The sequence below is a fragment of the Pseudomonas sp. SED1 genome, from assembly GCF_034044025.1.
Lineage (GTDB): Bacteria > Pseudomonadota > Gammaproteobacteria > Pseudomonadales > Pseudomonadaceae > Aquipseudomonas.
Genome location: NZ_JAXCIS010000023.1, coordinates 1 through 56741 on the forward strand (window position 1 = coordinate 1; position 56741 = coordinate 56741).

Annotated in this window: 53 protein-coding genes and 1 tRNA gene (1 of these 54 running past the window's edge); 12 read left to right on the plus strand and 42 right to left on the minus strand. The window is 61.5% G+C overall.

Annotated features, from left to right (window positions below):
- Positions 1-23: 23 nt before the first annotated feature.
- The 8 genes from SNL23_RS02915 to SNL23_RS02950 are packed head-to-tail and all read right to left on the minus strand — an operon-like array spanning position 24 to position 9538.
- Entirely contained in the window at positions 24-512 is a 489-nt protein-coding gene (locus tag SNL23_RS02915) for a GNAT family N-acetyltransferase (RefSeq protein WP_318301558.1), read from the minus strand.
- 59 nt (positions 513-571) lie between these two features.
- Positions 572-1972, minus strand: a complete 1401-nt coding sequence (locus SNL23_RS02920; RefSeq protein WP_318301559.1) for an LLM class flavin-dependent oxidoreductase — start codon at positions 1970-1972, stop codon at positions 572-574.
- 37 nt (positions 1973-2009) lie between these two features.
- Positions 2010-3668, minus strand: a complete 1659-nt coding sequence (locus tag SNL23_RS02925; protein WP_318301560.1) for an ABC transporter ATP-binding protein — start codon at positions 3666-3668, stop codon at positions 2010-2012.
- Complete coding sequence (locus SNL23_RS02930) at positions 3665-4528, minus strand: ABC transporter permease (protein WP_063031624.1); 864 nt, start codon at positions 4526-4528, stop codon at positions 3665-3667. The genes SNL23_RS02925 and SNL23_RS02930 overlap by 4 nt, the downstream gene beginning before the upstream one ends.
- A 15-nt stretch (positions 4529-4543) precedes the next feature.
- On the minus strand, positions 4544-5596 hold the full coding sequence (locus tag SNL23_RS02935) for an NADP(H)-dependent aldo-keto reductase (RefSeq protein ID WP_318301561.1): 1053 nt from the start codon (positions 5594-5596) through the stop codon (positions 4544-4546).
- Between the two features lie 32 nt (positions 5597-5628).
- A complete protein-coding gene (locus tag SNL23_RS02940; protein WP_318301562.1) occupies positions 5629-6882 on the minus strand; it encodes an acyl-CoA dehydrogenase family protein in 1254 nt (417 codons plus the stop codon).
- A gap of 23 nt (positions 6883-6905) precedes the next feature.
- Complete coding sequence (locus tag SNL23_RS02945) at positions 6906-7838, minus strand: ABC transporter permease (protein ID WP_226477644.1); 933 nt, start codon at positions 7836-7838, stop codon at positions 6906-6908.
- Positions 7835-9538: an ABC transporter substrate-binding protein gene (locus tag SNL23_RS02950; RefSeq protein WP_318301563.1), complete on the minus strand. Its 1704-nt coding sequence runs from the start codon at positions 9536-9538 to the stop codon at positions 7835-7837. Before SNL23_RS02950 ends, SNL23_RS02945 begins: the two co-directional genes overlap by 4 nt.
- 434 nt (positions 9539-9972) lie before the next feature.
- Between SNL23_RS02950 and SNL23_RS02955 the strand changes: the two genes are divergently transcribed.
- Positions 9973-12123 (plus strand): TonB-dependent receptor family protein, encoded by a 2151-nt coding sequence (locus SNL23_RS02955; RefSeq protein ID WP_318301564.1) that lies wholly within the window; start codon positions 9973-9975, stop codon positions 12121-12123.
- 71 nt (positions 12124-12194) lie between these two features.
- Here SNL23_RS02955 and SNL23_RS02960 read toward each other — a convergent pair whose 3' ends face one another.
- From SNL23_RS02960 to gabT, 3 genes are read right to left on the minus strand one after another with little or no spacing between them, the layout of a single operon-like run.
- On the minus strand, positions 12195-12683 hold the full coding sequence (locus SNL23_RS02960; protein WP_010449292.1) for an Lrp/AsnC family transcriptional regulator: 489 nt from the start codon (positions 12681-12683) through the stop codon (positions 12195-12197).
- Positions 12684-12728: 45 nt separating this feature from the next.
- Positions 12729-13373 (minus strand): 2-haloalkanoic acid dehalogenase, encoded by a 645-nt coding sequence (locus SNL23_RS02965; protein WP_318301565.1) that lies wholly within the window; start codon positions 13371-13373, stop codon positions 12729-12731.
- A 48-nt stretch (positions 13374-13421) separates the two neighbouring features.
- Entirely contained in the window at positions 13422-14714 is a 1293-nt protein-coding gene (gene gabT / locus SNL23_RS02970; protein ID WP_318301566.1) for a 4-aminobutyrate--2-oxoglutarate transaminase, read from the minus strand.
- Between the two features lie 193 nt (positions 14715-14907).
- Between gabT and SNL23_RS02975 the strand changes: the two genes are divergently transcribed.
- Entirely contained in the window at positions 14908-15834 is a 927-nt protein-coding gene (locus SNL23_RS02975) for a 2-hydroxyacid dehydrogenase (protein ID WP_318301636.1), read from the plus strand.
- 637 nt (positions 15835-16471) lie between these two features.
- Here the strand turns inward: SNL23_RS02975 and SNL23_RS02980 are convergent.
- The 12 genes from SNL23_RS02980 to SNL23_RS03035 form a co-directional block, all read right to left on the minus strand.
- Positions 16472-17557, minus strand: a complete 1086-nt coding sequence (locus SNL23_RS02980) for a tartrate dehydrogenase (protein ID WP_318301567.1) — start codon at positions 17555-17557, stop codon at positions 16472-16474.
- A gap of 20 nt (positions 17558-17577) precedes the next feature.
- On the minus strand, positions 17578-19038 hold the full coding sequence (locus tag SNL23_RS02985; RefSeq protein WP_318301568.1) for an NAD-dependent succinate-semialdehyde dehydrogenase: 1461 nt from the start codon (positions 19036-19038) through the stop codon (positions 17578-17580).
- 117 nt (positions 19039-19155) lie between these two features.
- The gene (argE, locus tag SNL23_RS02990; RefSeq protein WP_318301569.1) at positions 19156-20313 is read right to left on the minus strand and encodes an acetylornithine deacetylase; all 1158 of its coding nucleotides are present in this window, start codon (positions 20311-20313) and stop codon (positions 19156-19158) included.
- Positions 20310-21464 carry an NAD(P)/FAD-dependent oxidoreductase gene (locus SNL23_RS02995; protein ID WP_318301570.1) on the minus strand — a complete coding sequence of 385 codons (1155 nt, stop codon included), beginning with the start codon at positions 21462-21464 and terminating at the stop codon, positions 20310-20312. Before SNL23_RS02995 ends, argE begins: the two co-directional genes overlap by 4 nt.
- On the minus strand, positions 21461-22840 hold the full coding sequence (locus SNL23_RS03000; RefSeq protein WP_318301571.1) for an FAD/NAD(P)-dependent oxidoreductase: 1380 nt from the start codon (positions 22838-22840) through the stop codon (positions 21461-21463). The genes SNL23_RS02995 and SNL23_RS03000 overlap by 4 nt, the downstream gene beginning before the upstream one ends.
- Positions 22822-23130, minus strand: coding sequence for a (2Fe-2S)-binding protein (locus SNL23_RS03005; protein ID WP_167665066.1), 309 nt, complete (start codon positions 23128-23130; stop codon positions 22822-22824). The genes SNL23_RS03000 and SNL23_RS03005 overlap by 19 nt, the downstream gene beginning before the upstream one ends.
- Positions 23127-24968 carry an ABC transporter ATP-binding protein gene (locus SNL23_RS03010; protein ID WP_318301572.1) on the minus strand — a complete coding sequence of 614 codons (1842 nt, stop codon included), beginning with the start codon at positions 24966-24968 and terminating at the stop codon, positions 23127-23129. Before SNL23_RS03010 ends, SNL23_RS03005 begins: the two co-directional genes overlap by 4 nt.
- A 1-nt stretch (position 24969) precedes the next feature.
- Entirely contained in the window at positions 24970-25845 is an 876-nt protein-coding gene (locus tag SNL23_RS03015; RefSeq protein WP_167665068.1) for an ABC transporter permease, read from the minus strand.
- Complete coding sequence (locus SNL23_RS03020) at positions 25842-26798, minus strand: ABC transporter permease (protein ID WP_318301573.1); 957 nt, start codon at positions 26796-26798, stop codon at positions 25842-25844. The genes SNL23_RS03015 and SNL23_RS03020 overlap by 4 nt, the downstream gene beginning before the upstream one ends.
- A gap of 13 nt (positions 26799-26811) precedes the next feature.
- A complete protein-coding gene (locus SNL23_RS03025) occupies positions 26812-28449 on the minus strand; it encodes an ABC transporter substrate-binding protein (RefSeq protein WP_318301574.1) in 1638 nt (545 codons plus the stop codon).
- 95 nt (positions 28450-28544) lie between these two features.
- The gene (locus SNL23_RS03030; RefSeq protein WP_318301575.1) at positions 28545-29819 is read right to left on the minus strand and encodes an NAD(P)/FAD-dependent oxidoreductase; all 1275 of its coding nucleotides are present in this window, start codon (positions 29817-29819) and stop codon (positions 28545-28547) included.
- Between the two features lie 21 nt (positions 29820-29840).
- Positions 29841-30509, minus strand: a complete 669-nt coding sequence (locus SNL23_RS03035) for a haloacid dehalogenase type II (protein WP_017478856.1) — start codon at positions 30507-30509, stop codon at positions 29841-29843.
- A gap of 499 nt (positions 30510-31008) precedes the next feature.
- Here SNL23_RS03035 and SNL23_RS03040 point away from each other — a divergent pair, with 499 nt between their 5' ends.
- Both SNL23_RS03040 and SNL23_RS03045 read left to right on the plus strand, forming a co-directional pair.
- On the plus strand, positions 31009-31860 hold the full coding sequence (locus SNL23_RS03040; RefSeq protein WP_318301576.1) for a GNAT family N-acetyltransferase: 852 nt from the start codon (positions 31009-31011) through the stop codon (positions 31858-31860).
- A gap of 22 nt (positions 31861-31882) precedes the next feature.
- Entirely contained in the window at positions 31883-32596 is a 714-nt protein-coding gene (locus tag SNL23_RS03045; protein WP_167665073.1) for a cupin domain-containing protein, read from the plus strand.
- 8 nt (positions 32597-32604) lie between these two features.
- On the opposite strand, the gene SNL23_RS03050 is transcribed toward SNL23_RS03045, so the two are convergent.
- On the minus strand, positions 32605-33489 hold the full coding sequence (locus SNL23_RS03050) for a LysR family transcriptional regulator (protein WP_318301577.1): 885 nt from the start codon (positions 33487-33489) through the stop codon (positions 32605-32607).
- 95 nt (positions 33490-33584) lie between these two features.
- Here SNL23_RS03050 and SNL23_RS03055 point away from each other — a divergent pair, with 95 nt between their 5' ends.
- The 4 genes from SNL23_RS03055 to SNL23_RS03070 all read left to right on the plus strand — a co-directional run bounded on the left by SNL23_RS03055 (position 33585) and on the right by SNL23_RS03070 (position 38347).
- The gene (locus SNL23_RS03055) at positions 33585-34721 is read left to right on the plus strand and encodes a DSD1 family PLP-dependent enzyme (RefSeq protein ID WP_318301578.1); all 1137 of its coding nucleotides are present in this window, start codon (positions 33585-33587) and stop codon (positions 34719-34721) included.
- A complete protein-coding gene (locus SNL23_RS03060) occupies positions 34711-35895 on the plus strand; it encodes an NAD(P)/FAD-dependent oxidoreductase (RefSeq protein ID WP_318301579.1) in 1185 nt (394 codons plus the stop codon). The genes SNL23_RS03055 and SNL23_RS03060 overlap by 11 nt, the downstream gene beginning before the upstream one ends.
- Positions 35892-36737, plus strand: coding sequence for a GNAT family N-acetyltransferase (locus SNL23_RS03065; RefSeq protein ID WP_318301580.1), 846 nt, complete (start codon positions 35892-35894; stop codon positions 36735-36737). Before SNL23_RS03060 ends, SNL23_RS03065 begins: the two co-directional genes overlap by 4 nt.
- Positions 36738-36883: 146 nt before the next feature.
- The gene (locus tag SNL23_RS03070; protein WP_318301581.1) at positions 36884-38347 is read left to right on the plus strand and encodes an aldehyde dehydrogenase family protein; all 1464 of its coding nucleotides are present in this window, start codon (positions 36884-36886) and stop codon (positions 38345-38347) included.
- A gap of 83 nt (positions 38348-38430) precedes the next feature.
- Here the strand turns inward: SNL23_RS03070 and SNL23_RS03075 are convergent.
- The 9 genes from SNL23_RS03075 to thrS all read right to left on the minus strand — a co-directional run bounded on the left by SNL23_RS03075 (position 38431) and on the right by thrS (position 45884).
- Positions 38431-38507 (minus strand) — tRNA-Pro (locus SNL23_RS03075).
- Between the two features lie 90 nt (positions 38508-38597).
- Complete coding sequence (locus tag SNL23_RS03080; RefSeq protein ID WP_003219935.1) at positions 38598-38954, minus strand: MerR family transcriptional regulator; 357 nt, start codon at positions 38952-38954, stop codon at positions 38598-38600.
- A complete protein-coding gene (ihfA, locus tag SNL23_RS03085; protein ID WP_002553164.1) occupies positions 38935-39237 on the minus strand; it encodes an integration host factor subunit alpha in 303 nt (100 codons plus the stop codon). Before ihfA ends, SNL23_RS03080 begins: the two co-directional genes overlap by 20 nt.
- A gap of 3 nt (positions 39238-39240) precedes the next feature.
- A complete protein-coding gene (gene pheT, locus SNL23_RS03090; protein WP_318301582.1) occupies positions 39241-41619 on the minus strand; it encodes a phenylalanine--tRNA ligase subunit beta in 2379 nt (792 codons plus the stop codon).
- A gap of 26 nt (positions 41620-41645) precedes the next feature.
- Complete coding sequence (gene pheS, locus SNL23_RS03095; RefSeq protein WP_003219939.1) at positions 41646-42662, minus strand: phenylalanine--tRNA ligase subunit alpha; 1017 nt, start codon at positions 42660-42662, stop codon at positions 41646-41648.
- Between the two features lie 109 nt (positions 42663-42771).
- Positions 42772-43128: a 50S ribosomal protein L20 gene (rplT, locus tag SNL23_RS03100; RefSeq protein ID WP_003219940.1), complete on the minus strand. Its 357-nt coding sequence runs from the start codon at positions 43126-43128 to the stop codon at positions 42772-42774.
- 28 nt (positions 43129-43156) lie between these two features.
- Positions 43157-43351, minus strand: a complete 195-nt coding sequence (rpmI, locus tag SNL23_RS03105) for a 50S ribosomal protein L35 (protein ID WP_002553160.1) — start codon at positions 43349-43351, stop codon at positions 43157-43159.
- 59 nt (positions 43352-43410) lie between these two features.
- Positions 43411-43962: a translation initiation factor IF-3 gene (gene infC / locus SNL23_RS03110; RefSeq protein ID WP_015884933.1), complete on the minus strand. Its 552-nt coding sequence runs from the start codon at positions 43960-43962 to the stop codon at positions 43411-43413.
- On the minus strand, positions 43962-45884 hold the full coding sequence (thrS, locus tag SNL23_RS03115; RefSeq protein ID WP_318301583.1) for a threonine--tRNA ligase: 1923 nt from the start codon (positions 45882-45884) through the stop codon (positions 43962-43964). The genes infC and thrS overlap by 1 nt, the downstream gene beginning before the upstream one ends.
- A 364-nt stretch (positions 45885-46248) precedes the next feature.
- Between thrS and SNL23_RS03120 the strand changes: the two genes are divergently transcribed.
- Both SNL23_RS03120 and SNL23_RS03125 read left to right on the plus strand, forming a co-directional pair.
- Positions 46249-46563: a hypothetical protein gene (locus SNL23_RS03120; protein WP_083676663.1), complete on the plus strand. Its 315-nt coding sequence runs from the start codon at positions 46249-46251 to the stop codon at positions 46561-46563.
- Positions 46564-46852: 289 nt separating this feature from the next.
- Positions 46853-47065, plus strand: a complete 213-nt coding sequence (locus SNL23_RS03125) for a cold-shock protein (protein ID WP_007905882.1) — start codon at positions 46853-46855, stop codon at positions 47063-47065.
- 73 nt (positions 47066-47138) lie between these two features.
- Here the strand turns inward: SNL23_RS03125 and SNL23_RS03130 are convergent, their stop codons facing one another.
- Positions 47139-47459, minus strand: a complete 321-nt coding sequence (locus SNL23_RS03130; protein ID WP_017478844.1) for an I78 family peptidase inhibitor — start codon at positions 47457-47459, stop codon at positions 47139-47141.
- A gap of 147 nt (positions 47460-47606) precedes the next feature.
- The gene (locus SNL23_RS03135) at positions 47607-47912 is read right to left on the minus strand and encodes a hypothetical protein (protein WP_318301584.1); all 306 of its coding nucleotides are present in this window, start codon (positions 47910-47912) and stop codon (positions 47607-47609) included.
- A gap of 143 nt (positions 47913-48055) precedes the next feature.
- Here SNL23_RS03135 and SNL23_RS03140 point away from each other — a divergent pair, with 143 nt between their 5' ends.
- Positions 48056-48268 (plus strand): hypothetical protein, encoded by a 213-nt coding sequence (locus SNL23_RS03140; RefSeq protein WP_076014608.1) that lies wholly within the window; start codon positions 48056-48058, stop codon positions 48266-48268.
- 33 nt (positions 48269-48301) lie between these two features.
- On the opposite strand, the gene SNL23_RS03145 is transcribed toward SNL23_RS03140, so the two are convergent.
- From SNL23_RS03145 to SNL23_RS03175, 7 genes are read right to left on the minus strand one after another with little or no spacing between them, the layout of a single operon-like run.
- Positions 48302-49330, minus strand: a complete 1029-nt coding sequence (locus tag SNL23_RS03145; RefSeq protein ID WP_076014609.1) for a nucleoside hydrolase — start codon at positions 49328-49330, stop codon at positions 48302-48304.
- 25 nt (positions 49331-49355) lie between these two features.
- On the minus strand, positions 49356-49760 hold the full coding sequence (gene rbsD, locus SNL23_RS03150; protein WP_017478841.1) for a D-ribose pyranase: 405 nt from the start codon (positions 49758-49760) through the stop codon (positions 49356-49358).
- A complete protein-coding gene (gene rbsK / locus SNL23_RS03155) occupies positions 49757-50674 on the minus strand; it encodes a ribokinase (RefSeq protein WP_318301585.1) in 918 nt (305 codons plus the stop codon). The genes rbsD and rbsK overlap by 4 nt, the downstream gene beginning before the upstream one ends.
- 23 nt (positions 50675-50697) lie before the next feature.
- On the minus strand, positions 50698-51720 hold the full coding sequence (locus SNL23_RS03160) for a LacI family DNA-binding transcriptional regulator (RefSeq protein WP_318301586.1): 1023 nt from the start codon (positions 51718-51720) through the stop codon (positions 50698-50700).
- A 3-nt stretch (positions 51721-51723) separates the two neighbouring features.
- On the minus strand, positions 51724-52701 hold the full coding sequence (locus tag SNL23_RS03165; RefSeq protein ID WP_017478838.1) for an ABC transporter permease: 978 nt from the start codon (positions 52699-52701) through the stop codon (positions 51724-51726).
- Positions 52698-54251 carry a sugar ABC transporter ATP-binding protein gene (locus SNL23_RS03170; protein WP_076014613.1) on the minus strand — a complete coding sequence of 518 codons (1554 nt, stop codon included), beginning with the start codon at positions 54249-54251 and terminating at the stop codon, positions 52698-52700. The genes SNL23_RS03165 and SNL23_RS03170 overlap by 4 nt, the downstream gene beginning before the upstream one ends.
- 58 nt (positions 54252-54309) lie before the next feature.
- Positions 54310-55269, minus strand: coding sequence for a sugar ABC transporter substrate-binding protein (locus SNL23_RS03175; RefSeq protein ID WP_076014614.1), 960 nt, complete (start codon positions 55267-55269; stop codon positions 54310-54312).
- Positions 55270-55837: 568 nt separating this feature from the next.
- Here SNL23_RS03175 and SNL23_RS03180 point away from each other — a divergent pair.
- Positions 55838-56741, plus strand: the 5' portion of a protein-coding gene (locus SNL23_RS03180; protein WP_076014615.1) for an asparaginase. The gene runs 185 nt beyond the window's last position; 904 of the gene's 1089 nt are visible here — the first part of the coding sequence; its start codon is at positions 55838-55840; the stop codon falls past the right edge of the window.

Consider the following 56741-nt stretch of genomic DNA (forward strand, 5'->3'; position numbering starts at 1 on the left):
AGCAACGGATATGTACTCAAACCTCATTCCACAGAACCCACCAAAGGCACCCGATATCGCACCAACGGCAACGGCTCATCATGTTCCACCACGGTCTTTTCAGTCTGCGGTTCAGCCACAAACCCAAGCGCCTGGTAGAAACCCAGAGCGCGCCGATTCCCCTGCACCACCCAAACGGTCGCACTGATGAAACCGGCTTCGATCAACTGCTCCCGAACCCGCCCCCAAAGCTGCGTGCCAATCCCCTGCCCCCAAATGCCGGGCAACAGATTGAGCGCCCGCAATTCCCCGGTAATCGACGATGCATCCACATCCCGACTGCTACCAAACGACGCCCACGCCACGAGCTCCCCGTCCAACTCCCCCACCCACACCGACAAGGTGCCACCACCTATGGCCTGGGCCAGAAACGCCGTGCGCTGTGACACCCCGCTGTTCAGGTCAGCAAGAAAACGCTCGGACAAAATCTCCCGGTACGCAGCCTGCCAGGTCTGCAAATGAATGTGCGCCAACCGCGGCGCATCCTCCACCCTGGCAGCCCTGAAATACAGAACCCCCTCAGGCACACCACTCACGCAGGAAACCGCAACGGCAAAGCCGGCTTAAGCAACGCCGCCGGATCCCGATAACGCGCGCCAAAATGATCACTCGGCAACCGCGCCCGCCCAGCCCCAAACAACCGCTCCCGCAGCGTCTCCCCCTCGTTGTACCGCTCACGAAACCGCCCACGACGACGCAACTCCGGCACCACCAATTCAATAAAATCCCGCGCCGTCTCAAACGACAGATACTGCCTCAGGTTAATCCCGTCGATCCCATCCTCATCCAGCCATTTCTCAATCGCATCCGCCACCACCGTCGGCGTGCCCGCAACAAAAAAACGCTCACGATTAAAACCACCCAGTTGCGCCAAGACCGCGCCCACCGTGGAATCCGGTTTGTACCGGCTCAAGCTCTCCCACCCCTTGACCTGCCGACTCACCAGATCACTGATCAAGGTATCCCGCGGATACGCCGTCAAATCGATCGCCGACTGCCCATGAGCCAGCGACGCCTCAACACTCACCAGCTTGCGATAACTGTCGAGCTTGGCACTGACCTCCTCATCGGTACGCCCGACGATCACCCCGGCCATCACAATAAACTTCAACCCCGCCGGATCGCGATCATGCTCAACCGCCTTCTGCCGCATCGCCTGGATATTCGCCCGCACCGCCGGCGCATCATTGCCCCCGGTAAACACCACTTCAGCATGCCGCCCGGCAAACTCGATGCCCGCCGGTGACCCGGTGGCCTGAAACAACACCGGCGTACGTTGCCGCGAAGGCTGGCACAAGTGCGGACCGGCAACCTTGAAGTGCTCCCCCACATGGTTGATGTAGCGCACCTTGTCCGGGTCGGTGTAGATCCGCCGCTCGCGGTCGACAATCACCGCGTCGTCGTCCCAGGATCCTTCCCAAAGTTTGTACAACACGTCCAGATATTCGTCGGCGATTTCGTAACGGTGATCGTGGACCACCTCAGTGTCGTGCCCGAAGTTGCGCGCCGCATTCGGCAAGTACGAGGTGACGATGTTCCAGCCCACCCGGCCCTTGGTCAGGTGATCGAGGGTGCTCATGCGGCGGGCGAAGGCGAACGGCGGTTCGTAAGTGGTGGAAAAAGTCGCGCCAAAACCGAGGTTTTTAGTCACCCCCGCCATCGCCGGAATCACCAGCAGCGGGTCGTTGCTGGGGATCTGCATGCCTTCACGCAACGAGGTTTCGGGACCGTCGCGAAAGCGATCATAGGTGCCAATCACGTCGGCCAGGAACACACCGTCAAAGGTGCCGTATTCCAGCAACTGCGCCAGCTCGGTCCAGTAGTCGAGGTCGTTGAAGCGGTGCCGGTTGTTGTCCGGGTGCACCCACAAACCATGAACGATGTGACTGACGCAGTTCATCTCAAACAAATTCACGTGCAGTTGCTTGGGCACCTGGAGCACTCCTTTCGTAGATACGTTTTCCAATACGTCAGATCGCTACGTTCAGGTAGAACGGGACTGGCGTGTAGTCGGTTTCAAGGGTCGGGATCGCGTCGATCAGCGCGCGGGTATAGGCGTGGGCCGGGCGGTCGAACACGGCGCGTACCGAGCCGGACTCCACCACTTCGCCGGCCTTCATCACCAGCACGCGTTCACTGACGTGGTTGATCACCCCCAGGTCGTGGGAGATGAACAGGCAGGCCAGGCCGAGGCGGCGCTTGAGGTCGTCGAGCAGCTCCAGGATCTGTGCCTGTACCGACACGTCCAGCGCCGAGACCGGTTCATCGCAGATGAGGATTTGTGGCTCGGAAGCCAACGCCCGGGCAATCGCAATGCGTTGGCGTTGGCCGCCGGAGAGTTCGATGGGTCGGCGGGACAAGGCGCTGGCATCGAGGCGCACCAGTTCCAGCAGTTCCAGCGCGCGGTCGCGCCGTGCGTGACGCGGTACGCCGGCCACCACCAGCGCTTCGAACAACACACGCTGCACGGTGTAGCGCGGGTCGAAGGAGCTGAGGGGGTCCTGGAACACCACTTGCACCGCACGCCGGGCTTCGCGTTTTTGCCGGGTGTCGAGGTCGGACCAGCGCTGGCCCTTGATCCACACTTCGCCTGCGTCGGCGGTTTCCAGGCCGAGTATCAGGCGGGTCAAGGTGGTCTTGCCGCAGCCCGATTCGCCCACCACTCCCAGGGTTTCGCCACGACGCAGTTGCAACGACACCTGGTTCAGCACCGTGCGGGTCTTGCCGTCGGGGCCAACAAAGGTTTTGGACAGATCACGCGCTTCCAGCAGTACTTCGCCCTGGGGCGCAGGCTCGGGTTCGACCGCCGTGAGCAACCGCCGTGTGGGCTGGAAGTGCACAGCCTTGGCCGCCCGCAGCAGCAGTTGCGTATACGGATGACGCGGGTCTTGCAGGACCTGCTCGGTGCTGCCCTCCTCCACGATCACCCCGTGGCGCATCACCGCCACCCGGTCGGCCAGGCGCGAGACTACCGACAGGTCATGGCTGACCATCAGCAGCGCATTATCTTCACCCCGCAGGCTTTCCAGCAGCGCGATGACCTGGGCCTGCACCGTGGCGTCCAGTGCCGTGGTGGGCTCATCGGCGATGATCAGCCGTGGGTTGCAGGCGATGGCCGAGGCGATCAGCGCCCGCTGGCGCAAACCGCCGGAGAGCTGCCACGGGTATTGGCTCGCGCGCAGTTCCGGTTCCGGCACGCCGACATCCCGCAGCAGTTCCAGCACCCGCAAGCGGCGGGCTTCCAGGCCCAATGCGGTGTGCAGGTGCAACGGTTCTTCAATCTCGGCACCGACGCGGCGCAGCGGGTCCAGCGCGCCGAGGGCGTCCTGCATCACAAAGCCGATGCTCGCACCGCGCAGTTGCTGCCAGGCCCGTTCGTTGAGCTGGCGCAGGTCGACGCCCTGGAAGGCCAGCTTGGCGGCCTGGACATGAGCGTCCTTGCCCGTAAGGCCGGCCAGGGTGCGGGCGGTGACGCTTTTGCCGGACCCCGACTCCCCTACCAGCGCCAGGCATTCACCGCGATGCAACTGCAGACTGACGCCGTGCAACACCGGCTCGGCCTGGCCGAAACGTACTGTCAGGTCGCGGATGTCGACCAGCGGGCCGAGGGTATGGATGTTCATCGTCATAGGGGCTTTCCTTCGCTGCGGCGCAAGAGTTCGCGGCCGATGGCACTGATGGAGACAACGGTCAGGGTGATGATCAGGGCGGGCCAGGCCACCAGCCACGGCGCGTTGGCCAGGAAGCTGCGCCCGATGGACATCATCCCGCCCCACTCCGGCGCGGGCGGCGGTGCGCCGAAGCCGAGGAAACTCAAGGCGGCGCCGGCGGTGATCGCGCCGCCGACGCCGATGGTGGCGAGGATCAGCACCGGCTTGAAGGCATTCGGCAGGATGTGCCGCAGCACGACCGCCAGATGGGATTGGCCGAGGGTGACGGCGGATTCGACGTAGCCGGCATTACGCACATTCAGGGTTTGCGCCCGCACCAGCCGCGCATAACGCGGCACGCCAGCGATACCAATCGCGAGTATCAAGTTGGCCGTGCCCTGGCCGAAAAAAGTGATGATCACCAGCGCCAACAACAGGTCGGGAAACGACAGCAACACGTCGATACCGCGCATCAAGGCGCCATCCAGCCAACGCGGACCGAGCCCGGCGATCAACCCGAGCAAGGTGCCCCAGGCCAGTCCCAGCGCCGTAGCGGCGATGCCCATGAACAGCGACGAGCGCACGCCATAAATCAACCGGCTGAGCACGTCGCGCCCGTTCTCATCGGTGCCCAGCCAATACACGTTGCTCGGCGCCTGGAACGCCAGGCGCGCCGACGCTTCCAGCGGGTCATAGGGCGCTAGCCATTGCGGAACAACGGCGGCCAACAGCAGCAGGGCAACAAACACCCCGGCGAGCAATAGGCCCGGCCGCAGCCGGGTCAGCCCGGCAAGACGCAACGGGCGAATGCCGCTCAACGTTTCAATGGTTTGCGTCATGCCAGGCTCCTCGTTCTAGGGCGCAGGGTTGGGAATGCGCTGGTGGATGGCCTGGACCTGCGCCTTGATCTCGTCGCTGAGGCTCACGTCCAGCGCGCCGAGGTTGTCGCGAAATTGCGCCAGGCTGGTTTGCCCGGTGAGCGCGCTGGTGACAAAGGGTTTGTCGATGATGAAGGCCAGGGCCAACTGGGCCGGCGTCAGGCCGTGCTGCCGGGCAATTTCCACGTAGCCGGTGATGGCTTCCTGGGCTGAAGCGCTGTCGTAGCGGTTGAAGGTGCGGTACACCGCCGACAGCCGCGAACCCTCGGGACGTGCGCCGCCCAGGTATTTGCCGGTGAGCGCACCGAAGGCCAGCGGCGAGTACGCCAGCAGGCCGACGCCTTCGCGGTGGGTGAACTCCGAGAGGCCGCCCTCGTACAGGCGATTCAGCAGGCTGTAGGGGTTTTGCACGCTGGCAATTCGCGGCAGGCCGAGGCGTTCGCTTTGCTTGAGAAACTCGGCCACGCCCCATGGAGTTTCGTTGGAAACGCCGATGTGGCGCACCTTGCCGGCCTTCACCTGATCGGCCAGCACCGCCAGGGTTTCCTCGATGGCCACGCTCTGGGTGTCTGCCTGATAGGGGTATTCGCGCTGGCCGAAGATGTTGGTGGTGCGGTCGGGCCAGTGCAGCTGGTAGAGGTCGAGGTAGTCGGTGTTCAGGCGTTTGAGGCTGCCGTCCAGGGCTTCGACGATGTTGCGCCGATCGTGACGGCTGAGGCCGTCGCGGATGTGCTGCTGGCTGCTGGGGTCACGGGCCGGGCCGGCGATTTTGCTCGCCAGGATCACCTCGTCCCGGCGACCACTGGCCGCCAGCCAACTGCCGATGTAACGCTCGGTGGTGCGCCAGGTTTCGGCCTTGGTGGGCGTGGGGTACATCTCGGCGGTGTCGATGAAGTTGATGCCTTCGGCCAGCGCCAAATCAATCTGCTGATGGGCATCGGCTTCGGTGTTCTGGTGGCCCCAGGTCATGGTGCCCAGGCCCAGCACGCTGACTTGGATGTCGCTGTTGCCCAATTGGCGGTAACGCATGGGTGATCCTTTTTTATTCAAGGGTTGAAGGCTCATACCGCACTCGCTTCGTCGCGGGCGGCCTGCTGCTCGGCGTCGGCGGCTTGCAGGCTGCGCCAGGCGGCGTTGGGGGTGACGTCGTTGAGGTAGTAGTTGCCGAGGGCCCGTTCGCGAAAGATCGCCGGGTTGTGGGAGGCCAGGGTTCGCGCGTTGCGCCAATGCCGGTCGAAACGTCGCGACTCACTGGTGGCGGAGGCGCCGCCGACTTCGAACAGCAGCGTGGTGGCCTCCAGCACTTGTTCCAGCACGATCTGTTGGGCCTGAAAGGCGCGGATCTCAGCCTCGGTGTAATGCTGTTCGTTGGCGTAGCCGCCCTGCTCCGCTTCGTGCACCTCTTGCAGCACCTCGGCGACAGCCAGCACCTGGGTGCGGGCGGCATAGGCCAGGCTCGACAGGCGACCGATCACCCGCTGCACCAGCGGATCATCCTTGGGGCTCGATTGCCCCGGCACGCCAAACGCGCGGGTGCGGCCTTTGACGAATTCGGTGGCGTCGCGCAGCACGGCGTTGGCGATGCCGGCCAGGGTCGCCAGGTGGAACAACTGGTAGAACGCGCTCAGGTAGGACTCGGCGCGCAGGTCGTCTTTCTTGAAGCGCCGCACGATGTGCTGCGCCGGTACGTCGACCGCCTTGAAGCGCGTGGTGCCGCTGCCGGTGAGGCGCTGGCCAAAGCCATCCCAGTCATCCTCGACGGTGACACCCGGCGCGTCGGTACGTACCGCGAGGCTGACAAAATCCTCGCCATCCAGGGCGACGGCGGCGATCCAGTTGGCGTACAGCGTGCCGGTGCAGTAGTACTTCTCACCGTCCAGTTGCCAGCCGGAGTCGACTGCGCTGAGGGTCACCGAGTTGCGGGTGGTGTCGGTGCGCTCGGCCATGGCGGCGCCCCACAGCTCGCCGTCGACGACTTTGGCGAACCAGTAATCCTGGGAAGCGCTGTCACGGCTGGAAAGCCGGCCTTCGACGAAACCGAAATGCGCGCGCACGATCTGCGGCAGGTTTGAATCCGCCTCCCCCAGTTCAATCAACAGGCGAAACAACTGCGGCAAACTCGCACCCAGGCCGCTCTGGGCCAGGGGCACGCGCAGGGCACCGAAGCCGGCCTCCCGCAGCCACGCTACCGCGTCATGGGCCAGCTCGCGTTGCTGCTCGCGGGCGACGGCGGTGTCGGCTATCCGTGCAAATACGTCGGCGAAACGCTGGTGCAAGTCGGCATAACTCACCGCAGCGGGGATCGAAGCACTCATGGTTTTTCCTTCTTCAAAGACACTCACGCTTGATTGGCCCGGGGGTCAATCCAGCGGTTGATCAAATCGACGGCCAGGTTCACCAGCACGTACACCGTGGCCGCGAGCAAGGTCACCCCCAGCACCATCGGCACGTCTTTATTGCTGGTGGCATCGAGCATCAAGCGCCCGATGCCCTGGCGTGCAAACAGCAATTCCACCACCACCGCGCCACCCAGCAGGCTGGCGAACACAAACCCGGCCAGGGTCACCAACGGCACCAGCGCGTGGCGCAACGCATGGCGCAGGCGCACGGCGGTTTCGGACAGGCCGCGTGCGCGGGCCATGGCGATAAAGGGTTGTTCGAGGGTGTCTTCGAGGGACTGGCGCAGCAGTTGGGTCAGCACCGCGGCTACCGGCAAGGCCAGCGCGACCGAGGGCAGGATCAACGAGCGCCAGCCCACGGAACCGGACGGCGGCAACCAGTGCCAATGAAACGAAAACACCAGCAACAACAGCATGCCGATCACAAAGGACGGCGCTGACGACAGCACCAACTCGCTGCCGGAAACGACTGAGCGCACCCAACGCGAACGGTTGGCGGTGAGGATCGCGCACACAAGGGCCAACACCACCGCCAGCAGTGCCGCGCTCAGGGACAGTTGAATGGTTGCGCCGATCTGCTCGGCAATCGCTTGCTGCACCGGGATGCGCAGGCGGTAGGACTCGCCGAGGTCACCATGGGCCAGGCGTACCAGGTAATTGCCGTATTGCACGAGCAGCGGTTGGTCCAGGCCGTACTCGGCACGCACCCGGGCCAGCAGCTCCGGTGTGGGCATCGAGTCTGGGCCGCCAAGGATCGCCAGCGCCGTGTCGCCGCCGCTGAAGTTGACCGCGAGAAAGGTCAGCGTCGCCGCGCCCCATAGCACGCCGATGCCCGCCAGCAGGCGCCAGGCGATGGATTTGAACAGGCTCATGGTTGCCCCCGGTCCAGCCAGATGCTGGTGAAGAACGGTACGTTGTGGGAGGTATCAAAAATCACGCCCTGGACTTGCCGGCCATACGCGGTGAGCACCTGGCTTTCCACCGAAGGCACCGCCGGGACCGTTTCGGTCAGGCGCTTTTGCGCTTCGCCGTAGAGCGCCTGCAACTCAACCGGGTCGCGGGACTGGCGGGCGGCGCTGAGTACCCGATCCAGCTCGGCATCGCGGAAGCGCCCGACGTTCTGGCCGATCATCTTGTCGGTGCTGATGGCCTGGCTGTGATAGAGCACAAACAGGCCGTCGGGCGTGTTGGTGTGCCAGTAACCGCCGGCCAGCGCCTGGAACTTACCGGCGTAGCGTTTCTCGGTCACGCGGGTCAGCGGCAGCATTTCGATGGGCATCTCGAAGCCGACTTTTTTCAGGTCGGCCTGGATGGCCACCGAGACGCTGGCGGGAAACGCCGGGTTGTCATAGGACAGCATCGTTGCCTTGAGCCGCTGACCGTCCTTCGTGCGATAACCCTGGGCATCGCGCACGGTCCAGCCGGCGTCGTCCAGCAGCGCATTGGCGGCTTTGACGTCGTAGGCCAGGGCATCGTTGTTGGGTTGATAAAACCGGGTGTTGGCCGCCAGGAAATCCGCCTTGGCGATGTATTCGCCGAAGCCTGAAATCCATGCCAGCCCTTCGCGGTCGATGGCCTTGGCGACTGCGCGGCGCACGCGTACATCGTCAAACGGTGGCTGTTCAACGTTGAAGGTCATGCTGCGGCTCGGGTTGCCTTTGCGAATTCGGCTACGCATCACCAGGTCCGGGTTGGCGCGGATGGCGGCGGCGTTCTGGGCCGGTGCGTCGAGGGCGAAATCCGACTGGCCGGACTCCAGCGCCGTGAAGCGGATCATGGCTTCGGGGACGTAGCTCAACTCGATACGGTCCAGGTAGGCCTCACCCTTGTGCCGCGTCACCGGCGGTGCCCAGTTGTAGCCGCGGCGTTTGATGAACACCGCGCCCTGGTCACGGGTGTAGCTCTGCAACAGGAACGGGCCGCTGCCGATGGGTTGTTCGGCAATGGTCTTGGGCGCTTCGCGGATCTGTTTTGGCGAGATCATGCTCAGCCAGGATTGCGCCAGTACGTCGAGGAAGGGCGTGTAGGGTTCGCGCAAGTGGGCTTCGAAGGTGTAGTCGTCGATGACCTTGCCGCCCAGGTACGGCGCGATATAGGCCGCAGCAAGCGGGGACTTGGTGGCCGGATCGCGCATGTGCTCCAGGTTGGTTTGCAGCGCCTGGGCGTTGAATTTCTCGCCGTCGCTGAAGGTCACGTCATCGCGCAGGTGAAAGGTGTAGGTCTTGCCGTCCTCGGAGATGTCCCAGGAGCGGGCCAGCCATGGGCTGATATTGCCCTGCTCGTCCTGATACACCAGGCAATCGTAGAGAATTCGGCCCATCCATTGGATGTTGCCATTGGATAAGGCGTGAACATCGAAACTGCCGGCGTCGGAGGCGGCGGATACTCGCAAAGTTCCACCGCTGCGACCCGGTGACGGCTCATAGAAGTCCGTCGCCGAATAAGTCACCACACCATTAGTGACGACGCCATCGGCCGCCGAAGTTTTATGTTGTGGTGCCGCAGCAGGTGAACAGGCATTTATAGCCAGGGACAGTAAAATAACCGCCGACAGTTTCAGAATGGTTGTCAATGATGCTTCCTTAGAGGAACTCGATAAACACCGAAAGTTTGCAACTACAGGGTGTAATGCAGTGAGCATGCCAGTCTTTCAGAAACGCCATTCTGACTACAAAACAAGCGCGAAACCCTTACAAAACTGGCGCAACCCTGCCAAACACTTATATGGTTATACCCGTTATACGACCTTGAGTTGTTGGCTGCCTTACACACTGCTTATCAACTGTTGCGTCCGCGACAGTTGCCGTAAATCCGGCCAATAAAGTTGACTGTTGAAAATCAAACACTGATTCAAAACAAAGTATCCCGCAGAACACTTACCTCCCACTAAGCATCCGTAATCCTTGGCAAATAGCGTTGGCATAGAAACTGCTCAGAGCGAAACAGGCATGACTATTCGAATAGAAAGCTGGGGCTATCTTTATCTATTCACAAGGAACACGCTTAATGGATCCAATCTTTCGGGGAGAGTTGCAAAAGTTGACACTTGCCGTGCGGCAAGCAACTTGGCTGGCGATGTTGGGACTGGGCTCGGCCCTGGTCTTTTCCGCCAGCGCACAGGCAGATGATGAGGTCACACCGACAACCGGAACACGGCTAAAGACCGTGACGGTAGAGGCACAAAAAATCACGCCCGTTGAGGCGGCAAAGAGTCAGTTGTCCGAGGTGCCCGGCGGCACCAGCGTGGTCGACAGCGAACAGGTGGCCAAGGGACGGACCGCCACCTTGCAGGACACCCTCGCCTATCAGCCGGGTGTATTCGTGCAGTCCACCGGTGGCAATGACGCGGCCAAGATTTCCATCCGTGGCTCGGGGGCCAACACCTCGCCGGGGTATTTCCGTGAGGGCATCAAGTTCCTGTTCGATGGCCTGCCGATCACCGGCCCGGGCGGCACACCCTACGAATTCCTCAACGGCTCGGGGGTGAACTACACCGAGATCCTGCGCGGTGCCAACGCCTTCCAGTACGGCGCGCTGAGCCTTGGCGGCGCCATCAACTTCGTCAACCAGACTGGCTACACCGCGCCCGGGCTGCGGGTGCGCGCGGAAACCGGGAGTTACGGCTACAACAAGCAAAGCCTGAGCGTCGGCGGCGTCGAGGGCGCGTTCGATTACTACCTGAATGCCGACAACTACCGCAGCGATGGCTACCGCGATTACAGCCTGTCGAAAAGCCAGGGCGTAGTGGCGAACTTTGGCTACCGCTTCAGCCCGCAACTCGAAACCCGGGTGATGCTGCGTTACCGCGACGAGTTCCACAACGACCCGAGCGCCACCACCCTGGATGCGGTGAAACACCACTCCGACCGCGCCAGTGCCACCGCCGAAAGCAGCGGCGCCGGCAGCCGTCGCCCCGGCAGCGTATGGCTGGGCAGCAAGACCACCTACACCTTTGAGGACGACGCCACCCTGTCAGTGGGTTTCGTCTACTACCAGTACGCCCACAACAACAGCCCGAACAGCCCGAGCAACCCCAGCTACTGGGACTGGCATGACCTGAGCGCGGTGATCAACTACGACCGCCGCGACACCCTGTTCGGCCACGAAAGCCGCTCCAGCCTGGCCTTCACCTCCACCGAACACCTCAAGGGCCAGGTCGACTCCACCTTCGCCAACAAACAGACCCGCAAGTTCGTCGACTACAGCTCATCGTTCGATCACGTATTCTCCGTGGGCAACGACCTGGAACTGGTGGACGGCCTGTGGCTGACCAGCGGCGTCTCGGCGATCAACGTACGCCGCCATGCCGACGTCAAGGAAGCCCAGGTGGCCAACACCACCACTTACCCGAGCGATGTGACCTACGACAACTGGAGCCTGGCACCGCGGGTCGGCGTGCGTTACGAGTTCACCCCGCAACTGCAAGTGTTCGCCAACGTCAGCCGCTCCGTCGACCCACCGGCGTCGTGGGAATACTCCGGCTCCGGGCCGACCTCGCCGTACGTAAGGCCGCTGGTTGAGCAGAAAGCCAATACCGTGGAAGTCGGGATCAAGGGTTCATCGGGCATCTTCGACGGCAGCCTGGCGCTCTACCGTTCGTGGGTGAAAAATGAATTGCTCAACGTGCAGATCATTCCGGCGACATCCACCGCAGCTGCAATCACCGGTGCATTCAACGCCACACCGACGATCCACCAAGGCATCGAGGCCGGCCTGAATACGCGCCTGTGGGAAAACACCTCGGGTGAAAAAGTTACCCTGCGCCAGGTGTATACCTACAACGACTTCTACTACCGGCACGACCCGACCTTCGGCGACAACCAACTGCCGGGGATTCCGAAGCATATCTATCAGGGCGAGGTGCAGTATCAGCACCCGGCGGGCTTCTATACCGGGGTGAATGTGCAGTCGGCCTCGCGTACGGCGGTGGACTATGCCAACAGCTTCTATGCGCCCTCCTACACCATCTTTGGGGCGAACGTGGGGTATGAAACGCCGAGCAAGGACTGGAAGGTCTCGCTGGATGTGAAAAACCTGACCAATCAGAAGTACGTGACGGCGGTGCAGCCGCTGTATGACGCGAAGGGGCAGGATACGGCGTCGTTGTATCCGGGGGATGGGATTGGGGCTTATGTGGCGGTGGAAATGCGCTACTAAGCCCACACTGATCAAGCATCGGCGGCTGGGGTTAGTCGTAACCTCGGCCGCCGAGCCCATCACCGAAAGATTCAGTGGCGCAGCAGTTTGCGCAGGGGTACGCCGTCCTTGAGCACGGGCGATTTGATGACGATATAGCTGAAGTACTTGGAGATGCCAATGTTCTTGTCCAGCAGGCTCTCCACCACTTCCTGGTAATGCTGGATGCTGCGGGTCATGAAGCGCACCAGGTAGTCGTAACCACCGCTGATCAGGTGGCATTCGAGCACTTCGTCTACCAGGCGGATATTGGATTCGAACTTGGCGAAGTCTTCGCGCTTATGGTCGCTGAGGGTGATCTCGGTGAACACTGTGACCGAATCGGTAATCTTGGCCAGGTTCAAGTGCGCCTTGTAGCTGGAAATATACCCCGCCGACTCCAACCGCTTGACCCGTTGCAAACACGGGCTGGCAGACAGGCCCACGGCGTCGGCGAGGCTGACATTGGTCATCCGGCCGTCCTTTTGCAGTTCAACCAGAATGCTGATATCGATTCGGTCCAGCTTCACTTGCCCTTCCATTACGTACCTCTTGACTGCCGTTTGTAAGACAATCTTCTAGCAAAATCAGCGCCGTAAAGACAGCTGATGCTGAGCCACCAGATCCGCCATGCTGCTGATGCAGTACTCCGCCGCGCACGGCGAAGGCTGCCGGGGCCGTTGGCGGCCGATCAGGCAGCGGTCGAACACCCCGTGCGCCGCGACCGACGGTCGTGTCACATGCAGCACGGGTTGCACATCCTCCGCTTGTTCGCTGAGCCATTGCAGGTCATCGGCCAGGGAAATGAAATCTTCCGGTGCAATACCCAGCCGCTCACACAACACGCCACGATCCTCCGCGTCACGGTCGCCACGCACCAGTAAACGATAGAACTTGCGCAGGTACAGCATAGCCCCCGGCGCATCCTCGAACAGCGCCCAACTGCCGGCGCTGCGGGCAAAGCTCATCCCCTCCTCCCAACTGGCGTGGAGCCCCCAGCGCTCGGCGAGTTGGCGATGGGCGAAACACAGCACGCCACTGAAGCCCAACTCGGCGAAGCGCGGGTAGAGATTGGCGACCACCGTGTTGTACTCGGCCAGCACTTGCTCCCTGGACGGGTGCCCGCCACGGCTGTCGAGCAGCGGCTGCAAGGCGGCCAACACACCCGAGTCGCGGTCCACCAGCACTTCATCGCAATCGATCAGCAACGCTCGATAATCTGTCAGTCCCATGTGGGGTCAAGTCTCCAATGATGCGGTTCACCCTGAACAAGCACAGGCTCAGTTCAAGACCCGTGCCAAGGCGCCGTCGAGTATCTGCAAGGCTTCGTCGACCTGGGCCTCGGTCGTCACCAACGGCGCGAGAAAGCGCAACACGTTGCGATACACGCCGCATTTGATCACCAGCAACCCGCCGGAGCGGGCTTCATCGATCAGCCGTTGGTTGAGGTCGGCGTCCGGGGTGCGCGCCGGGTCATCCTGGATCAGTTCGATTGCCAACATGAAGCCGGTGCCGCGCACATCGCCGATACGCGGGTAGCGCGCCTGCAAACCGAGCAGGCCCTGGCGCAGGCGTTCGCCCAGCCGTTGGCCGCGCTCGAGCAATTGCTCCTGCTCGAACGCGCTGATCACCGCCAGTGCCGCCGCGCACGCCAACGCATTGCCGCCGTAGGTGCCGCCCAGGCCGCCGGGCAACGGCGCATCCATGATGTGCGCCTTGCCGACCACACCGGACAAAGGCAAGCCGCCGGCCAGGCTCTTGGCCACGGTGACCAGGTCAGGCTGGATGCCGGCGTGTTGGAAGCCGAACCAGGTACCGGTACGGCCGAAACCAGTCTGGATCTCATCCAGGATCAACACAATGCCGTGCTTGTCAGCCAACGCACGCAGCGCCTGGAGAAACTCCGCAGGCGCCGTGAGGAAGCCACCGTCGCCCTGCACCGGCTCGATGATGATTGCCGCGATCCTCTCCGGCGCCACTTGGGTCGCCAGCAGTTCATCCAGGGCTTTGAGTGCCATCTCGCTGGTCACCCCGCGATAAGCATTCGGATACGGCGTGTGGAACACCTCCGGCGCAAACGGCCCGAAGTTCTGTTTGTAGGGTTGGCTCATGCCGGTGAGCGTGGTGCCAAGCAAGGTTCGACCATGGAAGCCGCCCCGAAAGGCGATCACCGCCGAACGATTGGTGTGGGCACGGGCAATCTTCACCGCATTTTCCACGGCCTCGGCGCCGGAGGTGAAAAACGCAGCCTTATAGGCTTCCTGTCCGCCGACCATTTCACACAGCCGCTGTGCCAGGTCGAGGTAAGGCTGGTAGGCCACCACCTGGAAGCAGGCATGGGAGACCTTCTGCAACTGGGCCTGCACCGCAGCCACCACTTTGGGATGGTTATGCCCGATGTTCAGCACGCCGATCCCGCCGACGAAATCCAGGTAACGCTTGCCATCCACGTCCCACAACTCGGCGCCCTGGGCACGGTCGATCACCAGGGGGTGCGCGGTCACCAGGCCACGAGGCACGAACTGATCGCGCTGACGCAGCAAATGAGGGGTTTCGTCGACTTTGCTATTCATGGCAGTTCCCATCGTGAATGCGGCAACCGGAAAGTGGTTGCGATGCTGTTCAGAGTACGGCGTGCGGGCAACCAACTACGCCGAACTTGGCCCGTGAGAAATTCGGATCGACTGTTTTGCCCCCGCCTTTCAACAGATCCTGCGCCGGGCTTGGGGGATGATGATGACTACCCGAACCCTGCAGGAAATGCCCATGGCCTTGCTCTACAAAGCTGACCCGGTGCGCGGCCAACATTGGCAGGCACTGTTCGCCGAACACGCGCCGCAGATCGAATGGCGCGCCTGGCCCGACATCGGCAATGCCGAAGACGTGGACTACCTGGCCGCCTGGCAGGCGCCCGACAACCTCATGCAATTACTGCCCAACCTGAAAGTGCTGTTTGCCTTGTCGGCCGGGGTCGACCAACTGGACCTCTCCCGCCTGCCGCCCGACCTGCCCGTGGTGCGCCTGCTCGACCCGGGCATCACCCGTGGCATGTGCGAATACGCCAGTTGGGCGGTGCTGAGCCTGCACCGCGATATGTTGCGCTATCGCCAACAGCAAGTGGCGCGTTGCTGGCAGGCGCACCTGTTACAGCCGGCCGTGAATCGCAGGGTTGGAGTGATGGGCCTGGGCACCCAGGCCCAGCAGATTCTGGAGACGTTGGCGCCGTTGGGGTTTGCGCTGTCGGGCTGGGCCCGCAGTGCTTATCAGTTGGCAGGCGTGGACTGCTACGCCGGTGAACAACAACTGCCGACGTTCCTCAGCCAGTGCGACATTCTGTTGTGTGTGCTGCCGTTGACCGAGCAGACCCAAGGCATTCTCGACCGGGAGCTGTTTGCGCAATTGCCGCATGGGGCGGCGGTGATCAACATGGGGCGTGGCGGGCACCTGGTGGAAGAAGACTTGCTGGAGGCATTGGGCAGTGGGCAACTGAGCGGTGCAGTGCTGGATGTGCTGCAGGAGGAACCTGCGCCGGCGGATCATCCATTCTGGGATCACCCGCAGATTATGCTGACGCCACATATCGCGGCGATGACCCAACCGGCGAGTGCGTTTGGGGGGTTGCTGGAGAATATCCGGCGGTATGAGCGCGGCGAGCCGATGCTGGGTGAGGTGGATCGGCGCAAGGGTTATTGATGCATGGAGATCCAAATGTGGGAGCACCTGTCTTGATGTGATCGTTCCCACGCTCTGCGTGGGAATGCAGCCCCGGACGCTCTGCGTCCAACGGGCAACGCACGGTTCAAGTCTTGCGCAGTGGTGACGCGGAGCGTCACGGGATGCATTCCCACGTAGAACGTGGGAACGATCGAGCCTTAGCGAGGCCGCGATGGCGGTGGGTCAGGCAACTTCAATGTCGACTGTGCCGACGTCATCGCAGCCTCGCTAAAGCTCGACAGCTCCCACAGAAAACCTGTGTGACTGATGCAATTAGGCACCGACGCAATGATGGCCAAGCTGGCACCCTGCAATTTGGTGACTGACAAAGATCAAATGTGGGAGCCGTCGAGCCTTAGCGAGGCCGCGATGGCGGTGGGTCAGGCAACATCAATGTCGACTGTGCCGACGTCATCGCAGCCTCGCTAAAGCTCGACAGCTGCTACGGTGTGAGTGCCAGGCCGCGCTCCTCCAGCCACCGCACAAAACTGTTCAAACTCGGCGACACCGTGCCCCGCGCCAGGCCAACTGAATGCAGGGTGTCAGCCAAAGATATTTCAACTGAACCCCTGCATTCGCGAGCAAGCCCGCTCCCACATTTTTGACCATGCTCGCTTTAGATCGGGAGCCTTTGGGCAATCGCCAGCCCGACATCCTGAGTAGAGCCCTTCCCGCCCAGATCCGGCGTCACCACGCCCTCGGCAATCACCGACTCAATCGCCTGCAAGATTCCGTCATGGGCCGCCCGATACCGCTCATCGCCGTTGCCAAGGAAATCCAGCATCAACGCCCCCGACCAGATCATCGCTATGGGATTCGCAATGTTCTGCCCGTAAATATCCGGTGCCGAACCGTGCACCGGCTCGAACAACGACGGAAAACGCCGCTCGGGGTCGAGGTTGGCCGACGGCGCAATACCGATCGTCCCGGCGCACGCCGGCCCGAGGTCGGAGAGGATGTCGCCGAACAGGTTCGACGCCACCACCACATCAAACCGGTCCGGTTGCAGCACAAACCGCGCGCACAGGATGTCGATGTGCTGCTTGTCCCAACTCACTTCGGGGTAGTTGGCGGCCATCAATGCGGTGCGCTCATCCCAGTAGGGCATGCTGATGGAAATGCCGTTGGACTTGGTCGCCGCCGTGAGCTTCTTGCGCGGGCGGGACTGGGCCAGGTCGAAGGCGAACTTGAGGATGCGGTCGACGCCGCGCCGGGTGAATACCGACTCCTGCAGCACGAACTCATGTTCGGTGCCCTCGAACATCTTGCCGCCCACCGAGGAATATTCGCCCTCGGTGTTCTCGCGAATCACCACAAAGTCGATGTCCCCAGGCTCGCGCCCGGCCAGGGGGCACGGCACCCCGGGAAACAGTCGCACCGGGCGGATGTTCACGTACTGGTCGAAGTCGCGGCGAAACTTGAGCAACGAACCCCACAGGGAAACATGGTCCGGGACTTTGTCCGGCCACCCCACGGCGCCAAAGTAGATCGCATCAAACCCCTTGAGCTGCTCGAACCAGTCCTCGGGCATCATCTGCCCGTGTTCCAGGTAGTAATCGCAGTGAGCCCAGTCGAGCACTTCGATGCTCAGGTTCAGGTCCCAGATCCTGGCGGCCTGCTCCAGTACCCGCAGCCCTTCGGGCAGCACTTCCTTGCCAATGCCATCGCCGGCAATCGCGGCGACTCTGAATGCCTTGCTCATGGTGCGTGCCTCGCAAAAATTCAGTTCAAGCCGCCGATATGGAAGGCTTTGACTTCAAGGTATTCGTCCAGGCCGTACTTGCTGCCCTCGCGCCCCAGGCCCGATTGCTTGATGCCGCCGAACGGCGCGACTTCCATCGAGATAATCCCGGTGTTGAGCCCGACCATGCCGAACTCCAACGCTTCGCCAAAACGCCACGAGCGCTGCAGGTTCTGGGTGAAATAGTAGGCGCCCAGGCCATACGGCGTGGCATTGGCCAAGGCCAGCGCCTCGGCTTCATCCGTAAAGCGCATCAGCGGTGCCACCGGGCCGAAGGTTTCTTCATTGGCCAGCAACATGCCTGCATGGGTGTCGCCCAGGACCGTGGGTTGCACGAACTGGCTGTCACCCGTGGGGATCGCGCCACACAACAGCTTCGCGCCCTGGCTCAGGGCATCGTCGATATGCCGTGCGACCTTGTTCACCGCCGCCGGGTTGATCAGCGGGCCGATGGTCACGCCTTCCTCCAGGCCGTTACCGACCTTGAGCTTGCTCACCTCCTCCACCAGGCGCGCGGCGAAACGCGCGTAGATACCGGCCTGTACCAGGATGCGGTTGGCACACACGCAGGTTTGCCCGGCGTTGCGAAACTTGCTGAGCATCACCCCGGCCACCGCCTGTTCCAGGTCGGCGTCGTCGAAGACGATAAAGGGCGCATTGCCCCCCAGTTCCAGGCTCAGGCGCTTGATGTGCTCGGCGCTCTGGCGCATCAACAGGCGACCGACAGCGGTGGAGCCGGTGAAGGAAATCTTGCGCACCGCCGGGTTGCCGGTCAGCTCCTCACCAATACCGGCGGGCAAGCCGGTGATCACATTGAACACCCCGGCCGGAATGCCGACGCGCTCGGCCAGCACAGCCAGGGCCAGGGCCGACAGTGGCGTGAGGTCCGACGGTTTGACGATGATCGGGCACCCGGCGGCCAGCGCAGGCGCACATTTGCGGGTGATCATCGCGTTGGGGAAATTCCACGGGGTAATGGCGGCGCACACGCCCACCGGTTGCTTGAGAGTCAGCAGGCGGCGGTCGCCACTGGGCGCGGGCATGGTTTCGCCGTAGACCCGGCGGGCTTCCTCGGCGAACCATTTGACGAAACCGGCACCGTAGCGCACTTCGCCGCGGGCTTCGTTCAGCGGCTTGCCCTGTTCGCTGGTCATGATCAGCGCCAGGTCATCGAGGTTGTCGATCATCGCCTGGTACCAGCGCTCCAGCAGCGCCGCACGTTCGGCGGCCGGGCGTGCACGCCAGGCGGGCCAGGCACGTTCGGCGGCTTCAATGGCGCGGCGGGTATCCACCCCGTCCATCGCCGGAACTTGAGCGAGCAAGTGGCCGGTAGCGGGGTCGCGGATGTCCAGGGTGGCGCCGCTGTCGGCAGCGATCCACTGGCCATCCACATAGGCGAGTTCAGCCAGCAGGCTGGGGTCTTGCAAGCGATTCTTGAGCATGGTCGAGTCCTGATCCGAGACACGCTCCAGTCTAGGGAGGTGCCGCAAACGAGGATGCCGAAAGCGCGATTAAAGCAGCGTGCCGTGCTGAAATTGCGCCCAGGACGGCAGGCTCTGCTAGGCCCTCAGCGAACCGAGCAAGCCTTGCAAAAAGCGCTCGCCGGCGTCCATCTGGCTGATCTCGATAAACTCGTCGGGCTTGTGCGCCTGCTCGATAGAACCCGGCCCGCACACCACCACCGGCACGTCCAGGCGCTGCTTGAACAGGCCGCCCTCGGTGCCGAACGAGACCTTGGAGGTGCCTGTGCCCGGCGCGGCGAATTGCTTGAGAAAGCGCACCGCCTCGACGCTTGGGTGCGTGTCGAGGCCGGGATAGACGTTGATGGTCTCGATCTCGATGGCCGTCACGCTGGACAACTTCTGTGCCTCGCGCACGATCACTTCAGCGCGCTCGCGCATCTGCTCCAGGAACTGGTCCAGATCGTCGGCGGGCAGGTTGCGTACTTCAAAATCCAGGGTGCACAGGTTAGGCACGATATTCAGCGCCTTGCCGCCGACGATCTGCCCCACATGCACGGTGCTGTAGGGCACGTCGTAGTCGCTGTCCTGTGCGCCGTGGTGTTGCAGTTGCTGCTGGCTCTGGCGCAGGGCAGCGATAAAGTCGCACGCCACATGAATCGCATTGACCGAGCGTGGCGCCAGGGACGAATGGGCCTCCTGGCCCCGGCAATACGTGCGGTAAGAGCCCTTGCCCTTGTGGCCCAGCACGAACTGCATATTGGTCGGCTCTCCGATCACGCACAGAAACGGCCGCACCGGCGCCAGGTGCAGCACGTCGAGCAAGCGGCGCACACCGACGCAACCGATCTCTTCGTCATGGGACAGCGCCAGTTGCAGCGGGCGGTTCAGGCTGTGGTCGGCGGCATCCAGCATCGCGTCGATGGCCAGGGCGATAAAGCCCTTCATGTCGCAACTGCCGCGCCCATAGATACGCCCATCCTGCACGGTGGCGGCGAAGGCGGGAAAGGTCCAGGCCTGCCCCGCCGCCGGCACCACGTCGGTGTGCCCGGACAGCAACACCCCTGGCTGCTCCTTGGGCCCGGTGCTGGCGAACAGATTGGCCTTCTTGCCGCTCTGGTCTTTGACGATCAGCGACTCGATGCCTTTGGTCAGCAGCAGGTCACGCACGTAGTCGATCAGGGCAAGGTTGGATTCCGACGACACGGTGTCGAAGGCCATCAGTTGTTTGAGAATCTCGAGAACGCGGGGTTTCATGAGGCCTGGCTCCGTTGCTCGGCAGGTGGGGCGAAGCGGGTGATGCAAAACGGTTCGATCGGGGTACTGGTGCTCCCGGTGCTCAGCAGTTCGGCCATCACATCACCGACGCCCGGGCCGAGCTGGAAGCCGTGGCCGCAAAAACCGAACGCATAAAACAGGCCGTCGACGGTGCCGCTGGCGCCCATCACCGGCAGCGAGTCCGGCAGGTAGCCTTCGATGCCACTCCACACGCGGATGATATTCAGGTTACCCACGCCCGGCAGCAGGCGGCGCATCTGGCTGACCTGGTTGAGGATGCTGCGCGGTTCCACATAGGCGCGGCGGTTGAGCATGTCTGGCTTGCTCCGGTAACCGCCGCCGATGACGATATTGCCCCGGGGAATCTGGCGGAAGTAGATCACTTCTTCAGGAATTTTGGTGTACACGCCAATAACCGTCGGCAGCGCATAAGGCACCGGCTCAGTCACCGCCATTTGCGGGCCGTGGGTGTCCAGCGGTACCGGTTCGCCGAACTGCGCCGAGAGTTTCTGGCCCCAGGCGCCGGCGGTGATCAACAGTTGCGCGGCGTGGAACTGGCGGCCATCGGTGGTGGTGATCTGAAAGTCAGCGCCGACCTTCTGCACCTCGGCGACTTCAGTGCGCTCTTCAATCTGCGCCCCCAGGCGCCGCGCTGCGCGAGCAAACGCCGGCGCGGCCAGACGCGGGTTGGCGTGGCCATCGTGAGGCGCATAGGAGCCGCCCTTGACGTCGGGGCCGAGGAAGCCGAAACGTCGATGCAGCTCGGCACCGCGATAAATCTTCAGGTCCAGCTGTTCAGCTTCCGGCGCGGCCGCATAGGCTTCCAGCTCGGCGATTTCATCTTCGCGGTAACACACGCGCATGTGGCCGCTGGGGATGAACTCCAGGTCGTCATCGATCAGTTCCGGCAGGCGCTTCCACAGCGCCCAGGAGCGGTTGGCCAGGGCCAGTTGACCAAGGAAGCGCCCTTGCCGGCGCACGTTGCCGAAGTTGACGCCACTGGCGTACTGGCCGATCTGGTCGCGCTCCAGCAGGATCACCGACAGCCCGCGACGACGCAGAAAAAACGCGGTCGCCGAGCCCATCACACCACCGCCGACAATCACCACATCGGCTTTTTGAACGCTCATGGCGATACCTCCTCGGTAATCAGCATCGACAAGGGTTTGACTGGCGCCTGGCCGCGCTGACGACCGACCTCCTGGACCGGCACACCGGCAGCGGCGGCGATCACTTCTGCCCCGGCCTGGGAGCAATAACGCCCCTGGCAACGGCCCATGCCCACGCGGCTGAACGCCTTGGCGCGATTGACCTCGCAGGCGCCCTTCTCTTTCACCGTGCGGCGCAACTCGCCGGCGCTGATCATCTCGCAGCGGCACACGATGGCGCTGTCCGGCAGGGCCTTGGCCTGTTCGCTGGGCCAGGGGAACGCCTGGGCCAGGCCAAGGCGAAACTGATCCATCAACGCCAAGGCCTGCTGTTGCTCATCACGCAGCGCGGCGTTCACCGGTTGCTGCAGATCTTCAAGCAGCGCCAACGCCACCAGGCGCCCGGCGTGTTCGGCGGCATCCGCGCCGCGAATCTTCGAACCGTCACCGGCCGCATACACGCCTTTCACCGAGGTACGTCCGGCGTCGTCGGTGGCCAACCACCATTGGCTGGAGGCGTGGTCGAACGCCATGGTGCAGCCAGCCAGGTCGCCCAACTGGGTTTCCGGTCGCAGGTGATAGCCCAGCGCAACGGCATCGGCCTGCACCGTAGCCACCCGCCCACTGCCCGTGGTGAACCGCACGCCCATCACACCATTGGCCGCGTCGCCCATGACTTGCAGCGGCTTGATCCCCAAGTGCACCGCCACCTTGGCGCGGTACAGTTGGGCCAGCAGCTTGATCCCGGTAAACAGCAAGCCCGGCCGCGCCAGCAGTTTGGGCAGGGCCTTCAGGCGCAGGCTAAAGGGAGACGTATCGAGCACCGCAGCCACTTCGGCGCCGGCCTTGACGTATTGGCTGGCGACCAGGTACAGCAACGGCCCGCTGCCCATGAACACCACGCGATGGCCGATGGACACGGCCTGGTTTTTCAAAGCGATCTGCGCCCCGCCCAGGCTGTAGGTGCCCGCCAGTTGCCAGCCTTCGATGGGCATCAAGCGGTCGGTGGCGCCGGTGCAGAGGATCAGCGCATCGTAATCCACGGTGCTGTGGTGCCCCTGGCTCACACAACACAGTTGCCCAGGCGTCAGGTTCCACACCAGGGTGTCGGGGCGGTAGTCAATGGCGCCGCGCAGGCGATCAAAACTCTGGTGCAGGTGCTGGGCCTTGGCGGCTTCGCTGCCGTACAGGGTGGTGTAGTCCCGGGTGAAGCCGTCGGGCTGACGGCGGTAGATCTGCCCACCGTCGCGGCGGTTTTCATCAATCAGGATCGGCTTGATCCCGGCCGCCAGCAAGGTTTCGGCGCAGCGCACGCCCGCCGGCCCGGCGCCCACAATAACTACCCGTGCAGTGGCCATGTCGCCTCCGGTTGTGTGGTAACGATGTCCAGCCCGTCACGGACTTCATTGGAGCAGGCTCGCAGGCGTTCGCCGCTGCGGGTCCATACCCAGCAGTCCTGGCACGCGCCCATCAGGCAGAAACCGGCGCGGCGCCCGCTGTCGAATTCCGACTGGCGCAGCGCGTTGCCCTGGGTCAACAGCGCGACCATCAGGGTGTCGCCCTGCAAGGCCTCGATGACTGCACCATCCACGGTCAGGCTGACCGTCGGCCGGCCCTGTTCGGCCAACCTCACAAAACGCCCCTTCATGCATAGGCTCCCAAGCTGGTGGTGGTGACGCCCCGCTGGGTATTCAGCAACTGGGCGCTGTCGTGGTGGCAAAGGATTTCACCGCCGTTGTCGAGGGCTCGGCGACTCGGCGCAGTACGGTTGCACAGGCCGTCGACGCGTACCGGGCAGCGATTGAGGAAGGTGCACAGTTCCGGCACGTTGGCCCGCTCGCCAATCACCGGCAGCGTTTCGCACGCGGTGTCGCAGGTTTCCAGCCAGCCCTGACGCAACTCGGGCACCGAGTGAATCAGCAGGTCGGTGTAAGGGTGAAACGGTGGCTCGGCAAACGACTGACGGCTGCCGGCCTGCACCTTGTGGCCGCTGTACATCACCACAATGTCATCGCACAACGCGCGCACGGTGGAGATGTCATGGCTGATAAACAGGTACGACACCCCCAGTTGCTGGCGCAGGTCGCGCAGCAGTTCGAGGATCGCCGCGCCCACCACCGTGTCGAGGGCCGAGGTGACTTCATCGCACAGGATCAGGTCGGGCTTGGCCGCCAGCGCGCGGGCCAGGTTGACCCGCTGCTTTTGCCCGCCGGACAGCTCGTTGGGACGACGTTCGGCGAGGGAGCGCGGCAGGCGCACCAGGTCCAGCAACTCACCGACGCGCGCCGTCAAGGCAGCGCCCTTGAGGCCGAAATACATCTTCAGCGGACGGCTGAGGATGGCCGCCACGCTGTGCATCGGGTTGAGCGCAGTGTCGGCGTTCTGGAACACCATCTGGATACGGCGAAACTGCTCCGGGCTACGCTCGGCGAGGCTGCCGCCCAAGGGTTGCCCGTCGAAGGTCAGGCCGCCGAGGGCCGGGGTCAACAGCCCGGCCACTACCCGCGCCAACGTGGACTTTCCGGAGCCCGACTCGCCGATCACGCCGATGGCCTGGCCACGGCGCACCGTGAGATCGATGTCTTCGAGCACCCGAATCGACGGCATGCCGTGCATGTTTTTGTTGCCGTAACCGGCGGTGAGGCCGCTGATGGTCAGCAGTGGCACGTCTTCGGCAATCCCGCTGGGCGGGCGAATGGTGGTGTCTGGCCGCGCAGCAGCCAGCAGGCTGCGGGTGTACTCGTGGGTCGGCGCCTTGAGCAGCGGCGCCGTGGCGCTTTGCTCGAGAATCTGCCCGCCATTGAGCACTACGATCTGGTCGGCCATTTGCGCGACCACCGCCAAGTCATGGGACACGTAAACGGCCGTGGCGCCGCGCTCGCGCACCACGCGTTTGAAGGCGCGCAGCACATCGATCTGGGTGGTCACGTCCAGCGCCGTGGTCGGCTCGTCGAGCACCACCAGCACCGGGTCGCTGATCAGCGCCATCGCTGCCATCACCCGTTGCAGTTGCCCGCCGGAGACTTGGTGCGGGTAGCGCCGGCCAATGCGTTCGGGATTGGGCAGGGCCAGGTCGCGAAACAAGCCGATGGCCTTGGCTTCCAGCTCGACCCGGGTGCCCAGGCCATGGATCAATGCACCTTCCACCACTTGGTCGATGAGCTTTTTGGCCGGGTTGAAAGCCGCTGCGGCGCTTTGGGCGATATAGGACACGCGATTGCCGCGCAGGCCCTGCAGCTGTTTTTCGCTCAAGGCGAGCATGTCGTGTTCACCGACCTGCACCACCCCGCCAGACAAACGACAGCCGCGCCGTGCATACCCGAGCAAGGCCAGGGCGATGGTGGTCTTGCCCGAGCCGGACTCGCCGATCAACGCCAGCACTTCGCCTTTTTCCAGGGCAAAGCTCACGCCTTTGACGATTTCTACCTCGCCCTGCTCACCGCAGGCCACCACGCGCAGGTCTTCGACGCGAATCAATTGGGTCATTTCAATGGCCTCCCGTGCGTCGACTACGGCGTGATGACAGGTAGTCGATCAGCAGATTCACACCGATGGTCAGTGTGCCAATGGCCAGCGCCGGAATAATGATGGCCAGCGCGCCCTGATTGAGGCCGCCGATGTTTTCGCGCACCAGCGAGCCGAGGTCGGCGTCTGGCGGTTGCACGCCGAGGCCGAGAAAACTCATGCCGCTGAGCAACAGCACGATGTAGCCGAAACGCAGGCCCAGGTCAGTCAATACCGGGTTGAGCATATTCGGCAGGATTTCCATGCACGCCACGTACAACCGGCCTTCGCCGCGAGTGCGCGCAACCTGCACGTACTCCAGGGCCTCGATATTCACCGCCATGCTGCGGGCAACGCGGAACGAGCCCGGGATGTAACTGATAACCGCCGTGCAGATCAGCAGCGTCACTGACGAGCCAAACGCCGAGACCATGATCAGCGCAAGCATTTTGCTTGGGATCGAGATAAAGGCATCCATGATGCGGCTGATGATCTCGTCCAGCCACTTGGGCGAGACCACGGAGAGCAGCGCACACCCGGTGCCGAAGGTGCTGGCCAACAACGCCGCCACCAGCGCCAGCCCGACGGTGAATCGCGCGCCCACCAATACCCGGCTAAGCATGTCGCGGCCCAGGTAATCGGTGCCGAACGGATGAGTGAGGCTGAAGCCTTCGAAGATGTTGTCGGACACCACTTCACCCACCGGGTGTGGTGCCAGCCAGGGGCCGAACAGCGCCACCAGCAACCAGATGACGCACACCACGGCGCCCACCAGCCCCAGCCAGGACGGGCCGCTGGAAACCTTGGCGAGGGCCAGCGCAGAGGACACAGGCTTGGATTTCGCAATGATCGGGTTCATTGGTTTCTCAGCCTCGGATTGGACAGGATTGCGCACAGGTCGGCGATCAGCACCAACGCCAGGTAGGCCGCGCAGAACAACATGGTGCACGCCTGCACCAGCGCCATGTCACGGTTGGTCACGGCATCGACCATCAAGCTGGCGATGCCGGGATAATTGAAGATGGTTTCGACGATCACCACCCCGCCCAACAGGTAGGACAGGCTCAGGGCGATGGCATTGGCAATCGGCCCGATGGCATTGGGCAAGGCATGGCGCAGCACAATGCGAATCGGACTGACGCCTTTGAGGCGGGCCATTTCCACGTAGGGGCTGTCGAGTTGGTCGATCACGGCGGCGCGGGTCATGCGCGCCATTTGCGCGACGATCACGCAGCACAGCGTCATCACCGGCAAGGCATAGGTGCGCATGAATTGCAGCGGCGAGGTGATGTCGCTGGCGTAAGACAGCGCCGACAACCAGCCGAGGTTGACCGCGAAAATCAGCACCGCCAGGGTTGCCACCAGAAACTCCGGCACCGCGACCATCGCCAGGGTAATAAAGCTCAGGCAGCTGTCGATGCGCCCGCCCCGGCCCATCGCCGAGCCAATCCCCAATACCAGTGCCACCGGCACCGAGACCAGCGCCGTGGCGCCCGCCAGCATCAGGGTGTTGGGCACCCGGCCCGCCATCAGTTCACCCACCGGCATGGCGTTGGACACCGACACGCCCAGGTCGCCGGTGAGCAGGCTCATCAACCAGTGCAGGTAACGCAACACACCGGGCTGGTCCAGCCCCAGCTTCAGGCGCAGTGCCGCCACCTGCTCAGGGGTCGCGAACTGGCCGAGGGATTGCTGCGCCGCGTCCCCCGGCAGCACCGCCGTGATCGCAAACACGACCATGGACACGATCAACAAGGTCACGGCCCCGGCGCCGAAACGCCGGGCGATCAACCACAGTGTATTGCTATTCATCGCACCGCCCTCCTCACGCGTCCAACCACACCTGCTCGGCAAACATGTAGCCCATGAAACCGCCCAGCGGGTTGGTGCCGTAGCCTTTGATGCGCTGGTCGACACCGTCGATGTTGCTGATAAATACCGGCACACCGATACCGCAGTGGTCGTGCACCAGGGTCTGCATGTCGCCATACATTTTGGCGCGCTTGGCGTCATCGGTTTCGCCACGGGCCAGCATCAACAGCTGGTCGAACTGATCGTTCTGCCAGCCGGACTCGTTCCACGGCGCCTTGGACTGGAAGAACTGCGAGAACATCACGTCGGCATTCGGCCGAGGGTTGATGTTGCCGAAGCTCAACGGGTGCTTCATCCAGTGGTTGGACCAGTAGCCGTCGCTCGGCAGGCGGTTCACATCCAGCTTGAGCCCGGCCTGTTTCGCCGATTGCTGCAACAGCACGGCGATGTCCACCGAACCGGTGGCGGCAGGCGACGCCATGACCGGCATAGTGATGCTTTCCATGCCGGCTTTCTTCAGCAGGAACCTGGCTTTTTCCGGGTCGTAGACCGTCTGCGGCAGATCGGCGTTGAAGTAACGTGAACCCGGCGCAATCGGGTGGTCGTTGCCGACCACGGCAAATCCCCGGAACACCGCAGACTTGACCTGCTCACGGTCGAGCAGCAGCTTCATGGCCTGGGTGAATTCCGGGCTTTTGCCGGGTAACTGGTCCTGGCGAATGATCAAGTCAGTGTAGTTGCCCGACGGCGCATCCACGACCCGGTGTTTGGCACTCGCGGCAATGCGCGTGGTGGAGCGCGGGTTGACCTCGTTGATCATGTGCACGTCGCCCGACAGCAGCGCGTTGACCCGCGATGGCTCGTCGGCGATGGCAATGAACTCGATCTCGTCGAGGTACGGCAAGCCCGGTTTCCAGTAGTTCTTGTTGCGCACGGCAATCGAGCGCACACCCGGTTTGAACTCACCGACAGTGAACGGGCCGGTGCCGATGCCTTTGTTGAAATCGGTGGTGCCCTCGGGAACGATCAGCAAGTGCGACACAGCGAGGATCGACGGCAACTCGGCGTTGGGCGCGCTAAGGCGAATTTGCACCTCGTTCGGCCCGCTGGCCTTGATCTCGGCGAACTGCTCCATCAGCGGCATGACTTTGGAGCCGGTCAGCGGGTCTTTGTGGCGGTTCAGGGAGAACACCACGTCGGCGGCCGTCAGGGCCTTGCCGTTGTGAAAGGTCACGTCTTTGCGCAGGGTGATGGTCCATACCGTGGCATCGGTATTGTCGATGCGTTCAGCCAGTTCCAGTTGCGGCACCAGGTGCTTATCGAAACGGGTCAGGCCGTTGTAGAACATGTAGTGGCGTGCATAGTCGGTGGACAGCGCGCCCTTGGCCGGGTCGAGCGTGTCGGCGGTGGAGCTGGACATGCCGGCGACACGGATCTTGCCACCGGGTTTGCCTTTGCCCTCAACGGCAGCTTCATCGGCGAACAACTTGCCGGCACTGCCGAACAGGCTGCCCGCACCGGCTGCGGCCACACCGGCAACGCCCAGCATTTGCAAAGCGTTACGGCGTGACATGCCACGGTTGAGACTTTCGAACACCCGCAGGCTTTCCTGGCCGGAAATGAGCTCGGGTGTGTTTTTGTTGTCAGTCATAGCAAGGCTACCTGTCGATAATCGGGAGAATCGAGTGCTCACGGATGTCCGGAGCGTCCTGGAAACGCAAACGACGGTGACGCAACAACGGCAACTCAGTGCAAATAGTCCTGGAAACGGTAATAGGCGCCCACGAACGGCAGGAACCAGGGTTTGCCGAAATGCCCGGGAATCGCCGGCCACTCCAGTTCACGCCACGGGTTGGCCGCCGTGTTGCCCGCCATGACGTCGGCCATGACCTGGCCCATGTGCACCGACATCTGCACGCCATGGCCGCTGTAGCCCATGGAATGGAACACGCCGCCATGCTGGCCGGCGCGGGGCAGGCGGTCGGACGTCATGTCCACCAGGCCGCCCCAGCAGTAGTCGATCTTCACGTGCGCCAACTGCGGGAACATATTCAGCATCGCCGCCTGCAGCACCTTGCCGCTCTTGGCGTCGGAGACGCTGTCAGACATGGCAAACCGTGCACGCCCGCCAAACAGCAGGCGGTTGTCCGGCGTCAGGCGAAAGTAGTTGCCGATCATGCGGCTGGTCACATAGGCGCGGCGCAGCGGCAGCAACTGATCGATCAGCGCTTGGGGCAAGACCTCGGTGGCGATGACAAAACTGCCCACCGGCACAATGCGCCGGCGGTACCAGCCGAGGTCGCCATGCTGGCAGGCGCCAGTGGCCAGCAACACTTGTCCGGCGTGCAGCGAGCCTTTGGCGGTGTTGACCTGATAGCCGCCGGCCTGGGCCTTCCAGTCCTTGACGGCAGTGTGCTCGTAGATCATCGCGCCACGCCGCGCGGCCGCCTCGGCCAGGCCAACCCCGAAGCGACCGACATGCATCTGCACGCCGTTGCGTTGCAGCAAGCCGCCGTGGAACTGGGTCGAGTTGACTTCGGCGAGGGTCTGCTCGGCGGTGAGCAATTCGACGTCGGCGTCCACCTCCCGGCGGATCAGCTCACAGGTGCGGGCCAGGCCTTCGTAATGCAGGGGCTTGGCCGCCAGCTTGAGCTTGCCGTTGCGCACCAGGTCGCAGGCGATGTTTTCCTGCTCGACCAGCGAAACCACGGAGTGCACCGCACTTTCATAGGCCTGGTAATAAGCGCGGGCCTTATCGGCGCCGAGGCTGGCGTGCAAACCGGCGTAGTCCTGAGCCACCCCGGTGTTGCACTGCCCACCGTTGCGGCCCGAGGCTTCCCCGATCACTCGCCCGGCGTCCAATACCACTACGCTGGCGCCCTTGAGCGCCAACGCCCGCGCCGCCGCAAGGCCAGTGAACCCACCGCCGACCACTGCAACATCGACCTGCTTGGGCAAGCCGCCCGGATGGGCACCGGTAAATGCCGGTGCGGTGTCTAGCCAATAGGATTCACTGCCCATGCTTTACCCCTTGGTGTGCTGTTACAGACCGACCAACGCTGGCAGCCCACCAATATCGGTGATCTGCTGGTAACCGTAAAACGCATTGCCTGGCACTTCGTGGCCACGGGCAACAAACGCCTTGTTTTTGATCTTCATGTCATGGGCCGGCATCAGGTCATAACGGAAGCTGGAAGACACATGCAAGATGTCGTCCGGGCCGCAACCCAGGTTGTCGAGCATGAATTCGAAGGCGGCCAGGCGCGGCTTGTAGGCCTGGGCCTGTTCGGCAGTGAATACTTTGTGGAACGGCGCGCCGAGCTTGTCGACGTTGGACATGATCTGACTGTCGCTGGCATTGGAGAAGATCACCAGGGGAATCTTGTCGGCGATCTTCGACAGACCGGCCGGCACGTCCGCGTGGGGTCCCCAGGTCGGCACGGCGTCGTAATACAGCTGGCCTTCCTCGCGATACTCGATCCCCCAGCGCTTGCAGGTACGGGCCAGGGCGGTCTTGAGAATTTCGTCGTAGGGGCGCCAGTCGCCCATGACCTGGTCGAGGCGGTAGGCGGAGAAGTCCTTGACGAATTGGTCCATCTGCTCAGGGGTGATGCGATCGGCGAAGAGCTCGCGGGTCATGGTGCCCATATGAAAGTTGGTCAGCGTACCGTAGCAGTCGAACGTAATGAATTTGGGACGAAGAAAGCTCATGGAGTGCGGTCCTGAAGTTCGTTGAGTGTGACAAGCGTTCACTGCCCTGGCGGCGCGTACGCCTCGTTGCAGCACAGGTTCATTACACCACTGTGAAATCAGCATATGCCGTCTAAAAAGACCTTCGCTCAATACAAACCACCGTTTTGGTGGCCGGGCTCAGCAGACTTTGCGGTGCGCGCCAGGCTTGGGCAGGGCCTGTGTTTGTGCGCTTTATGGGGGCTTTCAGGGGCAGAAAGGCTTAAGGACGGGGGTGAGGGCGGCAGAAAGTGTGGCTGGTTGGGATTGCGTACATTGCCGTGACCGCGCAAGGAAGATGTACGCGGAAAAGCGCCTTGGCATTTGCTGCTGCACCCCCACCCCAATTAAGTAGTAACTGTGGCCGCGCAACACACTGCCCAAGGAATCTACCGAATATTCCCGCCCCACTTGCCAGCCTCTAAAACAGGTGGGATACAAGCATCCTCGTGCTGCACAAAACGCTCTATGGAGGCTCGCCATGTCCGCCCTGCCACACCCTGCTTATGTATACCGCCCGATGACCGCGGCCGATTTGCCGGCCGCCCATGCCTTGTCGGTGCAACTCAAATGGCCTCACCGCCTGGAAGACTGGGCCATGTTGCAACGTGTCAGCGACGGTTTCGTGGTGATGGATGGCGAGCGCCTGATCGGCAGCGCCTTCACCTGCCCCCAGGGCGACTACGCCACCATCGGCCTGGTGATCGTCAGCAATGACTACCAGGGCCAGGGCATCGGCCGTCGCTTGATGGAAAAAGCCCTCGCCGCGTGCGATGCGCGCACGCCGGTCCTCAACGCCACCCTCGCCGGCGCCCCGCTGTATACCAGCCAAGGGTTCGTCGAATTTGGGCGGGTGCAGCAGCATCAGGGCCAAGCGTTGGTGCCCGCCCTGGCGCAGTTGGCCGATGGCGAAACCTGCCGCGCCCTGCACGCCGACGACCACCCCAGCCTGCTCGCGCTGGCCAAAGCCGCCAGTGGCCTGGACCGCCGCGAAGTACTGCGCGACCTGCAGGTGGAACACGCGGTGGGCATCGAGCGCGACGGCCAACTACGCGGCTTCGCCCTGCTGCGGCCGTTTGGTCGTGGGCGCTGCATTGGCCCGGTGGTTGCCGAAAACATCGATCAGGCCAAGCACTTGATCGCGGTACTGCTGGCCCAGGTGCCGGATGCCTTTGTCCGCATCGACATTCCCGTCGCCTGCGGCCTCAGCGACTGGCTGGAACTCGCCGGGCTGAAGAACATCGACACCGTCGCGCAGATGGCCCTGGGCACACCGCCCCGGGCCAGCCAAGGCGTACACCCCTTTGCCCTGATCACCCAGGCGATCGGCTGACTTTCCTTCCGGAGCATTGCCCATGTCCTCTCCCCGTATCCTGCTGTTGGCTCGCGCCGACGGCAGCCGCGTTGCCACGTCTTTCAATACCGGCGCCTTGAGCGCGCTGGACCCTTTCGGCGACACCCGCCAACTCGCCTGGCTGGGCGATGATGGCGTGTCCGCAGGGCTGGTGACATTTAGCGGCGAAGCCGTGATCGAAGACTTCCCCCACAGCGAAACACTGGTGGTGCACGCAGGCCATGTGGTGCTGGACAGTGCAGAACAGACATTGGAGCTGGGGGTCGGCAGCAGCGCCGTGATCGGTCGTGGCACACGCCTGACGGTGCAGGCGAGCGCAGGCAGCCAATGGGCGTTCTGCGCCGTCGACCAAGCCGATGCTCCGGCGCGCCCGGGCCTGACCTTGCTCGCCCGGCATACCCTGCTCAATCCCTCCGCCGCGCCCGAGCCACAGATCCTGATCGGCCCTCCCCCGCAGTGCCGCGCGTTCAACCTGTTCGATGATGAGGTCACTGAGTTGCGCATCGGCATCTGGGACTCGACGCCCTACGCCCGCCACGGCCGCCCGCACAAACTGCATGAATTGATGCACCTGCTCGAAGGCAGCGTCACGCTGCAAGGCGACGAGGGAGTTGCGGTGACGGTTAACCGTGGCGACACGGTATTCGTGGCCAAAGGTGCGCCGTGTGCCTGGAATAGCACGGTGTATGTACGCAAGGTCTACGCCGTGAAATAAGGCGCAGATCAGGCTTTCAGCGCCTCTTCCATAAACGCCACCAATGCCTGGACGCGCGGGCTGCGAAGCTTGCGCGACGGCACCAGGAGGATGATCGGCGCACTGTCAAAACTCCAGTCTGCCAACACGCGCACCAAGCTGCCGCTGGCAACGGCGTCGCTGACATCCCACTGCGAACGCAGCACCAACCCCAAGCCTTGCTCGGCCCAGCGCCGGGCAACGCTTCCATCATTGCTCAGCAACGCCGGCTCCACGCGCAGCGTCTTGCGGCCCTGCCCTTTACGCAGGTGCCAGAGCGTGACGTCTTCATCATTTTCACGAATGCAAATGCAGCGATGGGACGCCAGTTCATCCGGTGATGACGGCACACCGTGCGCTTGCAGGTAGGCTGGGCTCGCGCATAACCAGCGCTCGTTTGGCGTGAGCGGCCGCGCTGTCCACAGGCTGTCATTGAGATGGCCGATGTGAATCACCGCATCGCTGTCATGACGATCAGGCCAGGGGGTCTCGCGTAAATCCAGGTGCAGGCACAGCTGTGGGTGAATTCGGGCAAAACGTGCCAACAGCGGTGCGACTCGCTGCCGACCATAGCCAAATGGCGCCGCCAACCTCAAGGTGCCCACCAGCGTTTCATCCTGTTGCCTGAAAGACTCCGGCAGTGCTTCAAGCTGCTCCAGCAGCAGCGCACTTTCCCGCGAGAACCGCTCGCCATCTGCCGTAAGGCTGAGGCGTCGGGCATCGCGATTGGCCAGGGTCAGCCCCAGGAACGTCTCCAATTTACGCAGGCGCATGGAGAGCGCCGGCGGGGTGACGTTCAGGGCTCTGGCCGCAGCGCTCAGTGATTCAGAGCGCGCAAGGGTGACGGCCAACCGCAAGTCTTCGATGGAAATCATTCAATTTTACTTAATGATTGATTAGCCATGATTGAACCACAAGTTAAGGACAGCTGAGTAGAGTTCAGGGTGTACCCAGCCACTTGAGTCCCGCCATGTCCATGCAGATTTCCACCCTAGACACGCCTGCCGCGCTCATCGACCTTACGCGAATGCAGCACAACATCCAGCGTATGCAACAGCGCATGGGCACCCTTGGCGTACGTTTGCGCCCGCACATCAAAACCAGCAAGTGCTTGCCGGTGATCCAGGCACAGATTGACGCTGGGGCCAGCGGCGTCACGGTTTCCACCCTCAAAGAAGCCGAACATTGTTTCACCGCAGGCATCAGCGATGTGTTCTACGCCGTCGCCATCGCACCGGGCAAGCTGCCTCAGGCCCTGGCCCTGCGGCGCAAAGGCTGCAACTTGAGCCTGCTCACCGACAGCGTCTCAGGCGCCCGCGCCATCGTCGCATTCGCGCAGCGACATGACGAACGCTTCGACGTATGGATCGAAATCGATTGCGACGGCCATCGCTCAGGCCTGGCCGCCCAAGACCCTGTGCTGATTGAGGTGGCGCACCTCCTCAACGACGGCGGTATGCGCCTGCGGGGGGTGATGACCCACGCGGGCTCCAGTTACGAGCTGGACACCCTTGAAGCCCTGCAAGCGCTGGCCGAACAGGAACGTGCCCTCTGCGTAAGCGCCGCCCACACCATCCGCGAAACCGGGCTGGCGTGCTCCGAGGTCAGTATCGGCTCAACCCCCACGGCCCTCTCGGCCCTGAACCTGGACGGGGTCACCGAAGTGCGGGCGGGCGTGTATGTGTTTTTTGACCTGGTGATGCGCAACATTGGCGTGTGCCAGGCCGACGAGTTGACACTCAGCGTACTGACCACGGTGATCGGCCATCAGCCGGACAAAGGCTGGATCATCACCGACGCCGGCTGGATGGCCATGAGCCGTGACCGTGGCACACAGCGCCAGCGCCAGGACTTCGGTTATGGCCAAGTGTGTACCGAAGCCGGCGACTGGATCGACGGCGCGCTGGTCACGGGCGCCAACCAGGAACATGGCATCGTCACCCTGGGCGCCACCGCCAGTGACGACGTTGCTACACGCTTCCCCATCGGTAGCCGGCTACGCATTCTCCCCAACCATGCCTGCGCCACTGGCGCGCAGTTCCCGGACTATCACGCCGTGGACGCCATAGGCGACGTGCACACCTGGAGCCGCCTCCATGGCTGGTAATCAACCAGGTTCGAAAAGCCAGGTGCTGATTATCGGGGGCGGCATCATGGGCGCCTCGTCGGCGTTTTTCCTGCGGCGGCGAGGCTGCTCGGTCACGCTGCTGGAACGCGACCAGATCGGTCAGTACGCCAGCGGTGTGAACTTCGGCAACGTGCGCCGCCAGGGCCGCTACCTGGGGCAACTGGAGCTGGCCAATCGTTCCTGGGCGTTGTGGAAACGCCTGCCCGAGCTGATCGATGACGACCTGGAGTTCATCCCCAGTGGCCACATGCGCGTGTGCTATCGCGAAGATGAAATCGCTGAACTTGAGGCCTACGCCGCCGCGCCGGAAGCCGCGCAACTGGACTTGAAAATCTATCGCGGCGCCGAGCTGCACCGGCGCTTTGGTTTCCTCGGCCCGGAGGTGAAAGGCGGCTCCTATGCGCCTCACGATGGTCACGCCAACCCGCGCCTCGCCGCGCCGGCGTTTGCCCGTGCAGCCCGGCGTCTCGGGGCACGAATTGAAGAAAAGACCGAAGTCGCCGACGTGGAAAAGGTCAATGATTTATTCCATGTCACCACCACCGATGGGCAGTTGTTCGTCGCCGAGCAACTGTTGATTACCGCCGGTGCCTGGGCTGCCCGCTTGTCCGAGCGCTTTGGTGAGCCGGTGCCGCTGGAGCCCAACGGCCCGCAGATGTCGGTCACGGAACCGGTGCCCTACGCCTTGCCGACCGTGATCGGTGTGTTCACCAAAATCAAGGAAGAGGTGATCTACTTCCGCCAGATCCCGCGCGGCAACATCGTCATCGGCGGCGGCAACCGCTGTACGCCGGACATGATCAACCGACGGGCGTTTTTCAAACCCGAAAGCCTGCTCAACCAGATGCGCCAAATGCGGCGACTGTTACCGGGGGCCGAAAAGCTGAACATCATCCGCGTGTGGAGCGGTATCGAGAGCTACACCCCGGACTCCCTACCGGTGATGGGCCCGAGCGGCAGCGTGGACGGGTTGTTTTATGCCTTCGGTTTCTGTGGCCACGGCTTCCAGCTTGGCCCCGGCGTGGGGGATGTCATGGCCGAGCTGATCAGCACCGGCAGCACCAGCACCTTGATCAGCCCCTTCGATATCCGACGGTTTACCCAACCCTCTACGGTGCCTGCAAACGCCTCCACTACAGGAAAACTGATATGAGCCACGCCTACGTTTATCGCACAGTCACCGCCGCCGACATGCCCGCCGCCCACGCGCTGTCCGTGCACCTGAAATGGCCTCACCGCGAGGAAGATTGGGCGATGGTGCAACGCACGTCCGAAGGCTTTGTCGCTGAACATGACGGCAAATTAGTGGGCGTGGCATTCGCCTGCCATCAGGGGGCTTATTCCTCCATCGGCCTGGTGATTGTGAGCGAGCAACACCAGGGCAAAGGCATCGGGCGCCAACTGATGAACCTGTGCCTGTATGCTACGGCCCCGCGTACGCCAATCCTCAATGCAACCGAGTCAGGGGCGCCGTTGTACACCAGCCTGGGCTTCGTCGACTTTGCGCACATTCAGCAACATCAGGGCGTACCGCAAGCTCCGGCACCCATGCCGTTGACCCGGCATGCCCACTGTCGCGTATTGAGCCTGGCTGATTACCCGACGGTGATCGAACTGGCCAATGCCGGCAGCGGCCTGGACCGCACCGAGGTACTCAACGACCTGCTGCCCACTGCCGAGCACGTGGTTGGCATCGAGGTCGAAGGGCAACTCAACGGTTGCGCCCTGCTCCGCCGATTTGGTCGGGGCCATATCATTGGTCCTGTCGTTGCACACAATCAGGAACAGGCCCGACAGTTGATCACTCACCTGCTGCGGTTGATTCCGGGTCAGTTCGTGCGCTTCGACATTCCCACCGCCTGTGGTTTGGCCGACTGGCTGGAGAGCCTGGAGCTACTAAGCGTCGACAAAGCGCCGCGAATGGTCCTGGGTGTGCCCCCGCAATCAAGCGCCGGCATCACCCAGTTTGCGCTGGTGACGCAAGCAATCGGCTAGGTCGCAAAGCCAGCCTGCCAGATTCAGCAGATTATCCCTTGCAACGTTGAATAACGGCATCTTTGGGCTGGGACCTTTTGCTAGCTTAGCCAGACACCGGGCCTTGCTGTTCGCAGCGCCTATTGCCGCTCCAGGGAGCCAGTTGAATGACCAAATACGCGTCGAACAGCCACAGCATTGTTACGCAACCGTCTGAGCAGTTTTATATCGACGGGCGCTGGGTTTCCCCGGTCATTGCGGCCAGTTTGCCGGTGGTGAATCCGGCCACTGAGGAGGTGGTTGCACAGGTCGCAAGCGGGTCTGCCGAGGATGTGGATCGGGCCGTCGCGGCAGCACGTGCGGCGTTTGCCGGTTGGTCTGCAACGCCCGCGGCGTCCAGGGCGCTGGTGCTTGGGAGAATCCACGAACTTATCCTTGAGCGCAAAGAGCAACTTGCGCAGGCGCTCTCCCTGGAAATGGGCGCCGCCATCGGCTTCGCTCGGGCGATGCAGGTGCCGCTGGCGGCAGAGCACGTTCGGGTCGCCCGTGATTTGCTCACCCGCTATCGCTTCCAGACGGTGGAAGGCGGTACCGCCATCCAGCGCGAACCCATAGGCGTCTGCGGTCTTATCACGCCGTGGAACTGGCCGCTGTATCAGATCACCGCCAAAGTCGCCCCGGCCATCGCTGCCGGTTGCACCGTGGTCTTGAAACCCAGCGAACTGTCGCCGCTGAGTGCCCTGCTGTTCGCACAACTGGTGCATGACGCAGGCCTGCCGCCTGGGGTGTTCAACCTGGTCAATGGAAGCGGTGCCCAGGTCGGCGCAGCCATGGCGGCACATCCGGATATCGACATGATCTCAATCACCGGCTCCAACCGCGCAGGTGCGCTGGTCGCCCAAGCGGCAGCCCCAACGGTGAAACGCGTCACCCAGGAACTGGGGGGCAAGTCGCCGAATGTGCTGCTGCCCGACGCCGACTTCGCCAAGGCCGTACCGCTGGGCGTGATGTCCGCGTTTCGCAACGTCGGGCAATCGTGCAGCGCGCCGACCCGCATGATCGTGCCAAAAAACCGCTTGGCCGAGGTCGAAGCCCTGGCGGCGGCGACCGCGAATGCGCTCATCGTGGGCGACCCGCAATCGGAAGACACGCAGTTGGGCCCCATCGCCAACGAAGCCCAGTTCAATCGCGTCCAGGCGATGATCCAAGCAGGCCTCGACGAGGGTGCGAAACTGGTGTGCGGTGGGCCTGGGCGTGTGCTGGGTTTTGACAAGGGGTTCTATACCCGCCCCACGGTTTTCTCCGAAGTGAATAGCGCCATGCGCATTGCCCAGGAAGAAATCTTCGGCCCGGTGCTGTGCATCATTGCGTATGAGACGGTGGATGAAGCCGTCGCCATCGCCAACGACACGGTATACGGCCTGGGCGCCCACGTTCAGGGCCACGACTTGACGCAGGCACGTGCCGTGGCGTCGCGTATTCGTGCAGGGCAAGTGCACCTGAACTACCCGGCGTGGAATCCGATGGCGCCGTTTGGTGGCTACAAGCGCTCAGGCAATGGTCGGGAGTATGGCGTGCAGGGGTTTGAGGAGTATCTGGAAACAAAGGCTATTATTGGGTTTGGGGAATGAGTTATGGGGCTGTGGTGAGGGAGTAATTTCGCAGGCATGAAAAAGCCCAAGCGTTACCGCTTGGGCTAAGTCATTGAATTATATGGTCGGGACGGAGTGATTCGAACACTCGACCCCTAGCACCCCATGCTAGTGCGCTACCGGACTGCGCTACGCCCCGACTAGGCGTTTTACTGGGTTCGCTTCGCAACGAAGCGATCAGGAATATACCGCAAGCTTTTGAAATGTGGAAGTATTTTAAAAGCCGGAATTACTTCTTCAAAACCACCAGCACATCTTCGAGTTCGGAGATCATCTGGCGGATCATTTGCTTGTATTGGGTGGTGTCGTCTTTGGCTTCATCACCGGACATACGCTGGCGCGCGCCGCTGATGGTGAACCCCTGGTCGTACAGCAACGCACGGATCTGTCGGATCATCAGCACATCCTGGCGCTGATAATACCGACGGTTCCCGGTGCGTTTGACGGGGTTGAGTTGAGGAAACTCCTGCTCCCAATAGCGCAGCACGTGCGGTTTTACCGCACAGAGCTCGCTGACTTCACCAATGGTGAAGTAGCGCTTGCCTGGGATGACGGGCAGTTCGTCGTTATGACTTGGTTCCAGCATACGCCTCAACTCGGGCCTTCAACTTCTGCCCTGGACGAAAGGTGACCACACGGCGAGCCGTGATCGGGATTTCTTCTCCCGTTTTTGGATTGCGGCCAGGCCGCTGGCGTTTGTCCCGCAGGTCAAAATTGCCGAAACCGGACAATTTGACCTGTTCGTTGTCTTCAAGAGCGTGCCTGATTTCTTCAAAGAACAGCTCGACCAATTCCTTGGCCTCGCGCTTGTTCAGGCCCAGCTCTTCATACAGACGTTCCGCCATCTCAGCTTTCGTCAAAGCCCCCATACGTCACTTCCTTAACGTGGCGTTTAACCTTTGTTCGAGCGAGGTGAGGATATTTTGTGTCGTCGTATTCACCTCATCGTCATTAAGAGTGCGCGATGGATGCTGCCAGGTCAAGCCAACTGCAAGGCTTTTTCTATGCGGATCAATGCCTTTACCCTGATAAACGTCAAATAGCCTGAGGTCTGTCAGCCATTCCCCTGCATTTTCACGGATTACGTCCAGAACAGCACTGGCCCCAACGCCTTGATCGGCAATCAGCGCCAGATCACGCCGTACTTCAGGGAAACGCGACAACTCGCTGAATTTAGGCATTTTGCCCGAGGCCACTTCAGCCAAGACTAGCTCAAAAACGAAGACTGGACGGTCCAGCCCCAAGGTTTTCGACAGTTCAGGGTGGATCGCGCCAACGAAGCCCACCAGGCGACCTTCACGTTCGATACGTGCGGTCTGGCCGGGATGCAACGCAGGGTGTTTGCCGGGGGTGAACGTGAACACATCCAGCGCACCGGCAAAGCCCAACACGGCTTCCACATCCGCCTTGACGTCGAAGAAGTCGACGGTGTCGCGACCTTGTGCCCAGCCTTCCGGCAGGCGACTGCCGCAGACTACGCCAGCCAGCATCGGCTCTTGCTTCAGACCATCCAGTTGACCGACAAAACGCAGGCCGCTTTCGAACATGCGCACGCGGTCTTGCTGACGGTTCAGGTTGTGGGAAAGCGCTTTCACCAAGCCCGGCCACAGCGACGAGCGCATGGCAGCCATGTCGTTGGAGATCGGGTTAGCCAGCAACAGCGGCTCGACACCCGGGTTGAACAGTTCGAATTGCTTCGGATCGATGAAGCTGTAGGTCACCGCTTCCTGATAACCACGGGCAACCAGCAGGCGACGCAGTTCCGGCAGATGTGCACGGGCTTCAGCTTTCGGCTGCGGGGCCAGACGCGCTTGCGGGTAACGAACCGGCAGGCGGTTGTAGCCGTACAGGCGGGCCAGCTCTTCGATCAGGTCGACTTCCAGACTGATATCGAAGCGATGGCTTGGCACTTCTACGTGCCACTGCCCTGCTTCACCAGCAGAGATGCCGAGGCCGAGGGCCGACAGCAGGCGCTCGATTTCAACCGGGTCGATCACCAGGCCGAGCACTTGCTCAACGGCCTTGGCACGCAGGACGATCGGTGCAACCGACGGCAGGTGCTGCTCGCTGACGGTTTCGATGATCGGGCCGGCTTCGCCGCCAGTGATTTCCAGCAGCAGGCCAGTGGCGCGCTCCATGGCTTCACGGGCCAATTGCCAGTCCACGCCACGCTCGTAGCGGTGCGAGGCGTCGGTGTGCAGGCCGTAGGAACGGGCCTTGCCAGCGATGGCGATCTGATCGAAGAAGGCGCTTTCGAGAAAGATGTCGCGAGTGGTTGCGGACACACCGCTGTGCTCGCCACCCATCACGCCGGCAATCGCCAGGGCACGGGAATGGTCAGCGATCACCAGGGTGTCGGCACGCAGGCTGACTTCCTGGCCGTCGAGCAGCACCAGCTTCTCGCCCTCTTCGGCCATGCGTACGCGGATGCCGCCATTGATTTCGGCGAGATCGAAGGCGTGCAGCGGTTGGCCCAGTTCCAGCATCACGTAGTTGGTGATGTCGACGGCAGCGTCGATGCTGCGTACTTCTGAACGACGCAGGCGCTCAACCATCCACAGCGGGGTTGGCTTGGACAGGTCGACGTTACGGATCACACGACCCAGGTAACGTGGGCAGGCGTTAGGGGCCAGCACTTCGACCGAACGCACTTCGTCGTGCACCGCAGGCACGGCGGCAACCACCGGACGGGTGACGGTGGCGGCGTACAGCGCACCGACTTCACGCGCCAGGCCCGCCAGGGACAGGCAGTCGCCGCGGTTCGGGGTCAGGTCGACCTCGATGCTGGCGTCTTCCAGTTCCAGGTAAACACGGATGTCCTGGCCCACCGGCGCGTCGGCCGGCAGTTCCATCAGGCCATCATTGCCTTCGCCGACCTGCAGCTCCGCCTGGGAGCACAGCATGCCGTTGGACTCAACGCCACGCAGCTTGGCCTTCTTGATCTTGAAGTCGCCTGGCAGTTCGGCCCCGATCATCGCGAACGGGATTTTCAGGCCCGGACGCACGTTTGGCGCTCCGCACACGACCTGGAAGGTTTCCGCGCCATTGCTGACCTGGCACACACGCAATTTGTCAGCGTCCGGGTGTTGCTCGGTGCTCAGCACCTCGCCCACTACCACGCCACTGAAAACACCGGCAGCCGGCGTCACACTATCGACCTCAAGGCCGGCCATCGACAGACGAGCAACCAGCTCGTCGCGACTTACCTGCGGGCTTACCCAGCCACGCAGCCATTGTTCACTGAATTTCATCCTGCTCTCCTAAAGATCCGTTACGACTAGCGAAATTGCGCGAGGAACCGCAAGTCGTTGTCGAAGAACAGACGCAAGTCGTTCACGCCGTAACGCAGCATGGCCAGACGCTCAACGCCCATGCCGAAGGCAAAGCCCGAGAATTCTTCCGGGTCGATCCCGGACATGCGCAGCACGTTGGGGTGAACCATGCCGCAACCCATCACTTCCAGCCAGCCGGTCTGTTTGCAAACGCGGCAGCCTTTACCGCTGCACATCACGCATTCCATATCGACTTCAGCGGACGGCTCGGTGAACGGGAAGAACGAGGGACGGAAACGCACCGCCAGTTCCTTCTCGAAGAACACCCGCAGGAACTCTTCGATGGTGCCTTTGAGGTCGGCGAAGTTGATGTCGCGATCAACCAGCAGGCCTTCGACCTGGTGGAACATCGGCGAGTGGGTGATATCGGAGTCGCTGCGGTACACACGGCCTGGGCAGACGATGCGGATCGGCGGCTTCTGCGATTCCATGGTGCGGACCTGTACCGGCGAGGTATGGGTGCGCAGCAGCATGTTCGCATTGAAATAGAAGGTGTCATGCATCGACCGGGCCGGGTGGTGGCCTGGGATGTTGAGCGCCTCGAAGTTGTGATAGTCGTCTTCGACCTCAGGGCCTTCGGCAATGCCGTAGCCGATGTGGGTGAAGAACTGCTCGATACGTTCCAGAGTCCGGGTAATCGGATGCAGGCCGCCCGAGGTCTGGCCACGGCCAGGCAGGGTTACATCAATGGACTCGGCGGCGAGCTTGGCCGCAAGATCGGCCTCCTCGAGCGACGCCTTGCGCGCATTGAGAACCTCTGTAACACGCTCCTTGGCCACGTTGATCAGCGCACCGACTTGCGGACGCTCTTCAGCCGGCAAATTCCCCAGGGTCTTCATCACCTGAGTCAATTCACCCTTTTTGCCAAGGTAGTGAACCCGGATTTGCTCCAGGGCATTGATATCTTCTGCGCTTTGCACAGCCTCTAGTGCTTGAGAGACCAGCGCATCCAGGTTTTCCATGTACAGACTCCAGATACAAAATAGGGGAAGAGCTTGAAGGCTCTTCCCCTATTTAAGACGTTTAACACCTTGGGCCGCGGAAGCGACCCAGGGTGACTGTCGGGGGTACTTAAGCCAAGGTGGCTTTAGCTTTCTCGACAATCGCAGCAAACGCCGCTTTTTCGTTCACTGCCAGATCAGCCAGAACCTTACGGTCGATCTCGATGGACGCTTTTTTCAGGCCAGCGATGAAACGGCTGTAGGACAGACCGTTAACACGTGCACCAGCGTTGATACGAGCGATCCACAGAGCGCGGAACTGACGTTTTTTCTGACGACGGTCACGGTAGGCGTATTGGCCAGCCTTGATAACCGCTTGCTTGGCAACACGGAATACGCGTGAACGCGCGCCGTAGTAGCCTTTAGCAAGTTTCAGAATTTTCTTGTGGCGCTTACGCGCCATGACGCCACGCTTTACACGAGCCATGAGTTACTTCCTCTATTCTTGACTAAAATTAACGAAGGCGCAGCATGCGCTCGACTTTTGCGACGTCAGACGGATGCAGCAAGCTGCTACCGCGCAGTTGACGCTTACGCTTGGTCGACATTTTAGTCAGGATGTGGCTCTTGAAAGCGTGCTTGTGCTTGATACCGTTAGCAGTTTTCAGAAACCGCTTAGCAGCACCACTTTTAGTTTTCATCTTTGGCATGTTCGGTACTCCGCATTCAGTTGATAAACATAATCAGAAGGCCTGCCGTGCCCTATTGATTACTTCTTCTTTTTCGGGGCGATGACCATAATAAGCTGGCGTCCTTCCATCTTAGGATGCTGTTCGACCGAACCGTACTCGAGCAGGTCAGCTTCAACCCGCTTGAGGAGTTCCATCCCCAGCTCCTGGTGGGCCATCTCACGGCCGCGGAATCGCAAGGATACCTTGGCCCTGTCCCCATCACTCAGGAAACGTACCAGGTTGCGCAGTTTTACCTGGTAATCCCCTTCCTCCGTCCCTGGACGAAACTTGATTTCTTTTACTTGAATCTGCTTCTGGTTCTTCTTCGCTGCGGCAACCTGCTTCTTCTTCTCGAAGATCGATTTGCCGTAGTCCATCACCCGGCAAACGGGTGGGATTGCGTCGGCGGAGATTTCCACCAGGTCCAATTTGGACTCTTCAGCAATACGAAGCGCTTCATCAATCGAGACGATGCCAATCTGCTCGCCGTCAGCGCCAATTAACCGAACCTCGCGTGCCGAGATATTCTCGTTGATCGGGGCTTTCGGTGCAGCTCGTTTATCTTGTCTCATTTCACGCTTAATAATAATTACTCCGAATCTGGGCGACCACGCCGGGAAACCGCTTGCGCGAGGAACTCAGCGAACTGGGCGACGGGCATCGAGCCCAGGTCAGCACCTTCACGAGTACGCACAGCGACAGTCTGCATCTCGACTTCCCGATCTCCGATAACCAAAAGATAGGGAACCTTGAGCAAAGTATGCTCGCGGATTTTAAAGCCGATCTTTTCATTTCTCAAGTCGGACTTGGCACGAAATCCGCTTTCATTGAGAGTTTTTTCAACTTCAGCGGCAAAATCTGCCTGTTTATCAGTGATATTCATGATCACTGCCTGAGTCGGAGCCAGCCACGCAGGGAATGCACCCTCGTAGTGCTCGATCAGGATCCCGACGAACCGTTCGAACGAACCGAGGATCGCCCGGTGCAGCATAACCGGGTGTTTACGGCTGTTGTCTTCGGAGACGTATTCGGCTCCCAGACGGATCGGCAGGTTAAAATCGAGCTGCAGGGTACCACACTGCCAGACGCGACCAAGGCAATCTTTCAGCGAGAACTCGATCTTCGGACCGTAGAACGCGCCTTCGCCTGGCTGCAGGTCGTACGCGAGGCCCGCACTATCAAGGGCGGCGGCCAGTGCAGCTTCGGCGCGATCCCACAGTTCGTCGGAACCGACGCGTTTTTCCGGACGAGTGGACAGCTTCATCTCGACTTCGGTGAAACCGAAATCGCGATAAACGTCCATGGTCAGCTTGATGAACGCAGCGGATTCGGCCTGCATCTGCTCTTCAGTGCAGAAGATGTGGGCGTCGTCCTGAGTGAAGCCACGCACACGCATGATGCCGTGCAGCGCACCCGATGGCTCGTTACGGTGGCAGGCACCGAACTCGGCCAGACGCAACGGCAACTCGCGGTAGCTCTTCAGGCCTTGGTTGAACACCTGTACGTGGCACGGGCAGTTCATCGGCTTGATGGCGTAGTCGCGGTTTTCCGACTGGGTGGTGAACATGTTGTCGGCGTAGTTGGCCCAGTGCCCGGATTTCTCCCACAGGCTGCGGTCAACGACTTGCGGTGTCTTGATCTCAAGGTAGCCGTTGTCGCGCTGAACCTTGCGCATGTACTGCTCAAGCACTTGGTACAGGGTCCAGCCGTTCGGGTGCCAGAACACCATGCCCGGCGCTTCTTCCTGGAGGTGGAACAGGTTCAGGCGCTTGCCGATCTTGCGGTGGTCGCGTTTTTCGGCTTCTTCGATGCGCTGGATGTAGGCCGCCAGCTGCTTCTTGTCAGCCCAGGCAGTGCCGTAGATCCGCTGCAGTTGTTCATTCTTCGCGTCGCCGCGCCAGTAGGCACCGGACAGCTTGGTCAGCTTGAACGACTTGAGGAAGCGCGTGTTCGGCACGTGCGGGCCACGGCACATGTCGACGTATTCTTCGTGGTAATACAGGCCCATGGCCTGCTCGTCCGGCATGTCTTCCACCAGGCGCAGCTTGTAGTCTTCGCCGCGGGCGGTGAACACGTCGATCACTTCGGCACGCGGAGTGACTTTCTTGATGACGTCGTAATCTTTTTCGATCAGCGCGTGCATGCGCTGCTCGATGGCCGCCAGGTCGTCCGGAGTGAAAGGACGCTCGTAGGCGATGTCGTAATAGAAGCCTTCGTCGATGACCGGGCCGATGACCATCTTCGCGGTTGGGTACAGCTGCTTGACCGCATGGCCAATCAGGTGCGCACAAGAGTGGCGAATGATTTCCAGCCCCTCTTGATCCTTGGGCGTGATGATTTGCAGGCTGGCATCGCCGGTGATCAGGTCGCTGGCGTCAACCAGCTTGCCGTCGACCTTGCCGGCCACGGTGGCCTTGGCCAGGCCGGCACCAATGGATGCGGCGACCTCGGCTACGGAAACCGAATGATCGAATGAACGTTGACTGCCGTCGGGAAGAGTAATAGTTGGCATGGCGCCTCCTCTCCTAGTGGTGACCCCTACCAAAGGTCACGTGGGTTGGGATGAGCCAGTACAAGATCCAACACCAGGCCGCTCAATAATGAACGCCTGCCTTACAGCGGCAGGAGCCTTTCGGCCAACCGGTAATCGAACCAGAGTGACTGGAGTTAAACAAAAAAGAGCTTGGCGGGGCGGCATAAGGCGCGCCGGAAAATAGCCAAGCGAAAGATGCTAGCACAGATGAACGGTCATGGTGCCGGCGCCGATTAACGAAACGCAAATTCCCTGCTTTTAGGGGCAAAAGTGAACTTGAACTGTACGGCGGGCCTCAAACACACCGAGAATCACCGTTCGTCCATGACTCCAGGAGCATTTCATTATGCGTTTTACCTCGACTTTCGCCCTTGCCGCATCCCTGACCCTCATGTCCCTGGGTGCGCACGCCGCAGCCCCGTCGAACTGGCCCGCCGGTGCACGGGACAGCTTCATCAAGGATTGCAGTTCAGCCGCCCAGCAAAGCGTTGATGCCAAAACCGCCAAAGACCATTGTGAATGTGGCGCGGACAAGATCAATGCCGAATTGAGCAGTGCCGAGATCAAAGAGCTCATGACCAATCAGAACGCGAGCCCCGAGCTGAAGAACAAAGCTGTCGCGGCAATTTCGTCCTGCAAAGTCGTGAAGAAAAAGTAATTTTCACACCCCGCCAGACCGGATAAAGGACCAAAAAACGCCCTGAAAACTGCCATTTCTCACAAATTACGCAGCTTTTACGGCTTTTTTTACCAACTGATATTTCGCCTAAAAGCCCCGTAGTTCGGGGCTTTTAGCCAACCAAGGCATGAAACACAACACGATTGATTAGCAAACAATGCCTTGGGGGGGCTCCCAAGTCGAACATTTCGACTATGATAGCTCGGTGTGCCCAGTTGGCCTGAGCAGCACAGCACTACTGAAAATATATGTTTCTTGGAGATACACCATGTCTAATCGCCAAACCGGCACCGTTAAATGGTTCAACGATGAAAAAGGCTTCGGCTTCATCACTCCTCAAGGTGGCGGTGACGACCTGTTCGTACACTTCAAAGCTATCGAAAGCGACGGTTTCAAAAGCCTGAAAGAAGGCCAAACCGTTTCCTTCGTGGCTGAGAAAGGCCAAAAGGGTATGCAAGCTGCACAGGTTCGCGCAGAGTAATTCCGCGCAGAACTAAAAAAACCCCGTCCATGTGACGGGGTTTTTTATGGCCTGGAGAAAAGCGCTGAAGCAATCAGCCGCAATTGACGCGATTGATCACCAGGTTGTCATCGGTATTAAGGTTCAGGCGATCGGAACGGTATTCCAGGGTGACCATGTCGTCTGGCTTGAGAATGCGTGCGTTCTGCGCACCGGCGCGGCTACGGGCCTGTTCCAGCAGTTGTGGCGAAGCCTTCTGGCCGATTGCGAACTCGGCAGCCTTCGCCTCACAGCGGCTATGACCAGCATCGGTCACGGCAGTGTCTTTGGCTGGCTCAGAGGTACCCGGGGTGCTGCAACCCGTCAAGACAAGCGCAGCCAACAAAGTACCGAATGATGCGAGCTTCCAAGGCATGAAGCCTCCTTTAAGAAAAAATGGGCAGAGACCGTGCGACCGCGGTTTGGCCGATTGGTTTCAGAATTGTCACAATTGGCCGTTGGCCAGTCTGCCTGAGTCGGCGCTGGGCGCCAGCGAATCAATCGTCACCAGATATGAACGCGCTCAGTAGATGTCGATGTAATCAAACGGCGGCGTCGGCCAGTTCTGCTTGAGCGCATTGAAAATCTGCATCACCCACACCTCGTCGCTGGCTGCGACGTTGCCGACATAACCGGAACCCGCCGCCCAGGTTTCGAGACGAAACAGCAGGCCGTCGATATCAACACCGCCCACCACGCCCGAAGAGATGTAGGCAATGCCGGCTTTGGTGACGCGCAATTGGGTGTGAACGTTGTCACTGGCGGAGGCCAGCAACTGTTTCACAGCCTCCAGCGTCAGGTTCTCGGGGTTGTTCAAATCGATCTGCACGCGGTTTGCCCTGGCAATTAAACAGGCGAACAGTGTCGCACAGCCCTCCCCTCATGCCTAAGTAGCAGTGCCAAACGCCGCGCAAAATGGTTAACTCCACTCGCAAGACAGCACCAACCGCCTTCCAGCCTCGCGAGACACCCATGACCATCGTTACGATCCACGCCGACATCAAAGCCAAGTGGCCCCAAGGGCAAAGCTCCTATAGCCCGGGCAGCCCGGAGGAGTTGGCAATCATCGGTATCGACCTGCTGGTCAAGGAACTGGGAACTCAGGCCGCGCAGGCATTTATCGGCCAGGTATTCGAGAAATACCCGGCCGATCACATGGGGGCACCAGACCCCGAGCGCGAATAAGACCCGGCCGACGAACGCCGACCGGTAAACCGCTTACTTCAGGCGACCAAGACGCTCGGTCAGCAGATCGAAGAAGCCTTGGGCATCGCCGTTTTCAACCCAGAACGCGTTCTTCGGTTGTTTCAGGCCGTCGTACCAATCGACGATGGTCTGGCCAAAGGTCGGGCCTTCACGGCTGTCCACCACCACATTGACTTCACGGCCGCTGAACAGCGAAGGCTTGAGCAGGTAGGCAATGACAGTAGCGTCATGCACCGGGCCACCCGGGATGCCGTAGTGCTCCATGTCGCCTTTGACGTATTCATTGAGAATATCGCCCACCACCTTGCTCGCGTTGTTGTTCAACGCAGCGATTTGCTTCAGGCGTGCTTCACTGGTCAGGACCTTGTGGGTCACGTCCAATGGCAGGTAAGTCAGCTTGACGCCACTTTTGAGCACGATCTCGGCCGCGATCGGATCCGCGAACAGGTTGAACTCAGCCACCGGCGTGATATTGCCGCCGTTGAAGTGCGCGCCACCCATCACTACCACTTCCTTGATGCCTTGAGTGATCTCCGGCGCCTGGGTCAATGCCAGCGCCAGGTTGGTCTGCGGGCCGAGCATGGCGATGGTGATGCTGTGTGGCTTGGCGGTGCTCAGGGTCTTGATCAGGTAATCAACGGCATTGCCTTCGGCCAGGCCTTTTTTCGGCTCATGCACGGTGACGCCAGAGATGCCTTCCTTGCCGTGGATGTTTTCGGCGTAGATCGGCGTGCGCAGCATCGGTTTTGGTGCACCGGCGTATACCGGAATTTCCTCGCGCCCTGCCCACTCGCGAGCCAGGCGCGCATTGCGGGAGGTCTTGTCCAGGCGCACGTTACCGGCAACGGTGGTCAGCGCGCGGATGTTCAGCTCATCGGGCGAAGCCATGGCGAACAGCAAGGCCACCACATCGTCCGCACCGGGGTCGGTATCGATGATCAGGTCGATTTTTTCCGCCGCGTGGGCGCTTGCAGCAGTTAGGAAGGACAAAAGCAGCACACTCCGGAAAAGGTGTCGCAGGGTTTGGGTACCACGTTGCATGACGCACTCCTTGTCGTTGGGAATTCTAGAACGTTACGCCGGAGACCAGCGCGATATTGCAGTAAGGCTGGCACTCACCGGTGCGCACCACCGCCCTCGCCTTGCGGCTGAGCTGCTTGAACTCTTCATGACTGAGCAGGCGGCGCTCGCCGAGGGCGGCCTGTTCGGTCAGGGTATTGAGATCAGCCAGGGCCGGCGGTTGCTTGAGCAGGATTTCTTCCGCCAGCACATGGCTTTCCACCTGCATTTCGCTGAGAACAATGCGCAAGGTGCTGACGAAATCCGGGATGCCTTTGGTCAGCGCCAGGTCGATCAGCTCAACGCCAGGCGGCACCGGCAGGCCGGCATCACCGATCACCAGAATGTCGCCGTGGCCAAGGGATGCGATCACCCGCGACAGCGCGATATTAAGCAAGGGAGTCTTTTTCATGAGGACACTAAACCTTGGACGTCATGCAATGTAGGAATGGACGGTTGCGCACCGGCACGGGTGACCGACAGCGCAGCAGCCGCCTGGCCAAAACGAATGGCCTCAGACTCGCTTTTACCGTTAGCCAGTGCCGCCGCAAAACCACCGACGAAGGTGTCACCGGCAGCGGTCGTATCGACCGCCTTGACCTTGGGCGCCACCAAGTGCTCAAAGCCCTGGCCATCGGCAAACAATGCACCCTCGGCGCCGAGGGTAATGATGACTTTACCGGCACCGGCCTTGATCAGGCGCGTGGCGGCGACCTTGGCGCTGTCCAGTGAATCCACCACCACGCCACTCAAGGCCGAGGCTTCGCTTTCGTTGGGAATCAGGTAATCGATGGCGGCGTACCAATCCTCAGGCAGCGGACCGCTGGCCGGCGCCGGGTTGAGGATCACCGTCTTGCCCAGTTCGCGACCGCGTTTGAGGGCATGGCCAACAGTCTCCATCGGCGTCTCAAGCTGGCAGACAATCACGTCGGCAGCCTGCAGCACGCTGTCAAAGGTCTGTAATTTGGCGGGGGTCAATTCGCCATTGCTGCCGGCGACGATGACAATCGCATTCTGGCTGCTGTCATCCACCACGATCAGCGCCACACCGCTGGAGCCGTCGACGGTGCTGACGGCTTGGCAATCGATACCTTCCACCAACAGTGCGTCGCGCAATTGCGCGCCATAGGCATCGGTGCCCACGCAACCGACCATCCCGACTTCGGCCCCAAGACGCGCCGAAGCGACCGCCTGGTTTGCGCCCTTGCCGCCGGGAACGGTGGAAAACGATTGGCCGATCAGGGTTTCACCGGCGCGGGGCAGCCGGCTGGCCCGGGTGACCAGGTCCATGTTCAGGCTGCCTATTACCACTACTTTTGCTGGCATACATCAGTACTCATCAATTCGGTTCAGCGGTATTGGGCAAACACACCGGCCAACGGCGCCGTCGACTCGCGCAGGACAATACTCGGCGTGACGATGCGTTGATCGATCGGCAATTGGGGTGTCGCAATTCGTCGCAGTAAAAGCTCGGCGGCCATCTCTCCCAGTTGCAGGATCGACTGGCCCACCGTGGTCAGCGCCGGGTACACGTACTGGCTCATTTGAATATCATCGAAGCCGATCACCGACAGCTCGCCGGGCACGCGGATATTACGCTCGGCCGCCGCGCGCAATACGCCGAAGCCGATCATGTCGTTGCCGGCAAAAATCGCGCTGGGGGGATTATCCGCCAGCAATTGCGCCGCCGCCGCATACCCGCTGGTACTGGTGAAATCACTCTCCAGCACGCGGCCGGCCGGTACTTCAAGCCCGGCCTCGGCCAGGGCGCGGTAATAGCCCGCCATACGCATCTGCGCCACGCGGGTATGGCTCGGGCCACCAATGCAGGCAATGTCGCGGTGCCCCAAATCCAGCAGGTGCCGGGTCGCCAGGTAAGCGCCCTGTTCGTGGTCGATGCGCACCAGGTCCACATCGATCCCGTCGAGCGCGCGGTCGACGATGACCATCGGCGTACGCACCGCTTTCAGGCCCGTTGCCAGGCCGCTGTCATCACCGCCCACGGAGGTCACGATCAAACCGTCGATGCGTTTTTCAAGCAGCACCCTTAAATAGCTACGCTGCTTCTCGGCATTATCGTCGGAGTTGCAGAGGATCACGCAATAGCCATTACGTTCGCAGTAATCCTCGATGCCCCGGGCCAGTTCCGCAAAATACGGGTTGAGGCTGTTGGGCACCAACAGGCCGATGGTCGCGGTGGTCTTGGCCTTCAGCGATCGCGCGACCGCACTGGGCACGTAGTCGAGCTGCTTGATGGCCGCTTCGACCTTGATCCGTACCGGCTCGCTGACCGGGCGCGTCTTGTTCACCACATGGGACACCGTGGTGTAGGAAATTCCCGCAAGCGCCGCCACATCCTTGATCGTTGCCATGGCTCAGGCTCGCCGACTGGCGCGCTGGCTGCGGTAAGTATCCAGCACCACCGCGATCACGATCACGGCACCGGTAATGATACGTTTGGTCGGTTCAGTGGCGCCAATCTGCGCCAGCCCTGCCGCGAGTACCGAGATAATCAGCACGCCGAAGAACGTACTGATCACCGAGCCACGCCCGCCCATCAGGCTGGTGCCGCCGATTACCACGGCCGCAATCACTTGCAGCTCCAGGCCGGAACCGGCGTTTGGATCTGCCGCTTCCAGGCGCGAAATCTGGAACAGTGCCGCCACGCCGGCCAGCAGGCCCATCAGGCTGAACACCAGGATCTTGTAGGGCTTTGGATTGATACCGGCCAGGCGCACGGCCTCTTCGTTGGTGCCGATGCCGATCAGGTAGCGACCGAACACGGTACGCGTCAGCACAAGCTGCGCGGCGATGATCACCAGCAACGCGATGATGAACGAAGGCGAAATCCCGAAGGCCACCGGGTTGGACAGCCAGGCGAACGAATCACCAATGTATGCGGTGCGCGAGCCGGTCATCTGGTACGCCACGCCGCGGGCCATTTCCAGCACGCCGAGGGACACGATGAACGACGGGATGCGCCAGGCCACGGTGATGGAACCAGTAATGGTCCCGGCCAACGCGGCGCAGCCCATGCCCAATATGGCTGCCGGCAACACACTCCAGCCCCAGCCGAGAATTGCCACGCTGACAGCCGATGCAGCAAGAGCCAGCACCGAGCCTACGGAAAGGTCGATACCGCCGATGATCAGTACGAAGGTCATGCCGACCGCCAACACCATCAGGTCGGGAATCTGGTTGGCCAGGGTGCTGAAGGTGTCGTAAGAGAGGAAGTGATCGCTCAGGAACGAGAACAACGCGATCATCGCCAGCAAAGCACCGGCCAGGCCCAGGTAAGTGCCCAGGCCGTAGAAGTTGCCGCCATGTTTTGCGGGGGAAGAAGTGGTTTTCATGGGGTATTCCTAGGCGCTGCGTCGTTGAGCAGCGCATCACGTTTCTGATAGCCGGCAAATGCGGCCGCAAGCAATTCGTCCTGGGTCCAGCTGTCGCGCTCGAAAGTCTCGATCAGGCGCCCGGCGGAGAGCACGCCGATGCGGTCGCAGATCAGCATCAACTCACGCAGGTCGCTGGACACCACCACCAGCGCCTTGCCCTGGCGGGTCAGGTCGCCGAGCAACGCATAAATATCGAATTTGGCGCCAACGTCGATGCCCCGGGTCGGCTCATCGAACAACATCACTTCGCAATCGCGCTCCAGCCAGCGACCAATCACCACCTTCTGCTGGTTACCGCCCGACAGCTCCGACACCAACTGCGCCGGGCTGGAACTGCGGATGCGCATGGCGTCGACCTGGCGCTTGGCCAAGGCGGTTTCGTCACGACTATTCACCAAGCCAGCGCTGGAGACCTTCGGCATGTTGCCCAAGGCAATATTGGCGCCGATGGATTGAGTCAGCAGCAGGCCTTCGCCTTTACGGTCCTCGGTGATCAGGGCGATGCCATGACCGACCGCATCGACGGGCGAACGAATGCTGACGACTTGGGCGGGGGTGCCCAGGGCCACCGTGCCGCTGTCGGCGATATCGGCACCGAAGATCAGGCGCAGCAACTCTGTACGGCCAGCACCGATCAGGCCGGAGATGCCGTAGATTTCGCCGGCACGCACTTCAAAGGACACGTCGCGGACCTTGTCCGAGCGGGTCAGGCCTTTTACCGTCAACAGCGGCGCGCCGATGGTGCGCGGGCCCAGGTCGATTTTCTCGCCCAGTTCGCGGCCCACCATCAGCGTGACCAGTTGCTCACTGTTGTAGTTGGCCATCGGCTCGACACACACCAGCTTGCCGTCACGCAGTACCGCAATGCGCTGGGCGACACGGGCGAGCTCTTCGAGCCGGTGAGAAATATAGATAATCGCCACGCCGCGGGCTTGCAGGCGGGTGATTTGTTCAAACAGCATCTCGACTTCACGGGCGGTCAACATTGCCGTGGGTTCGTCGAGGATCAATACGTGGCAATCGCCGATCAGGTTGCGGGCAATTTCGACCATCTGTTGGTGGCCGATGCCGAGGCTGCCGACCAGGGTGTCCGGGTCGATGGCGTCCAGGCCAACCTGGGCCATGGCTTCAATCGCGGCCTTGCGCAGTTGCTTGCGGCTGATCCAGCCACCGTGGCTGGGCAGGTTATCGAGGAACAGGTTTTCGGCGACCGTCAGGGTTGGCAGCAGGTTGAGTTCCTGCATGACCATACGGATACCCTGCTCTTCAGCCTGGGTCCGGCTGCCCGGCGTGTAGGCCTGGCCATTGAACTGCATCTGGCCGTCGGTCGGCGTGACGAGCCCGCCGATGATTTTCGACAGGGTGCTTTTCCCCGCGCCATTTTCACCGGTAAGCGCCAACACTTCCCCACGATTGAGCGTCAGGGTGATGTCGGACAGAACCGGTTGGGCATAGGTCTTGCCGATACCGCTGACCGAGAGGACAGCGTTCGGTGCGGAAGATGACATAGGAACGTCTCCAGGCGTCCGCTCGAGTGAGCGGACGCTGTTTGGTGCTGCCGGGGAATTACTTCTTGAGGATGAGTTCGACCGGGGTTTCGATCATGCCATCCACAGAATCGACTTTTTCACCCTTGACCAGCTTCAGAGCATTCTGGATACCGAAAACGGCTTGCTGGGCAGCCGCCTGGTCGGCGGTGGCCAGGACGCGGCCGTCCTGCAGCATCGGCTTGATAGCCTCGATGTTGTCGTAGCCAACCACGAGCACTTTGCCGGCCTTGCCAGCGCCACGCACGGCGGAGACGGCGCCCAGGGCCATGTTGTCGTTACCGGCCAACAGTGCCTTGATGTTCGGGTTTGCCTGAAGCATGGCAGCGGCGATCGCGTTGCCCTTGTCGATTTCCCACTCGCCGGACTGGGTAGAAACGATCTTCATGCCAGCGGCATCCATCGCGTCCTTGAAGCCAGCGGTACGCTGTTGGGCGTTGGTGGTGGTAGACACACCTTCGATGATGCCCACCTGGTCACCCTTGGTGAGGTGCTTGGCCAGTTCTTCACCGACCAGGCGTGCGCCTTTGCGGTTGTCAGGCCCTACGAATGGGATATCCAGGTTTTTGCTTTTCAGTACGTCCACATCGAGGCGGTTGTCGATGTTGACGATCTTGATGCCCTTGTCCGAGGCCTTTTTCAGCACGGTGACCAAGGCTTTCGAGTCGGCAGGCGCAATGACAATCGCGTCAACCTTGGACAGGATCATCTGATTGACGATATCAATCTGCGCAGAGGTATCGGTTTCGTTCTTGATCCCGTTGGTGATCATGTCGAAATCGGCGGCGTGTTCTTTCTGGTAGGACTTGGCGCCGTCCTGCATGGTGACGAAGAATTCGTTGGCGAGGGATTTCATGACCAGGCCGACCTTGGGTTTGGCGGCGGTCTCGGCAGCAAATGCAGAGGAAAGAGGCAGGGCAGCGGATGCGGCAGCAAGCACAGCGACAGCAAGAAGACGTCCAGCGAATGGCAGCTTCATGGGTTCACTCCGATCTTATGATTATTGTGAGCAACGCTTGTACCGAAGAACGCTTCGGCAGCCATCCCACCCGGGCGGCTGATACGAGCTTTCACGACACTCAGGGAGCACCCCGTGAAACATCTCGCAAACGTTTGCGTTAGGTCAAACTATGAGAAGCTTGTCGGGATTTGTCAACGGAAGAAAACAGCCTTTTGATGAATCCGCTCTACGCCCTGCCCTCTCGACCATTGAGTGTTCTGCTTAAACATCAGCGGCGCCTGACCGTTCTCTAAAACGACAGGCTGCGGTGTGCCTGCCCCGTATTACTCCGTCTTTTTCCCGTCATCCTTTTCGGACAACCGAACAGCAACCCGGCGCTTTGTTCGGAAAGCCGGACGCGAAACGAAAAACCTTGCCTGAAAATCAAATAAAAATAGATATAAATCAATAAGTTAAATTCTATTGAATAACAAAATACCGCTGGTACAAATCCTGCTCTTACTCAGCACCTCGCGGCGTTCAGAACCGCCCGGGTGTTTCTAGATGAACCTGCATCAGCACTCATCAAAAACTAGAGAGAAGAATAATGAAATCTGCTTTGAAAACCTTCGTTCCGGGCGCGTTAGCCCTCCTGCTGCTGTTCCCTGTTGCCGCTCAGGCAAAAGAAGCTGAAACCCAGCAAAAACTGTCCAACGTGGTGATCCTCGCCACCGGCGGCACCATCGCCGGCGCTGGCGCCAGCGCGGCCAACAGTGCGACCTACCAGGCCGCCAAAGTCGGCATCGAACAATTGATCGCCGGCGTTCCTGAGCTTAGTCAGATCGCCAATGTTCGCGGTGAGCAAGTGTTGCAAATTGCCTCCGAAAGCATCACCAACGAAAACCTCCTGCAACTGGGTCGCCGCGTCGCCGAACTGGCCGACAGCAAGGACGTCGATGGCATCGTGATCACCCACGGTACCGACACCCTGGAAGAGACCGCCTACTTCCTCAACCTGGTGGAAAAGACCGACAAGCCAATCGTCGTGGTCGGTTCGATGCGCCCGGGTACCGCCATGTCGGCTGACGGCATGCTCAACCTGTACAACGCCGTAGCCGTCGCCGGCAGCAAAGACGCCCGCGGCAAAGGCGTACTGGTGACCATGAACGACGAGATCCAGTCGGGTCGCGACGTCAGCAAGATGATCAACATCAAGACTGAAGCGTTCAAGAGCGCGTGGGGCCCGCTGGGCATGGTGGTTGAAGGCAAATCCTACTGGTTCCGCCTGCCAGCCAAGCGCCACACCATGAACTCGGAATTCGACATCAAGACCATCAAAAGTCTGCCGGACGTCGAAATCGCCTACTCCTACGGCAACGTAAGCGACACTGCCTACAAGGCCCTGGCCCAGGCCGGCGCGAAAGCCATCATCCACGCCGGCACCGGCAATGGTTCGGTGTCTTCCAAGGTAGTACCGGCCCTGCAGGAACTGCGCAAGCAAGGCGTGCAGA

What these genes read in the sequence shown, in the direction of transcription:
- SNL23_RS03065 (WP_318301580.1), top strand. Translation starts at nt 35,892, where the DNA reads ATGAGCCACGCCTACGTTTATCGCACAGTCACCGCCGCCGACATGCCC.
- rplT (WP_003219940.1), bottom strand. Translation starts at nt 43,128, where the DNA reads ATGGCTCGTGTAAAGCGTGGCGTCATGGCGCGTAAGCGCCACAAGAAA.
- argE (WP_318301569.1), bottom strand. Translation starts at nt 20,313, where the DNA reads ATGAAACCCCGCGTTCTCGAGATTCTCAAACAACTGATGGCCTTCGAC.
- SNL23_RS03125 (WP_007905882.1), top strand. Translation starts at nt 46,853, where the DNA reads ATGTCTAATCGCCAAACCGGCACCGTTAAATGGTTCAACGATGAAAAA.
- pheT (WP_318301582.1), bottom strand. Translation starts at nt 41,619, where the DNA reads ATGAAATTCAGTGAACAATGGCTGCGTGGCTGGGTAAGCCCGCAGGTA.
- SNL23_RS02980 (WP_318301567.1), bottom strand. Translation starts at nt 17,557, where the DNA reads ATGAGCAAGGCATTCAGAGTCGCCGCGATTGCCGGCGATGGCATTGGC.
- SNL23_RS03005 (WP_167665066.1), bottom strand. Translation starts at nt 23,130, where the DNA reads ATGAAGGGGCGTTTTGTGAGGTTGGCCGAACAGGGCCGGCCGACGGTC.
- SNL23_RS03020 (WP_318301573.1), bottom strand. Translation starts at nt 26,798, where the DNA reads ATGAATAGCAATACACTGTGGTTGATCGCCCGGCGTTTCGGCGCCGGG.
- SNL23_RS03030 (WP_318301575.1), bottom strand. Translation starts at nt 29,819, where the DNA reads ATGGGCAGTGAATCCTATTGGCTAGACACCGCACCGGCATTTACCGGT.
- rbsK (WP_318301585.1), bottom strand. Translation starts at nt 50,674, where the DNA reads ATGCCAGCAAAAGTAGTGGTAATAGGCAGCCTGAACATGGACCTGGTC.
- SNL23_RS02935 (WP_318301561.1), bottom strand. Translation starts at nt 5,596, where the DNA reads ATGCGTTACCGCCAATTGGGCAACAGCGACATCCAAGTCAGCGTGCTG.
- pheS (WP_003219939.1), bottom strand. Translation starts at nt 42,662, where the DNA reads ATGGAAAACCTGGATGCGCTGGTCTCTCAAGCACTAGAGGCTGTGCAA.
- SNL23_RS03040 (WP_318301576.1), top strand. Translation starts at nt 31,009, where the DNA reads ATGTCCGCCCTGCCACACCCTGCTTATGTATACCGCCCGATGACCGCG.
- SNL23_RS02925 (WP_318301560.1), bottom strand. Translation starts at nt 3,668, where the DNA reads ATGACGATGAACATCCATACCCTCGGCCCGCTGGTCGACATCCGCGAC.
- SNL23_RS02965 (WP_318301565.1), bottom strand. Translation starts at nt 13,373, where the DNA reads ATGGGACTGACAGATTATCGAGCGTTGCTGATCGATTGCGATGAAGTG.
- SNL23_RS02940 (WP_318301562.1), bottom strand. Translation starts at nt 6,882, where the DNA reads ATGAGTGCTTCGATCCCCGCTGCGGTGAGTTATGCCGACTTGCACCAG.
- SNL23_RS03050 (WP_318301577.1), bottom strand. Translation starts at nt 33,489, where the DNA reads ATGATTTCCATCGAAGACTTGCGGTTGGCCGTCACCCTTGCGCGCTCT.
- SNL23_RS03010 (WP_318301572.1), bottom strand. Translation starts at nt 24,968, where the DNA reads ATGACCCAATTGATTCGCGTCGAAGACCTGCGCGTGGTGGCCTGCGGT.
- SNL23_RS03160 (WP_318301586.1), bottom strand. Translation starts at nt 51,720, where the DNA reads ATGGCAACGATCAAGGATGTGGCGGCGCTTGCGGGAATTTCCTACACC.
- SNL23_RS02985 (WP_318301568.1), bottom strand. Translation starts at nt 19,038, where the DNA reads ATGCTCAAGAATCGCTTGCAAGACCCCAGCCTGCTGGCTGAACTCGCC.
- gabT (WP_318301566.1), bottom strand. Translation starts at nt 14,714, where the DNA reads ATGAATAGCAAAGTCGACGAAACCCCTCATTTGCTGCGTCAGCGCGAT.
- SNL23_RS02930 (WP_063031624.1), bottom strand. Translation starts at nt 4,528, where the DNA reads ATGACGCAAACCATTGAAACGTTGAGCGGCATTCGCCCGTTGCGTCTT.
- SNL23_RS03070 (WP_318301581.1), top strand. Translation starts at nt 36,884, where the DNA reads ATGACCAAATACGCGTCGAACAGCCACAGCATTGTTACGCAACCGTCT.
- SNL23_RS02960 (WP_010449292.1), bottom strand. Translation starts at nt 12,683, where the DNA reads ATGGAAGGGCAAGTGAAGCTGGACCGAATCGATATCAGCATTCTGGTT.
- rpmI (WP_002553160.1), bottom strand. Translation starts at nt 43,351, where the DNA reads ATGCCAAAGATGAAAACTAAAAGTGGTGCTGCTAAGCGGTTTCTGAAA.
- SNL23_RS03170 (WP_076014613.1), bottom strand. Translation starts at nt 54,251, where the DNA reads ATGTCATCTTCCGCACCGAACGCTGTCCTCTCGGTCAGCGGTATCGGC.
- SNL23_RS02955 (WP_318301564.1), top strand. Translation starts at nt 9,973, where the DNA reads ATGGATCCAATCTTTCGGGGAGAGTTGCAAAAGTTGACACTTGCCGTG.
- SNL23_RS02975 (WP_318301636.1), top strand. Translation starts at nt 14,908, where the DNA reads ATGGCCTTGCTCTACAAAGCTGACCCGGTGCGCGGCCAACATTGGCAG.
- SNL23_RS03000 (WP_318301571.1), bottom strand. Translation starts at nt 22,840, where the DNA reads ATGGCCACTGCACGGGTAGTTATTGTGGGCGCCGGGCCGGCGGGCGTG.
- SNL23_RS03140 (WP_076014608.1), top strand. Translation starts at nt 48,056, where the DNA reads ATGACCATCGTTACGATCCACGCCGACATCAAAGCCAAGTGGCCCCAA.
- SNL23_RS03165 (WP_017478838.1), bottom strand. Translation starts at nt 52,701, where the DNA reads ATGAAAACCACTTCTTCCCCCGCAAAACATGGCGGCAACTTCTACGGC.
- ihfA (WP_002553164.1), bottom strand. Translation starts at nt 39,237, where the DNA reads ATGGGGGCTTTGACGAAAGCTGAGATGGCGGAACGTCTGTATGAAGAG.
- SNL23_RS03145 (WP_076014609.1), bottom strand. Translation starts at nt 49,330, where the DNA reads ATGCAACGTGGTACCCAAACCCTGCGACACCTTTTCCGGAGTGTGCTG.
- SNL23_RS03060 (WP_318301579.1), top strand. Translation starts at nt 34,711, where the DNA reads ATGGCTGGTAATCAACCAGGTTCGAAAAGCCAGGTGCTGATTATCGGG.
- SNL23_RS03175 (WP_076014614.1), bottom strand. Translation starts at nt 55,269, where the DNA reads ATGAAGCTGCCATTCGCTGGACGTCTTCTTGCTGTCGCTGTGCTTGCT.
- SNL23_RS03055 (WP_318301578.1), top strand. Translation starts at nt 33,585, where the DNA reads ATGTCCATGCAGATTTCCACCCTAGACACGCCTGCCGCGCTCATCGAC.
- SNL23_RS02995 (WP_318301570.1), bottom strand. Translation starts at nt 21,464, where the DNA reads ATGAGCGTTCAAAAAGCCGATGTGGTGATTGTCGGCGGTGGTGTGATG.
- SNL23_RS03130 (WP_017478844.1), bottom strand. Translation starts at nt 47,459, where the DNA reads ATGCCTTGGAAGCTCGCATCATTCGGTACTTTGTTGGCTGCGCTTGTC.
- SNL23_RS02945 (WP_226477644.1), bottom strand. Translation starts at nt 7,838, where the DNA reads ATGAGCCTGTTCAAATCCATCGCCTGGCGCCTGCTGGCGGGCATCGGC.
- SNL23_RS03035 (WP_017478856.1), bottom strand. Translation starts at nt 30,509, where the DNA reads ATGAGCTTTCTTCGTCCCAAATTCATTACGTTCGACTGCTACGGTACG.
- SNL23_RS03015 (WP_167665068.1), bottom strand. Translation starts at nt 25,845, where the DNA reads ATGAACCCGATCATTGCGAAATCCAAGCCTGTGTCCTCTGCGCTGGCC.
- SNL23_RS03045 (WP_167665073.1), top strand. Translation starts at nt 31,883, where the DNA reads ATGTCCTCTCCCCGTATCCTGCTGTTGGCTCGCGCCGACGGCAGCCGC.
- SNL23_RS03025 (WP_318301574.1), bottom strand. Translation starts at nt 28,449, where the DNA reads ATGACTGACAACAAAAACACACCCGAGCTCATTTCCGGCCAGGAAAGC.
- SNL23_RS03080 (WP_003219935.1), bottom strand. Translation starts at nt 38,954, where the DNA reads ATGCTGGAACCAAGTCATAACGACGAACTGCCCGTCATCCCAGGCAAG.
- rbsD (WP_017478841.1), bottom strand. Translation starts at nt 49,760, where the DNA reads ATGAAAAAGACTCCCTTGCTTAATATCGCGCTGTCGCGGGTGATCGCA.
- thrS (WP_318301583.1), bottom strand. Translation starts at nt 45,884, where the DNA reads ATGCCAACTATTACTCTTCCCGACGGCAGTCAACGTTCATTCGATCAT.